This window comes from Streptomyces sp. NBC_00005, from assembly GCF_045160215.1.
In the GTDB taxonomy this organism is placed as follows: Bacteria; Actinomycetota; Actinomycetes; order Streptomycetales; family Streptomycetaceae; genus Streptomyces.
Map to the genome: position 1 here is coordinate 9,595,151 of NZ_CP108316.1, position 55,932 is coordinate 9,651,082.

A 55,932-nucleotide genomic window follows, 5' to 3' on the forward strand; every position below is an offset into this window, starting at 1 on the left:
ACGGGGACTTGGGCCGCCAGCAGGGTGCCGGTGCGCAAGGTGGGGCAGGCGAAGTTGCTGTCGCCGATGACCGCTCCGAACACGGGTCCGCCGTCGGATCCGGTGACCGGGTAGGCGCGGACGATCGCCGCCGCCTGCGCCGGGTCGGGGAAGAAGGCGGCCACGGTGTCGGGCCAGGTCTTCGGGGTGACGGGATTGCCGGCCTGGATGATTCCGGCGGCCCAGCCGTTGCCCTCGTCGTGGTTGTTGCCGATCAGCACCGGTACGCGGTGGAAGCGTCCCTGCGCGAGGGCCGTGCCGGGGTCCCGCGGCAGGAGCGGTGTTCCGTACGCGGGCTGTTGGTCGGTGTCCTGGGCGGCGAGCAGCCGGGAGACGCTCACGTGCCGCAAGCAGGCCAGTACGTCGCGGGCGGTCTTGCAGCCCACCTTGGCCGCGAACCGCGCACCCGCCGCCCGTACCGTCGGCAGGGAGGCCGCGGAGGGGGCGAAGGGACGCCCGGGCCGGCCGGTGCACGGCCCGCTCTGGATGATCGCGCGGTCGAACAGGCCCGCGGCCGAGGGCGAGGCGAGCTGGGCACAGACGCTGAAGCCGCCGGCCGACTCACCGGCCAGCGTGACGTTGCGGGCGTCACCGCCGAAGGCGCCGATGTTCGCCCGGACCCAGCGCAACGCCGCCTGCTGGTCGGCGAGTCCGAAGGTGCCGGAGCCGGGCAGTCCGCCGTGTCCGAGGAAACCCAGGGCGCCCAGGCGGTAGTTGACGGTGACCACCACGACGTCACCGCGCACCGCCATCCGGTGGGCGTCGTAGGAACTGCCCGCGCCGGTGGTGAACCCTCCGCCGTGCAGCCAGACGATCACGGGCTTCGGCTGTCGGGGCCGGGCGTCGGCGGGCGCGGTCACGTTCAGGTGGAGGCAGTCCTCGTCCGTGCTGCCCCCGGGCACCTCGCCGGGCTGCTGCGGGCACGCGCTGCCGGGCCGGGTCGCGTCCCGCACGCCCGTCCACGGGGACGCGGGCCGGGGCAGGGCCCAGCGCAGGGCGCCGACCGGGGCAGCCGCGTAGCGGATGCCCTCGAAGGTGCGGTAACCGTCCTCGGCGCTGCCGCGAAGGGCGCCGTCGTGAGTCCGTACGGCAGTGGCGGGTCGCGGCGCCGCCTCCGTGGCCCGAGCCGGGACGGCGGCGAAGGCGGTGGTACAGGCGGCGGCCAGGCACGCCAGGGCTGCGGTCAGTCGTCGTACCGTCATGGTTTCCCCCATTGCGATGCGGTGCGGTCCTGCTCCGGTGATGGTTCAGCTGCCGCCCATGCCTCCCTGCGCGGCGACCATGGTCAGACGAAGTCCGCGTACGGCCTTCTCCAGACGGGGCGCGAGCTCGCCGAGCCGGCCGGTGAGGGCGTCGATGCGGGCCCGGTGGACACGGCTGTCCCGGCGCGGGACGACCGACGGGACCCCGCCCGCCGCGGCCAGCGCCACCAGGGCGGCATCGGCGGCGTCGACCTCGGCGACCGGGCCGCTGCTGTGCAGGACGGCGGACACATGGTCGGTGAGCGCCTTGACGGCCGTCGGGTCCGTCACCGCGAGGCGCCGCCCGGAGAACCGCCCCCCGCGCTCGTCGGCCGTGAGGAGCCCGCGCGCCGTGAGCCGGTCCTCCACGGCCTCCAGCGTCCCCGAGCGGTGCCGCCGGACCAGAGTCTTCCAACCGTGCGAGGAGCCGGCGGCCTCCCGCACGGCCTCGTCCAGTACCGGGTCCCCGGTCGGCGGCCCTGACGCGGTCACCCGGACGACGCCGTCGTCGGTTTCCACCAGGCTTCCGCGCAGCACGAGCTCGACGAGCACGGCGGTCCGCACCAGGAACCCTGTCCTGCGGCGGTTGAAGGGGCCTCGGACTGAGTCGTCGTAGGCGAGGAGATACATGCGGTAGGGAAGTGTGTCGGTCACACCATTGACGCTAGGCCCGCCGCGGCCGTCGCTGATCGGCCCCGAGAACGGACTCGCGATAGGCGTCAAGGAGGAGCGCCCGGCCGGCTCCTCCTCACGGATGAGCCCACAAGAGTGGGGAGCCTGCCGGGCTCAGGGACGGCGCGGCTGGACGAGTCCGCAGTCGTAGGCCGCGACCACGGCCTGGACCCGGTCCCGCAACCCCAGCTTGCGCAGGACCGCGGAGACATGGTTCTTGACGGTGGCCTCCGACAGGGCAAGCTCCCGGGCGATCTCGGCGTTGGACAAGGCCTCCCCGACCAGCGTGAGCACTTCGGTCTCCCGCTGCGACAGACTCTCCAGACCGTCCGGAGGGCGTACGCGGGGCGCGGCGCGCAGCAGCTTGTCGAGCATGCGGCGGGTGACGCTGGGTGCCAGCGGCAGGTCGCCGCGCGCCGTGCCCCGGATGGCATCGACCAGCTCGGTGGGCCGGATGTCCTTGAGCAGGAATCCGCAGGCTCCTGCCCGCAGCGCCGCCAGGACGTGTTCGTCGAGATCCCACGTGGTCAGCACCAGTACGCGGGCCGCACCGCCGGCGGCCACGATCTGCCGGGTCGCCTCGATGCCGTCCAGGACCGGCATCCGTACGTCCATCAGCACCACGTCGGGTCGCGTCTCCCGCACCAGCCGTACCGCTTGGCCTCCGTCGGACGCCTCGCCGACGACTTCGAGGTCGTCCCGGGCGTCGATGATCATGCGGAATCCTGTACGGACCAGGGCCTGGTCGTCGGCCACCACGACACGGATCGTCACGACGAGCCCTCCATCGGCAGGCTCTCGCCCTCCATGGGGAGCCTCTCGCCCTCCATGGGGAGTCTGGCGCGCACGCCCCATCCGCCGCTGTCGAGCGGACCGGCCCGAAGGCTGCCGCCGAGCAGCGCCGCGCGTTCCCGCATGCCGGTGAGACCGCGCCCCGAACCCGCCACCGCGGCCGCCCGCGGCCGGCCGTTGTCGACCACCTCGATGTCCAGAGCCGCTTCACCGAGGTGTACCGACACCCGCACCTCGTCGGCATCGGCAGCGTGGCGCAGGATGTTGGTGAGCGCCTCCTGGATGATCCGGTAGGCCGTGAGATCCACAGCCGTCGGCGGTAGACAACCGGCGGGAACATCCTCGGTGCCTTCCTGCCGTACGACGACCGACAACCCGGCCGCGCGCGCCACATCCACCATCTCGTCCAATCTGGCCAGCCCCACCTGCCCCTGCTCGGACCCGTCCTCCTGTCCGTCGTCCCGGAACGCCCGCAGAAGCCACCGCAGTTCGGTCAGGGCCGAGCGTCCTACGGTCTCGATGTCCCGCAGTGCCTGCCGGGCCTGTTCGGGACGAGCCGTGAAGCCGTCCTCGGCGGCGCTCGCCTGGATCACCATCACGGACACGGTGTGCGCGACCACATCGTGCACTTCGCGTGCGATGCGGGCACGTTCCTCCGCCACCGCCCGCCGCGTCTCGGCCGCCGCCCTGGCCCGCCGCGTCTGGTACAACTCCCCGGTGGTCCAGGCCAGAGCGACGGCCAGCAGATAGAGCGGCAGACCGAGTCGACCGCCGGCCAGGAGCGCGAGCGGCGCCGGTGCGCACATCACCGCCACGCCCCACAGGGAGATCCGCCTGGGCCGCGTGGCCGCCAGCACGCACAGCGCGATCTGCGCGGCGAGCAACGCGCCCGTCAGGCTCACCGCGGGAAACAACGCCCACACCGCGAGGCCCGTCGCCATCGTCAGGCCGAGCACGGCAGCCGGGCTGCGCACGACCCGCCACAACGCACAGACCTGGACCACGACCAGGCCCGACGCCACCCCCAGACGCCAGCCCGAACCGGCCCCCACCACGGCCACCGACGAGCCGAGCACACCTATCACCAGCCCACCCGACCCCCACCGCAGCAGACGCCGTCCCGGATCCTGACTCACATACCAACCGTAGCGATCGGGGCGGTAAGGCGTTCGCACCTGCTTCACGGTGGCCGTCGTTCACACGACATCTGCGCCACGCCTCGACGTGCACCGCAAGCGGTCGCAGATCGTGGCGGCCCGGAACGTGCAGGTAGTGCTGTGCGTGTGAGCCGCATACTCCTCGGACCCCGCCCGGTTTACCGCTGTTGCCCCGGCGGGCCCAAACTGGAGGACATGTGCCGCGCCGAAGCCGGGGAAACCGATCGGCCAGGCCCGACAGAGAGGTAGCAAGCTCGACATGCCCACACGGAAGCCACCGTCCAACGAGCCGGCCGTCGACTCGGCGGACGCCCTTCGCGTCATCCGGACAGCCACGCTCGAACCGCAGCCTTGGGCCAACGGACGAGGCCGCACCCGGGAGATCCACTGTGAGCCGGCGACGGGCACCCCGGAGACGATCACGTGGCGGCTGAGCCTCGCGGACATCGAAGAACCCGGCCCCTTCTCGCAGTTTCCGGGCATGGAGCGCCATCTGCTGTCCGCCGCCCCCGTGCCCCTGCAACTGTCCGTCGACGGGGTGGTCCACGACCTGCGCCATACCCAGTCCGTCTCGTTCTCCGGGGACTCCGACGTGGTCACGACGGCTGTCGACGGCAGGGCGCAGGCACTCAATCTCATGGTGCGCAGCGGAATCCGCGGCAGCTTCGAACTCCTGCGGGGTGACATGCAGTTGCCGGTCTCGGCCGAGTGCACCACCGCTCTGGTGGTCATCGACGGCATCGTTTCGCTCGGCGGCCGACAACTGATGCGTTTCGATGCCGTCCTTCCCGGCGCGGGCGAGACGCGGCTCGGTCTGCAGAGCGCGACTGTCGTCCGTGTGCGCGTCGAGACACCGGTCCCGGATGCGTAGAGGCTTTCGCCGAGCCCTCTTCGACGACTTCATGCAAGGGTCGTGGTGCCGTGGGCGTCACGCCACTGCCGTACAGGCGGTGGACATCAACCGGTGGTCAAGGCCGCACGATCCCCCCGTGGAACTCATCCGACCACCGCGGCCCGCACACACAGCACATCCGGCAGATGCGAGGCCAACTGCCGCCAGCTGTCGCCGTCGTCGGCCGAGGCGTACACCTCGCCGTTGCGGTTGCCGAAGTACACGCCCGCCGGGTCGGCGGCGTCGGTGCACATCGCGTCGCGCAGCACCGTGCCGTAGTGGTCGTCCGTCGGCAGGCCCGCGGACAGGGGCTCCCAGCTCTTGCCCGCGTCGGCCGTGCGGAAGACCCGGCATCGGTGGTCGGCGGGCACCCGGTCCGCGTCCGCGTTGATCGGGAACACGTATGCCGTGTCGCCCCGGGTGGGGTGGGCGGCCGCGGCGAAGCCGAAGGTGGACGGCAGACCTTCGCCGATGTCGGTCCAGTGGGCGCCCGCGTCGTCGCTGCGGTACACACCCCAGTGGTTCTGCAGATAGAGCCGGTCCGGGGTCGCCGCATCCTGGGCGATCTTGTGGACGCACTGCCCGAACTCCGGGTTCGCGTCCGGCAGGAACACCGCGGAGACACCGGAGTTGGAGGGGGACCAACTCGCGCCGCCGTCCTCGGTCCTGAACACTCCGGCCGTCGAGACCGCGACCGTCACGGCCTGCGGGTCGCGCTTGTCGGTGATCACGGTGTGCAGGCCCTCACCGCCGCCGCCCGGCACCCACTTGTCGCGCGTGGGGTGCTCCCACAGAGGGCGGACCAGCTCGAAGGTCTCGCCGCGGTCCTCCGAGCGGTACAGCGCGGCCGGTTCCGTGCCCGCGTACACCACGTCCTGCTCCGCGGCCGCCGGGTGCAGTTGCCACACGCGCTCCAGTGAAGCCCCTGTGTCCTTGGGGAACTTGACGGCCGGTCGGGACGGTTCCGTCCAGGTGCGGCCCAGGTCGTCGGAGTGGAACACGGACGGGCCCCAGTGCGCGCTGTCGCCACCGGCCAGCAGGCGCGGACGGTCGCCGCGGGTGTCGACGGCGACCGAGTACACCGCCTGCGCGTTGAAGTAAGGGGTCTCGTCGAATTCCCATGAGCCACCGCGCCGTCGCCCGATGAACAGGCCCTTGCGCGTGCCCACGGTGAGCAGTACCTCGGTCATGCCGATCTCCTCCGCTGTGTCTTTGACGTCTTTGTCCCAGACACCCGCCAGTCTGCACCCCGCCACTGACAGTCACCCCTGGAGTCGCAGTCGCCGCAGGTCAGGGCGGTGGGTGCGACGTGACGCGGCGATAACCGGCCGGTTTGCGAAGACACCTGCGGGAGCGCGGGGTCTCGTGCGACCGTCGAGTCGGGGGAGTCGACCTGAGCATCCTGCGGCCTCCGCCCGTATGGGAGGGAGGTCGGGGGTGATCGTGCGCTCGTGAGGAGGATGCCTTCGATGGCGTTCCGTGGTCCGAAGGTGTGGCTGTGGCGCTGGCGGCGCAACCCGCTCAGGCGTCGCGCCGACGCGGTGGAGGCGTGGGTCGTGCTCGGCGCCTGGCTGGTGACCGTCCTGGCCGGAGTGCTCGCCGGTCTGACCGCCACCAGGTCCGTCGAGGACGGGCTGGCCCGCGAGCGCGTCGAGTGGCGGCAGGTCGCGGCACGGCTGACGGAGAAGGCACCCGGAAAGGCCGCCGCCCACTCCACGTCGAGCGGCGAACAGGTGTGGGGGAACGTGCGCTGGACCGCGCCCGACGGCACCTCGCACACGGGTCAGGTCCGGGTCAGCCCCGGCAGCGCCTCCGGCACGACGGTCGCGATCTGGACGGACCCGCAGGGTCACCTGGTGACCAGGCCCGCCACCGCCGCCCAGGCCCAACTGCGTTCCTCACTGATCGGCATCCTGGTGGGCGTGAGCGCCGCGGCGGTGCCCTTCGTCGGCGGCCGGGTCCTGTGCGGCCGTCTGGAACGCCGCCGCATGTCCCAGTGGGACACGGACTGGGCCCGCTTCGGCCCGCTGTGGGGACGCAAGACGAGCTGACGCCGGAGCCCGGCGGCGGCCTGCCGCGGCCGAGTGTTTCCCCGTATTGCCACGCCTTCGAGGGCTACGGCGTCCCCCTGACGATGCATCGCGACACCGCGTCGCGGTGCGGGCTCAGGGACCCTGTGCCATGGTTTTGGTTGGCGCCTTGAACCGACGCATTCGGGCTTTGGCTCAAGGCGCAAGAGGTAGCGGTTACTCCAGTTGATGCTGGGCCCCTGGACGCCTCGCGTCGGACAACTACCCTCGCGAACACAACCATTTCTGGCGGAAGGCGGTGCCTTATGGCGGAGCACACGTCCAGAAGGAGACTGGTCGGCGAACTGTCGGCAGAATTCCTGGGCACCATGATCCTGATCCTCTTCGGTTGCGGAGTGGTCGCCCAAGTGGTGGCCGCCGGTCTCGGAGACCACGACAGCATCGCCTGGGCCTGGGGCTTCGGCGTCATGCTCGGCGTGTACGTGGCCGCCCGCATCAGCGGTGCCCATCTCAACCCCGCGGTGACCGTGGCCCTGGCGTGCTTCGCGGGCTTCTCCTGGAAGAAGGTCCTGCCGTATGCGCTGGCGCAGACAGCGGGCGCCTTCGTCGCCGCGCTGCTGGTGCGCTGGAACTACACCGAGGTCCTCGCCAAGGTCGACCCCGGCCACACCATCAAGACCCAGGGTGTCTTCTCGACCCTCCCTGGCAACGGCAGCCTGCCGGTGAGCGAACTGGGCGCCCTGCGCGACCAGATCATCGGCACCGCCATCCTGGTCCTGGTCATCTTCGCCATCACCGACCTGCTCAGCACCCCGCCCGGCGCCAACATGGCCCCGCTCATCATCGGCCTCCTGGTCGTGGCGATCGGCATGGCCTGGGGCGCCGACGCCGGCTACGCCATCAACCCGGCACGTGACCTCGGGCCGCGGCTGGCCAGCTACATCACCGGGTACGGGACGGCCTGGCGGGACCAGTACGGCAACCTCTACTTCTGGGTGCCGATCGTCGGGCCCCTGATCGGCGGCGTGGTCGGTGCCGCCCTCTACCGCTTCTTCATCTCGCGGTATCTGCCCATCACCCCGGACGAACTGGAGCCGGGTCGCGTCCCGGAACCCGACGCGACCAAGTAGTCCTGACACGAGTGGAGGGGCCGCGGACCGAGCGTCCGCGGCCCCTCCACACAGCTTCCTAGCGGGCCGCGGTCAGGGGCCCGTGGCGCCGCTTGCGGCGGTGCAGGGCGAACGCGGTGCCGGTCGCGCCGGCGGTGAGCAGACCGGCGGCGACGGCGATCGGCAGAGCCGGGGAGGCCGAGCCGGTGTCGGCCAGGTTCTGCGCCTTGAGGTCCTGGACGTAGGGCGGGTACGCGGCGTGGGTGGAGGCGGCCGACGCCGACGTCCCGGTGTAGTGCGGGATCCCCTTCACGGACTTGATCGAACCGTCCGAGTTCAGCAGCACCTGCTTGTCGTTGGGGTGCCGGAAGTCGAACAAGCCGCTCAGGTTGCCCGCCCGTGTGTCGAACGAGGCGTCACCGACGCGGCCGGTGCTCCAGTTGTCCTCGATGAACCGGGTGATCGACGCCTGCTCGGTCGCGGTGTGGTCGATCTTGTTGACCTTGCTGTAGGGCGAGATCACCAGCAGCGGCTGCCGGGTACCCGGCCCGCAGCGGTCCGCGTAGCCGCCCTTGGCGGCCGGGCCGGACTGGCAGGCGGGGCTGTCCGTGGCCTTGCCGTTGGAGCCGACGGTGGAGTCCTTGGAGCCGTTGAGCACCTTGGCGGTGACGTGGTCGTACCAGCCGTCGGAGTCGTCGTAGGCGACCACGACCGCGGTGGACTTCCACTGCGGGGACTGCTGCAGCTCGTTGATCTCATTGACCAGGAAGTGCTGCTCGTCGGTCGGGTCCGAGTAACCCGCGTGTCCGTCCTGGTACTCGGCGGCCTTCAGGAAGCTGACCGAGGGGAGGTTGCCGGCCTGGACGGCGGCGTCGAAGTCGGTCAGGTCGTAGTTGTGGTTGGCGCGTCCGTTGTGGCCGATCTCGGCGACGTTCTTCGGCGCGAGGTGGTGCGGGTTGGACGTCGACTTGTAGTACTCGAAGGGCGAGTGGTGCGGGCTGTAGTCGACCGCCGCCGCGCCGCCGACGTTGGTGTGCGTGGTGTCGCACTTCGCGTAGTCGCTCTGCTTGCCGTCCCACGCCGTGCTGGGCCGGAAGCCGCCCTGGAACCAACCCCAGCTCACGCCCTTGGCGTTGAGCAGGTCACCGATGTTCTTGCCCTTCAGCGCCGCGAGCGCGTTGGTCGCGGTGTGGTCCTTGTCCGAGCAGTCGTCGAAGGCGGGGTCGGGGTCGTTGATGACCGTTCCCACACCCTTGGCGTCGGGGGAGACGACGGCGTACGAGTCCGGCGTCGTCGTCTGCTTCGGGTTCTCCGTGCCGGAGGCGGGGTCGACGGAGATGACGCCATGGGTCTGACCGGAGACCAGTTCCAGCGCGCCGGGCGTGGAGGGGCCGAAGGCCGAGCCGAAGGAGTGGTCGTTCAGCGCGTACTGCTGGGCGTAGTTCCACAGGCCGGTGACGGTGTTGCCGTCGTAGTAGTCCATCACCAGGCCGGGCTCACCGAACAGCCCGCCGCTGCACTTGCTGACCTCGGTGTTCTCGACGTACTTGTCGGCCTTGCCGCCGTTGGCCGCGTACTGCTCGGGACCGTAGGAATGGTTCTGGTCGCAGGTCATGGCCTGCGAACTGGCCAGCCGCTTGGGCGTGTACAGGTTCGGGTTCTGCTTCAGCAGCCCGGCGTTGAGCAGGTTGTCGGCCTTCGGGGTGTGCGCCGCGGCCTTGAACTTCGTGCCGTCGGTGTTGGCGGCCTTCGGATACGTGGCGAAGTAGTGGTCGAACGAGACGTTCTCGTCGTAGATCACCACTACGTGCTTGATCGGCGTCGCGGTGTTCGTGCCCGAGTGGCCGTGACCGCCGTGCGCGGAGGACGCAGAGGCGGGGACGGCCCCGCCCGCGCTCGCCAGGGCGGCCGCACCGAGCAGGGCGCCCAAACGGCTCAACCGGCGCCGCGCCGTTGAGTTTCTTCCTGTGCCGATCATGCTGTCTCGCCTTCCGGGAGCACTGCTCTCCACTGTCACCGCGTTCGTGGCCATGACATCTACGGCTGCATCCTGGGCAATGGTGGCGGCGCTGCAGGGGAGCGGCAATGACGCCGCAGCGAATCTTCGGTCAGGAAATCCTCATGGTCTCTTGGCGTGCTCTTGACCGGTTACGACAGGCGCAATCAGGCCAGCAGGGTGCGCCCCAGCCAGTCGGAGCCGTCCCGCACGCCGGGCAGGGCGAAGAAGTAGCCGCCGCCGAACGGCGAGATGTAGTCGACCAGCGGCTCCCCGGCGAGCCGCTTCTGCACGGCCTCGAACTGGCGGGCCAGGTCCTGCTGGTAGCTGCAGAACAGCAGGCCCATGTCGAGGTTGCCGTTGCTGTCCGTGCCGCGGTCGTAGTTGTAGCCGCGGCGCAGGATGCGCTGGTCTTCGCTGGCGGTGGTGCGCGGGTTGGCCAGCCGGATGTGGCTGTCCAGGGGGATCACGTCGCCCTGGGGGTCCTGCGGGTAGTTCGGGGTGTCCTTCTCGTGGCGTCCGTCCAGGGGTGCGCCGGTGTCCCGCGCGCGGCCGAACATCCGCTCCTGCTCGGTGATCGAGACCCGGTCCCAGAACTCCACCAGCATGCGGATCAGCCGTACGACCTGATAGCTGCCGCCGGTCGCCCAGTCCGGCTCGCCCGCGCCGCTGTCCACCCACACCAGGCGGTCCATCGCGCGGGCGTCGCGCACGTCGGGGTTGGCGATGCCGTCCTTGAAACCCATGTGGTTGCGGGGTGTGCCCGAGGGGCGGGGCGGGCTGATGAAGCCGTCCATGCGCCAGCGCACCTGCATGCCACCGCGGGTGTGCCGGGTGACATCGCGCAGGGCGTGCAGCACCGTGTCCGCGTCGGCGGCGCAGAACTGCACGCTCAGATCGCCGTGGCACCAGGCGGCGTCGAGGTCGTCGTCGGGGAACGTCGGCATGGCGGTGAGCCGGTGGGGCCGGCGGGAAGTCAGGCCGTAACGGTCGTCGAAGAGGGAGACGCCGGCACCGACGGTGACGGTCAGGGTGTCCGCGGGGAGGTCCGGGCCGAGGGTGCCGGAGTCGGCGGGCGGGGCGGTGATGCCCAGCTCGTCCGGGCTGCCACCGGCGGTGAGGAAACGGGCCCGGTCGGTCAGCGTGCGCAACAGGTCGGCCAGTTCGCGGCGGTTCTCGGCGGTGGTGTCGAAGGACACGAACGCCGTGGCGCGCTGCGCCGGGGTCAGGATGCCGGCCTGGTGCGTGCCGTGGAAGGCCACGCTCGTACTCTCGCCGGACTGTGCGGCGGCAGAGGCGGCCCCGTGGTCGGCGGCCACGAGCCCGGTCCCGGCCACGGCGGCCGCGCCGGCCAGGAAGCCCCGGCGTCCGACGTTGTTCACCGGCTTCACGCGGTCCTCCGTACGTCCGTGAGAGCGGCCACGTCGGAGAGCCGCTCGACCAGCTCGCCCAGGTCCGCGTCGACCTTCTCCCGCTGAGTGCGGGTCAGCCGGGCCAGTGGTGTCCAGTGCCCGTCGTGGTTCTGGCCGTCGAGCGTGCGCCGGGCACGCGCCATCGAGGAGTCGATGCCGGACAGGCCGGTGTCGCGGGTCTTCAGCAGCGGTCGCAGAAACCCGAGAAGCACGCGGGTGCCGTCGAGGTTGGCGCGGGCCGTGGCCAGGTTGGTGCCGCTTCCGTAGTCGGTACGACCGGTCAGCTCGAACTGCACGGTGTTCTCCAGGATTTCGTGCGCGCGCAGACCGACGTCGGCCGGATCCATCCGCTGGGCGGGCCAGCTGTCGCGCAAGCTGTGCACGGCCTTGGCGAGCCGGTCGGCCGGCCCGCGCAGGCCGCTCACCGACTCGCCGTGCCACAGTCCGTACTCGACCCGGTGGAACCCGGTGAAGTCCGCGTCGTGCACCCCGCCGGACAGTCCCGCCGTGGTGCCGTTGATCTCCCCGTCGGCGTCGCCGAAGGTGCCGTAGGCGGCGCCCATCCGCTCGTACACCAGGTGCGCGGTGAGCCAGTCCGTGCGCGCGGCCGCGAGATCCCCGCTGTCGATTGCGTCGCGCAGCACGTCGGTCTTCTGCGTCAGCTCGACCGTGCGGGCCTGGATCCACTTCTGGTAGGCGAGCGTCGGCGGGATGAGGTCCTGCTGGGTCAACGGCACGGCGGCCGGACCGCTGTGCACCTTCCCGCCGGTGATGCGCACGGTGGGACCGGTGACGGCGTCGGCGTCGTCGGGCAGGCACTTGAAGGCATACGTGCCGTTGCCGAGGGTCACCCGGATCGGGCGTACGGTGCCCGGCGCGAGACCGTCGACCTCGCCGTAGACCGCGCCCGTCCTGGCGTCGGTCAGGTAGACCTCAGCCGCTGTGCTGGAGTTGTTGCGCAGATCGAAGACCTGGCGGCCGGGTTCGGGGTGGGTCCAGCCGCGGCCGCAGCCCGCGGAGGCGACCTCGACGGTGGTGTGCCGCAGACCGTCGGCCGCCCTCGCCTGATCACGCCCTCCGCCGGAACCACCGGCCGCCAGCGCCCCGGCCACCACCGCTGCCGTGGCCACCAGGGCACCGCCTGCGAGCAGCGCGGTGCGCCGCCGTGCCGGACGGGGCGGGGGAGCTGTGGGACCGGTTGCGGCTTCGGAGCCGACCGCGGTTTCGGGCATGCCGGGCCTCCTGGGAGTCGTACGAACGAGGCGGCGTCGAATGATCCTAAGCAGGCCGCAGGACCGCGACCAGCCTTCCTGACCTGCTCCTGACCAGAGGACAAGCCAGAATTCGCCCGTGGTTCACCTGCCGGCCCGGCGGGGACCCGGTGTCTCACGTGCGGTAATTCCGTGCGAGCTTCCCGCAACGGTGGCTACCGTGCTGCCCATGGACGTGACGTTCACCAAGATGCCAGGGCGCCGGTATCGGATGACCGTCGTCCGCGACCGCGGGCCGGAACTGGCACCGCGGCAGGGGCCGGGCTACGACGACTGGCTGCCCCATGACGCGGTGCACTTCCTGGTCGAGGCCGAGGCGGGGCTGTCCGGTGGGGTCTTCGGCCGGATCGCGGCCGGCCGGAGCAACATCTTCTCGGCGGCCGATCCCGCGGTCAGGAAGCGTCAGGCACGACGGGAGGCGAAACGGCCGCCGAGCAAGGCCGAGCACGCCGACATGGCTCGCTCCGAGACGCTGGCCTCCGCGTGCGATCCGTTGTGGCGGTTGCGGGCGGGGCTGCGCCCGGACCTTCCCGACTGGTTCTCCTCGATGGACCCGGACATCGGCGAACCACAACTCATTGACCGCATCCTGACCCGCCTGAACGAATTCGCCACACACTGGCACGCACTTCCGGCGGGCGGGAGCATCACTTTGCAGTGGCCGGAGAGCGGGCGGAGGACCCGCCACTGACAGCGGACGCGCCACTCACAGGGGACCGCAAGAACATTCGGGGGCGGGCAAAAACGCTCATCAAGGCGGGACTCGACCCGCTCGACGTGCTGCGGCGCGTGGCGGGTGCGGCCCGGGTGATGCCGCCGGTCGCCGCGCCCCACCGCGTGCTGTTGCGCCGCCCCGTGCCGCCGCCCGCCGGATGCGGACCGCTCAACTCCCGCCCGGCAGTGCCCGGTTGAGGATCGCGTCCAGATCGGCCGCGTCGGGCAGTGTGCCGAAGGCGTGACCCCAGTCGCCGCCCAGCCGGGTCGCGCAGAAGGCGTCGGCGACGGCAGGTGGGGCGTGCCGGACCAGGAGGGAGGCCTGGAGGGTCAGGGCCATCTGCTCCACCAGTCGGCGGGCACCGGACTCGGACCCGGTGGCCAACAGGCCCTCGAGCCGGGCCACCGCGGCGTCCAGCCGTGCGTCCGCCCCCTGCGCCAGGGCGAGTTCGTCGAAGAGCGCCTGCGCGGTCCCGGGCTCGCGCTTCAACGCCCGCAGTACATCAAGGGCGTTGACGTTCCCGGAGCCCTCCCAGATCGACAGCAGCGGAGCCTCGCGGTAGTGGCGCGGCATGCCCGACTCCTCCACGTAGCCGTTGCCGCCGAGGCACTCCAGGGCCTCCGCTGTAAAGGCCGGGCCCCGCTTGGTCACCCAGTACTTGCCGACGGCGGTCGCGATCCGCCGGAACGCCGCCTCACCCGTGTCCCCGCGCACCGCCCGGTCCGCGGCGCCCGCCAGCCGCAGGGTGAGCGTCGTGGCGGCCTCCGACTCCAGCGCGAGGTCCGCCAGGACGTTGCGCATCAGCGGCTGGTCGACCAACAGCGCCCCGAACGCGCTGCGGTGGCGCACATGGTGTCCCGCCTCGACGAGCGTCTTGCGCATCAGCGTGGCCGACATCATCACGCAGTCGAGCCGGGTGCAGTTGACCATCTCGATGATCGTCTTGACGCCCCGCCCCTCGGGCCCGACCAGCCAGGCCACGGTCCCGTCGAACTCCGGCTCGGAGGACGCGTTGGACCGGTTGCCCAGCTTGTCCTTGAGCCTCTGGATGCGGAAGGTGTTGCGGCTTCCGTCGGGCAGGATCCGCGGCACCAGGAAGCACGACAACCCCTCCGGGGCCTGCGCCAGCACCAGGAACACATCGCACATCGGCGCCGACGTGAACCACTTGTGCCCGCGCAGTTCGTACACGCCGGGCTCGGCGGTCGGCCACGCCGTGGTGCTGTTCGTACGGACGTCGGAGCCGCCCTGCTTCTCGGTCATCCCCATCCCGGCGAGCAGGCCGCGCTTCTCCGTCGGCACCTTGAGGCCGGGCTCGTACTCGCGGCTGGTCAGCAGAGGCTCGTAGATCTTCGCGAGATCGGGCTGGGCCCGCAGGGCGGGTACGGCCGCGTACGTCATCGACGTGGGACAGCCGTGCCCGGCGTCGGTGTGTCCCCAGGCCAACCCGCCCGCGGTACGGGCGACATGGGCCCCGGGCCGGTCCTCCGCCCACGGCGTGGCGGCCATTCCCTCGGCGACCGCGGTCCGCAACAGGTGGTGCCAGCTCGGGTGGAAGTCGACCTCGTCGACGCGGTTGCCGTACCGGTCGTGCGTGCGCAGTACCGGCTCGTTGACATTGGCCTGCTCGGCCCACTCCTGGGCCTCGGCACTGCCGGCCAGCAGTCCCAGCCGCCGGACGTCCTCCTCGGCCCATCCGGCACCCTCGCGGCGCAGCCCTTCCAGCAGGGCTTTGTCGTCGGAGGCGTCGTACGGCGTCAGAGCCGGCGGCTGGTTGGTGACGTCGTGCGTGGCGTACTGCGGCCGGGACTGCGAGGGCGCGGGTGTCGAGGTCATGCAGCCATGTTGCGCCTTTTCTGCGGTCGTAGCAATGATGCAACAAGAAGGCGCGCGTAAAGCTCCACAAGGAGCGCACGCAAAGAGCGCAGGTGACGAGCGCACGTAAAGTACGTGCCCATGCGGATGAACGTGTCAGTGCAGCCCGGCGAGGTCGACCTGCCGCCGCTGTCCGCGCGGTCGGTCGTGCTGAGCCTGCTGCTGGGCACGCACCCGCCGGAGCTGCCGGTGAAGGAGCTCGTCCGCGCGGTGGAGCCCTTCGGCGTCGGCGGCTCCACGCTGCGTGCCGCTCTCAGCCGGATGGTGGCCGCCGGCGACCTGCGGCGCACCGACGCCGTCTACGGGCTCAGCGACCGTCTGCTGGCCCGGCAGCGCCGCCAGGACGACGCGGTGGACGCCCGCACGCGCGCGTGGGACGGCGACTGGGAGATGGTGGTGATCATGGCGACGGGCCGCGGCCCCGCCGAACGCGCCGACCTGCGTACCCGGTTGACCGCCCTACGCCTGGCCGAACTCCGCGAGGGCGTATGGCTGCGCCCCGCCAACCTGACCCGCACCCTGCCGGACGCACTGGCGCAGGTGGCCCAGTCCTACACTGCCCGTCCCGACCGGCCCGCGCGTGAACTGGCCGCGCAGCTCTGGCCGTTGGACGCCTGGGCCGCCACGGCCCGTGCCCTGCTCGCCCATGTCGCCGAGGCGCACCGTCCGGCCGACCGCTTCACCGCCTTCGCGGCGACCGTGCGCCACCTGCTCGCCGACCCCGTACTGCCCCCCGAACTCCTGCCCGCCGACTGGCCGGGCGCGGCCCTGCGCGCCGAGTACGCGGAGTACCAGCGGGAGATCACCGGCACGATCCGGCACTGACTCGCACTGACCGGCATTGAGCTGCCCACCAGCACGACACTGACTCACACTGAGCCGCACCGACCGGCACCGACACGACGGCGGCCGTACGAAGCGCCGTGCGGGTGCGCTTCGTACGGCCTGATTCACCGTGGGGGGCTGCTCGGGGCCTACTTGTAGGTGATGTCCGAGCTTGCGTACTTGCAGTAAGTACCGTCAGGGCCCGAGCCGTTGGTGGGCGGCTCCGCACCGGTGTTGTTCCCGATGTACTTCTGGCACGGCACGATCTTCTTGCTGCTGTCCCCGACGATGGTGATCTTCTTCAGGGTCGCACTGTCGCCGTAGTTGGTGTTGATGCCGACGAGCGCGCTGCCCTTGTAGGTCGCCTCGATGGTGTTGAGGTTGATGGTCCTCTTGTACTGCGTGCTGCAGTTGCCGCACGAGCGGACCAGCTTGCCGAAGTTCTGCACGGCGAAGTTCGAGATGTTCAGCGTCCCGGCGCCGTTGAACTGGAACACCTTGTCGCTGGCTTCCTTCGCGCCACCGCCGGAGACGGTGTAGACGTTGGACGACGAGGAGCCCCGGAACGTCGCCGCGTCCTCGCCGACGTCCTCCCACCACACGTTCTGCAGTGTGCAGGCGCCCTGGCAGTGGATGCCGTCGGCGGCGGGGGAGCCGATGATGACGTTCTTCACGACCGCGCCGGGGGCCAGTTCGAGGATCGGGTCCTGGTCCTCGTTCTGGCCGCCGGTGCCGAGGTCGCCGCTGCCGTACAGGCGCTTCATCCCGTAGTCCTTGGTGCCGGAGACCGAGATGGTGGCGGTGACTGCCTGGCTGCCGTTGGCCGTGGGCCAGGTCGCGGCACTCGCCGGAGTCGCTCCGTCAGTCATGATCATGACAGCAGACAGTCCGAGTGCGGCCAGCGCGGCGCTCAGGGCGCGCCGGCGGGCACGTGCAGGTGCTGGTGAAGCCATGTCCCAATGCCCTCTTCCGGTTGGGGGGTGGTCAGTTGGGGGGTGGTCGGATTGGGGTGGGTGGTCAGATCCGTCCGGCGCCCGCGCCGGACGTCACCGAGGCGACGACGGACGAGGCCGGCTCGGCGGTGTAGCTGTAGGGCGGGCTGGTGAAGGTGCCGACCTGCGAGATCTCGGTCGCGGCCCCGCCGAGATCGTTGCCGCGCAGGTTGGCGTACCCGTCCTCGTCGCTGTCGCGGTTCGTGGTGACGGCGACCTTCGTCGAGCGGAAGACGTTGTTCTCGACGAGCATCTGGGCGCCCATGCGCGAGTGGCAGGCGGTCTCGGCGCCGACGACGTAGTTGTCGTAGAAGTGCCCGGTGCCGAAGCGCAGGCTGGGGATGCGCGAGTAGACGTTGCTGAAGAAGTTGTGGTGGTACGTCACCCGCAGATGCCCGGTGTCCTCGCCGGCGTTGTTGTCGCTGTGGCCGACGAGCGAACCCTTGTAGTGGTCCTTGAAGGTGTTCCAGGAGACCGTGACGTAGTCGGACCCGTGGTTGATGTCCAGCAGGCCGTCGTAGTAGTCCTTGTCGTGGTCGCGGTCGGCCGAGAAGGCGTTGTGGTCGATCCACACCTTGGTCGACGCCTGGACGGTGATGCCGTCGGCGGGCGCGACCGGCTTGCTGATGTTCAGGTTGCGGACGACGACGTTCGTCACCTTTTTCAGCCTGAGCCCGCCACCGGTGAACCCGGACGACGAACCGACCCCCAGGACCGTGGTGTTGGACCCGATGTCGACCTGACCGCTCAGCGGGATCAGGCCGTTCACCTTCACGACCTTGGCCGTGCTGCCGGTCACGGCCGACTTGAAGGCAGCCAGCGTGGAGACGGTGACCGCCGTGGCGCTGCCGCCGCCGGTCGTCCCGGCGCCGAACCCGACCGGTGAGGACTCGGCCGCCCCGGCGGACTGGGGGAGGACGAGGACGGACACCGTGACGAGGGTGGCCGCTGCAGCCGCGACCAGGGTCGTTCTTTGCGCGTGTGTACGTGGGGGGTGAGTACGCATGCGGGTGCGTCCCTTCATGAGGACTGGGCCGATCCTGTATGTGAATGACGTTCGTTGTGCTGAACGCCGCGCGGGAGCAATGTGGCGGTTCGGGACCATCTGGGCTCTTGTCGGTCACACTGTTGAACGGAACGTAGGGGGCAAGCGCTTTCTAGTCAACGCTTTGCGCAAAAGACATCCGGTCAGGCCTGGTGGGCGGTAAGGGCTGTCTCAAACCGTGCGAGGAAGTGGCGTGGGAGCGCTTCCATGAGGGTCGTGTCCATGCCACGATGCGGGGCGGACGCCTCCCTTTTCCGAGAGATTCCCGAGAGATTCCGAAAGGTTTCCGAAAGGGGCGAGTCGATGACGACTCCGCGCACGCGCACGTTCGCCAGTGGACTGGTGCTGCTTTTGCTGGCCGTCGGCACGCTGGTTCTGTCACCGGGCTCGGCGGCCGCCGGCGGCACGGGAGCCGGCCGGGAGGACCCGCTTCCCGGGGTGTTCACCTGGTCCTCGACCGGCCCGCTGATCAGCCCGAAACCGGACGCGGCCCATCCGATCGTCTCGGTCAAGGACCCGACGGTCTTCCGTTACAAGAACCGCTGGCACGTCTACATGACCACCGCCGACACCTCCGGGCGGTGGAGCCTGGCCCACACCAGCTTCGCCGACTTCTCCCAGGCGGCGGCCGCCCCGCAGACCTTCCTCGACACCAATCCGAACATCGGCAACCGGTACGCCGCCGCTCCGCAGGTGTTCTACTTCGCGCCGCAGAAGACCTGGTACATGGTCTACCAGACCGGTCCTCCTTCCTATTCGACCTCCAAAGACCCTGCGGATCCCGGCAGTTGGAGCGCGCCGCGCACCTTCCTCGACAGCGAGCCGCCGGTCGTCACCGAGAACAAGGGCAGCGGCGGCTGGCTCGACTTCTGGACCATCTGCGACAAGACCGACTGCTACCTGTTCTTCTCCGACGACAACGGCCACCAGTACCGCGCCCGCACCACGGTCGCCGAGTTCCCGGGCGGCTTCCGCGACACCACCGTCGTTCTCTCCGAGCCGAACCGCTTCGACCTCTTCGAGGCGAGCAATGTCTATCGCCTCGGCGACAGCGGCACGTACCTGATGCTCGTGGAGGCCCTCGCCACCGGCTCGGACTGGCGGCGCTACTTCCGGGCCTGGACGGCCGACAGCCTCGGCGGTACCTGGACTCCGCTCGCCGACACCGAGGCGGGCGCCTTCATCCGCTCGAGCAACGTGACCTTCGCCGACGGACAGACCGCCTGGACGACGGACTTCAGTCACGGCGAGATGATCCGCGACGGCGTCGACCAGACCCTCACCATCAACCCCTGTCGACTGCGCTACCTCTATCAGGGGATGGACCCGAGTGCGGGCGGCGACTACTCCCAACTCCCTTGGAGTCTGGGCCTGTTGACCCAGACGAACTCCTCCTGCTGAGAAAGGGGCAAGGACGTGTCCACCCCCACCCGCACCCTCAAGCGGAGACCGTTGCGCACGGTTCTCCTGGCACTGGTCACCGCACTGGTGCCGTTACTCGCCGCGGTGACCTTCACCGCACCCCCGGCCGCCGCCGCGCGCGCCGCCGTCCCCACCGCGACCCTCACCGAGGTCACCGGCTTCGGCACCAACCCCAGCAACCTGCAGATGTACCTGTACGTCCCCGACAGCGTCACGGCGCACCCCGCCGTCGTCGTGGCCGTGCACTACTGCACCGGCTCCGGGCCGGCCATGTACAGCGGCACCGAATGGGCCCAACTGGCCGACACCTACGGCTTCGTCGTGATCTACCCCTCGGTCACCCGTGCCAGCAAGTGCTTCGACGTCTCCTCGCCCCAGGCACTCAAGCGAAACGGCGGCAGCGACCCCGTCGGCATCAAGTCGATGATCGACTGGGTCACCGACACCTACTCCGCGGACACGAGCAAGATCTACGCCACCGGCATCTCGTCCGGCGCCATGATGACGAACGTCCTGCTGGGCGACTACCCCGACGTGTTCGCGGCCGGCGCCGCCTTCTCCGGCGTACCGTTCGGCTGCTTCGCCACCACCGACGGATCCGAGTGGAACAGCGCGTGCGCCAACGGCACCATCACGCACACCCCGCAGGAGTGGGGCGACCTGGTGCGCGCCGCCTATCCCGGCTACACCGGCACCCGCCCCCGTATGCAGGTGTGGCACGGCACCGAGGACGCGACGCTGCGCTACCCCAACTTCGGCGAGGAGATCAAGGAGTGGACCAACGTCCTCGGTGTCAGCCAGACCCCGGCCGCCACCGACTCACCCGTCTCCGGCTGGACCCGCACCCGCTACGGCTCCACCGGTGACCAGGCGCCCGTCGAGGCCATCAGCCTCCAGGGCGTCGGCCACAACCTGTACGCGTACGGCATGGCATCCCGCGCGCTCACCTTCTTCGGCCTGGACGGCTCGGGTCCCGCGCCCCAACCCCAGCCGGGCGCCTGCAAGGTGACGGCCACCACCAGCGCCTGGAACACGGGTCTGACCGCCTCCGTGACGATCACCAACACGGGCACGACGACGGTCAACGGCTGGCAGCTGGCCTTCACGCTGCACGCCGGGCAGGCCGTCACCAACGGCTGGGGCGCCACATACGCACCGACGACCGGCGCGGTGACGGCCACGAACGTCTCGTACGACGGCACGCTCGCCCCGAGCGCGAGCGTCACCATCGGTTACCAGGCGAGCCACACGGGCAACAGCGCGGCCCCGCCCGCCTTCACGCTCAACGGGACGGCGTGCACAGCGAGTTGACGACGGTGAGTCCCCTCCGGCCATCGCCCGGAGGGGACTTGTGGTCAGACCGACCGGTGATACTGCTCCGGCACGTGCACGCCCCCGCCGAGCTCACGCACCGCACGCCGCGCCCGCGCCGGGTCCCGCAGCAGCTCGCGGCCCGACAACACCGCGTCCGCCGCACCGTTGGCCAGGATCTTCTCGGCCTGTTCGGCGTCGGTGATCAGGCCCACGGCAGCGGCCGGCGGGTCGTCTCGGACTTGACGCGGGCCGCGAACCGATGCATGACCTTCGCGGCCCGCAGGAAGGGATCCAACGGCCCGCGCCGGGAGGACCTAGACGACCTCTTCCTGGGGCTTCTCGACACCGCGCTCGCCGCCGCCGCTCGGCAGGCCGTCCGTCTCGGCGGCTGAACTCGCCTTCGAGGGAAGGTGGTTGAAGAGCAGGTTCAGCACGATCGCGGTCAGGCAGCCCGCGCTGATGCCGCTGTTCATCACCGTCTGGAACCAGTCCGGGAACTTCTCGTAGACCGTCGGTACCCCGACCGGCAGCATGCCCACGGCCACCGACACGGCGACGACCGTGAGGTTGTGGTTGTCCTTGAAGTCCACCTGCGCCAGGGTCCGCAGACCGCTCGCGGCCACCGTCCCGAACATCACCAGGCCCGCACCGCCCAGCACCGGCGCCGGTATTGCGGCGACCACCGCGCCCAGCTTGGGCAGCAGGCCGAGCAGGACGAGGATGCCGCCCGCGGTGGCGACGACCCAGCGGCTGCGCACCCGGGTCATCCCGACGAGGCCGACGTTCTGCGCGAACGCCGTGTACGGGAAGGTGTTGAACACGCCGCCGAGGACGGTGGACAGGCCGTCGGCACGCAGGCCGTCCGCGAGCGACCGCGGCTCGACCTCGCGCCCCGTCATCTCGCCGACCGCGATGAGGTCACCGGTGGTCTCGGTCATCGTCACGAGCGCCACAACCAGCATCGAGATGATCGCGGACGCCTCGAAGGTGGGGGCGCCGAAGTGGAAGGGCGTGCTGATTCCGACCCAGTCGGCGTCGCCCACCCCGCTGAAGTCCGTGAACCCGAAGGGCACCGCCACCGCCAGACCCACGGCGATGCCGATGAGCACGGCGATCCGGCTGAGGAACGCGGGCGCGAACCGCTGCACGCCCAGCACCACCGCCAGCACGAAGCCGGCCAGCGCGAGGTTCTTCGGCTCCCCGAAGTCCTTCGAACCAACACCGCCCGCGGCCCAGTTGCCCGCGACCGGCAGCAGTGAGACACCGATGATCAGGATGACCGTGCCGGTGACCAGCGGCGGGAAGAAGCGCAGCAGCCTCCCGAAGACCGGCGCGAGCAGCACGATCGCGAGCCCCGCCACGATCACCGAGCCGTAGATCGCGGGCAGTCCGCCGCCTGTCGTACCGATGAGCACCATCGGTGACACGGCCGCGAACGTACAGCCCTGCATGATCGGCAGCCGCACCCCGAACCGCCAGAAGCCCACGCACTGGATAAGCGTCGCGATGCCGCACACCAGTAGATCGGCGGTGATCAGATACGCCAGGTCCGCGGGCGACAGCTTCATCGCACCGCCCACGATCAGCGGCACCGCCACCGCGCCCGCGTACATCGCGAGCACGTGCTGCAGCCCGAAGGCGGCCAACTGCCGTACGGGTGGGACCTCGTCGACCGGATGGACGGGGGCGGTCGTAGCCATGGGTGCTCCAGAGCGGCGGGGGGAGGGGGGAGACAGCCGAACAGTACGAGACCGTAGGGGGCTTGAACAGTTTGTTGATTTCCGGGTTGTTGCCGATGTGTGTACTGCCCAATCGACGGCGTCCGACTCCGCTACGAGACCTGCTGCGACCCCGCGGCCCGCGCTGCCGCCAGCAGCGACTCCCAGTCCGCCAGCTTGACGACACTGCGGCCCAGTGAGGCCCCGAGGGCCGCCTCGGCCCGCTCGATCGCCTGCCATCCCGCCCACTGAACCGGCTCGATCCCCTCCGCACGCAGCATCTCGACCGGATCCTCCGGAAGGTCCCTGCGTACGAGCACGTCGGCGTCCTCGAGCAGCGACATCACCGTCTCCTTCGCGCACGGACGGTTGGTGCCGATCACGCCCGTCGGGCCGCGTTTGATCCAGCCGGCCACGTACTCGCCCGGCGCGACGACGCCCGCGCGCAGGACGCGTCCGGCAAGATGCGGCACGGTGCCGCTCGCCGCGTCGAACGGCAGCCCCTCCAGCGGCACTCCGCGATAGCCCACCGAACGCAGCACCAACTGCGCCTCGATGTCCTCGTACCGTCCCGTGCCCCGGACGCCGCCCTGCCTGTCCGGCTCCGTCCGTTCGAAGCGCACCGCGCCCACGCGCCCCGCGTCGGCGAGCAGTTCGACGGGGCGCAGGAAGAAGCGCAGCCGGATGCGGCGCGGGGCGTCCTGGGGAGGCGTCTGAGCCCAACCGCGCAGCACCTCCACGTTGCGGCGCTGGGCCGCAGGCAGGGCGGCGGAGGGATCCACGTATGCCGGATCCAGTGCCAACTCCGCCGGATCCACCGTGACTTGGGTGCTCGGCAGGCCGCCCAGCTCGCGCAGCTCCTTGGTCGTGAAGCGGGCCTGGGACGGGCCGCGCCGGCCCACCATGTGGACGTCCCTCACCCGGCTCGCGGTCAGCGCGCTGAGCGCCGCCTGCGGCATGTCCGTCGGGCTCAGCTCCGCCGGGCCCCGGGCCAGGATCCGCGTGACGTCCACCGCGACGTTCCCCACGCCGATGACCACGGCCGACCGGGCCTCGCTCACGAACCCGTCGTCGGCGGCGTCCGGATGGGCGCTGTACCAGGACACGAACTGCGTCGCCGACCAGCTGCCCGGCAGGTCCTCCCCGGGGATCCCGAGGTGACGGTCGGTGGCGGCGCCCACGCAGTACACGACCGCGTGGTACAGCTCGCGCAGCCTGGCGCCCGGCAGCCCGCCGGGGCCGACCTGGATGCCGCCGAGGAAGCGCACCCGCTCGTGCTCCAGGACCGTACGCAGGTTGTTCTGCAGTGACTTGATCTTCTCGTGGTCCGGTGCGACGCCGTAGCGCACCAGGCCGTACGGACACGGCAGCCGGTCCAGGACGTCGACGAGCACCCCGGAGTCCATCTGGACAAGGCTCTGGGCGGTGTAGACCCCGCTCGGTCCGGAGCCGACGACGGCGACACGCATCACGGCGGAACTCCTTACGAGAGGAGATCGCTTACGGCTCCAGGATCGCACCGCCGGTGCTCCGCTGACAGGGTGCAGGCGCGGTGCGGACGTGCGTGTCCGTTCTCGCTGAATGTGATCAAGTGGTTACGTTCCGCGTGTGCTAGAAGCATCCTTTCTTAATCTTTCTGATCGTTGTCCGACGGATGGCACGGTGTCCGTATGGCCCGCGTGGGAAGTGCGGGAGGACGAGCGCACCACGTCGTGGTTCACCGTCCGGCTGGCGTTCAGTGACGGCGCCCGGGTCGACGCGCTCGCCGTGGTCTGCGACGGGTGCGCCTCGTTGGAGGAGGTCAGGGCCCAGCCGGCCCTGTCTCTCGACGACCTCGCGGAACTCGCCGACTGGATCGAGGAACCGCTCTTCGAGGCGTGCGGCCCGAGACGGGATCCGGCTTCGGGACGCGGCGGATCCGCAGGCTCCCGGCGGGCCCGAGCCACCTGGCCCCGCGGCATCGAGGGGCGCCGGCTCGTCGCCCAGGAGTACCGCGCGGCACAGCAGGGGGGCGCCGACCCGGTCCTCGCGGTGATGTGCGCGACCGGCCACAGCCGCCGCAGGTCGCTCAGGCTGATCTCGCAGGCGCGAGACTCGGGGTTCCTGGCACCACGTCACGCACGGCGCTGACGGGCACCTGGATCTGGAGAAGGGGATCCGGCGAAGAGGGTCCGGCGAACGGAATCCGGCGAAAGGATCCGTCCGGGCGAGCTCGACGTCCGGCCGTATAGCGGCCGGACTACTTCGACCGACCGGACTCTTGCGACTGACCGGACGGCTCCGACCGACCGGATGGCTCTGACTGACCGGACGGATCCGACTGGCCGGGCCGGTCGCCGGGCTCCTCGCCGGTCGCGAAGTACCGTGACAGATCCGCCTCGTGCGTCCCTCCGGTCGCCGCGTCCGTTTCCGGTGGGACGCCCATCTCCCAGTCGAGCCGGTAGCGCGTGAACAGCTCGGCCCGCAGGGTCGTGATCGGCATCGGCACGTTCGGCAACACCATCGCGTAGACGGCGCCCATCAGCAGCGAGCGCAGCATCGGATATTCCGCGTCGACGTCCTGCGACCCGCGCCGGGCGACACTGTCCCTGAGCAGTTCCGCGAGGCGCTGCTGTTCCGGGCACTGCACGAAGCCCTCCGCCTGCAGCAGCCCGGCCATGTGCTGGCGCATCAGCACAGGCCGGTCCCGCCCCAGACCCAGAATCGCGTCGATGGCCCGCGCCATCCGCTCCCGGCCGTCCTCGGTGCGCGGCTCCCGCTCCACCGCCTCCTCGAGCGTGCGGTGCATCAGCCGGTGCACCGCGGACTGCACGAGCTGGCGCTTTCCGGGGAAGTAGTACGACACCAGACCGCGCGCCGAGCCGGCTCTGTCCGTGATGTCGCCGAGCGTCGTCGCCTCGTATCCGTACTCGCCGACCAGCTCGACGGCCGCCTGCAGGAGCCGCTCCCGGGAACGTCTCCGCAACTCTTCATTGACCGAGGCGCTGCGCGGGGACATGCTGTAACTCCTGCGTTGACTGGCTGCCAGCCAACTATACTCGGCACGTCCCGATCGGTGTTCCGTAGCGGCTGGTCAGGGCTGCCGTCCGTCTGGGGCGACGCGGGGGATCGTCTCAGGCGGGCGGTCTGGTCGCCCAGAAGGTGTGCTGAGGCTACTTCCCGGACCTTCGGTACTCCCCTCGTGATCCTGTCGCGCTCCCGTCGCACAGCGGCCCCGGCGTCCCTAAAGTGGGCACGAGTGCCGAGCCGAGGAGGCCTGCGGACATGGAACAGGACCAGCGGATCCTGGCCAGAATCACGGACATGGTTGAGGACGAGCGCAAGCTCCGGGAGTCCCTCGCGTCCGGCGAGATCGACAGCGCGACGGAACGGCGGCAGCTGGGCAGGCTGGAGCAGGAGCTCGACCAGTGCTGGGACCTGCTGCGGCAGCGGCGCGCGAAGTCCGAGTTCGGCGAGAACCCGGATGACGCGCAGGCGCGGCCGTCGTCGCAGGTGGAGGGCTATCAGGGGTGACCGGCAGGGCTTGAGGCCAGTCGGGCCGGACGGGCTTGAGGTCGGTCTGGACCGACCGGGGCCGAGGTCAGTCCACCAGGTCCAGTACGGCGCGCAGCCCGTCCGGCCGCTCGGTCGTCGGAAGGTGGTCCACCAGGTGCACCCGGCACCCCAGGGCCGCCGCGCCGCCGTCCGCCGGCCGGTCGTCGCCGACCATCAGGGTCTCCTGCGGATCGGCCTCGAGCGCCTCGCAGGCCGCCGCGAACAGCCGTGGATCGGGCTTCTGGATGCCGTGTTCGTACGACAGGACGTACGCGTCCACGTACCGGTCGAGGCCGTGCTCGCGGAAGACCGGGCGCAGGTCCCAGCCGATGTTGCTGACCACGCCGATGCCGATGCCGCGCTCGCACAGTGCGTGCAGCACCTCGGCGGCGTCGGGGTACGGGGCCCACGCGGCCGGAGTCTTGTGCCGGTCGTACAGCGCTTCGTGCAATCCCGCATCGGGGAGCGGCACTTGACGGGAGAGACCGGTGTAGGCGGCCCGGTGCAGCTCGGCGCTCTCGTCCCGGATCTTCCACACCTCCGCGAGGTCCTCGGGCAGTTGGGCCGGATTCGCCCCGCCCGGCTGTGCCCCCGCCACCTGCAGCGCCTTCGCGGCCTGCGTCAACTCCGGTTCCGGGAGCGCGATCCCGGCCTCGTCCAGCACCGCGCGCAGCCAGGACTCGGTGGACTCGATACGGAAGAGGGTGCCGGAGAAGTCGAACAGAACAGCCGTCATGCGTGGATCTTATGTGCGAAATTCTTGAGGACGGGAAGAGCCGCAGCTCAGCGGCTCCGCGTGGGGGTGCTCACGGCCGCCACCGCTCGTGGACCAGCACGGCCAGCGCCACGAGCATCGCGCCCAGGAGCCAGCCGCCCAGCACGTCGGACGGCCAGTGAACGCCCAGCCACACGCGCGTGAGACCCACCCCGACCACGGAGACCGCCGCCACGGCCAGCGCCGTACGCCATACGGCGCGGCCGGGGCCGTAGCGGTGCAGGAGCCACAGCAGGAGGCCGCAGACGACCGTGGCGGTCATCGCGTGGCCCGAGGGGAAGGCGGCGTAGTGGGCCGAGTCGACCGGGTCGGTCCAGACGGGGCGCGGGCGGTCGACCGCGGCTTTGAGGGACTGCTGCAGCAGGGTCCCCAGTGCGCAGGTGGCCGCCAGCCACAGTGCCGTCCACCAAGCCGAGTGCCGCCACACCAGCCACACCACGACGACCGCGCACACCAGGCGCATCGTCCAGGGGTCCCAGACCCAGTCCGTCAGGATGCGGAACGCATGGGTGAGGCCGGGTTCGTCGACGGCCCAGCGGTGGGTGGTGCGGGCGACGTCGCCGTCGATGCTGATCAGCGGGTGCCACTCGGCCGCGACCAGGATGAGCAGCAGCACGGAGCACAGGGCGAGGGCGGCCGCGGCGCGGACGGTGGTGCGGTGGTCGGGCGGGCGGGGCGGGGAGTCGACGGGCGGGTTGTGCATGGAGTGATCCTCGCCGAACAGCGGGGTGCGAGGCCAATGGCCTGTCGATCCGTCTAGCGCAGAGCCCGCAGCCCCGGCACGAACGCCACCAGCACCGGCACCACGGGCACCAGCGTGGCGGTCGCCGTCAGGCCCAGCCGCCGGACGGCCGTGAGCCGGTCGGGCGCGCTGAGCAGCCGGTGCACCCGCTGCGGTACGTGTCCCTGCGCGGTGGGAGAGGGGCCGAACACGCCCCGGTCCTCGTTGAGTTCGACGAGCGCGAGCGCGGTCGTCAGACGTCCGTGGCGACGGGAGGCCATGTCGTCGGCGGAGAGTTCGACCAGGCGGTGCATCTCGTCGCGGAACGCGGCGAACACCGGCACCTGCGGGAAGCCGCCCGCCAGCGCGCCCGAGCAGTGCAGCAGCCAGTCGTGCCGGGCCTGGGCGTGTCCCTGCTCGTGGGCGAGGACGGCGTCCAGCTGCCGGCCCTTGAGGCGGCGCAGCGCGGCGGTGGTGACCACGAGGCGGGGCGCCGCACCGGACAGCCACCAGGCGTCGGCCCGCTCACCCTCCAGCACGACGAGCCGGCCGTTCGCGGGTTCCTCGCCGGGCAACAGCGGGGCCTGGACGAGGAGTTCGGCCCGGTGCCGCCGACGATTGGCACGCGCCCGCACGACCTCCCGCACCAGCATGGCCCCGCTCCACACCCCGGCGCACGCGAGCGTCACCGCGGTCGCCGCCGCCCAGGGGCCGGTCGCGCGGAGCGCGTAGGCGTCCACGACCGCGTGCGGCGCCGCGGCGAACACATGGCCGCGCACCGCCTGCCAGGCGGCCGCCGCGCTGAGCGTCATCGACAGCGCACAGCACAGGAGTACGGCCGCCACCACGCACTGCCACGCCCACAGCGCGACCACCGGTTCACGGTCCGCCCAGTCGGCCCGGGCGAGCAGCCGAGGGGCGACGACGGCGGCCAGCGCGCCGAGCAGCAACAATGCCGCGGGGACCATCATGACGATCACCCTATGAGCCAACGCACACCCGGGATACGGTCTGCGACGGCAAAGTGACGCAGGCAACGGCTTCGTACGAGAAGAAGACTCCCAGCAGCAGAGCAGCAGAGCGTCAGAGCGTGATCAGCATGGCCACCATGGCGATCCCCATCGACAGCCGGCACGCCCGCGCCAGCTCCGGGCGGTCGCTCCAGCCCGGTGTCCCGCCGGCCGTGGCCACGACGGGCATCAGCCGGACGCCGGACAACAGCACGTACCCCATGAAGTAGAGCAGCAACACCCCTGTCACCAGGGGGACTCCGGACGAAGCCCCGTGCCCGGCATGGTGACCCGGGGAGGCGGCCATCGCGAGCGCCATGTAGACCATGGCCGCGGCGCCCACCAGGTGGTGCAGATGGTGCGCGCTCGTCCGCGCCGCCCACAGGGCGCGCAGCGCTGCGGCGCCGAAGACGGCCGTGTAGACGGGCCAGGTCCATGACGGCGGGCTGAACACCGCCGCCGGCACGGCCATGGCGGCCATGCCGAAGCCCATCAGCGCCTCGCCGCCCGCGGCCCGGCGCTGCTCCTCGACCGTGCTGCGCATCCGCAGCAGACAGTAGGCCCCGGTCGCCGCGCACAGCGCGACCAGCAGCCAGCCCGGCGAAGCCGTTCCGTGCACGCGCGCCTCCCCGCTCGACGGTGTCGACAGTCGGTGATTGCCCGCACGACGCGGCGCGCACGCGAGCGCAAGGGTGTACACGGGGAGCATTCGAGGGAGCACGGCAGGTGAGTGCCGGGGGCAGAGGAATCCTTTACGAGTAAAACACCTGGTAATGTTATGTCGCATGACACCAGAAACCCGGCCCCCGACCCTCACCGCCCCGCGCGCCCCCCGCCTCCCCCTGACCGGCGTCCTGCGCCTCGGTCGGCCCGCGGACATCTGGTTCAAGCCCGCCCTGAGCGTCGTCGCCTCGGTCGCCCCGCCCAATCTGACGCTGCTGGCCCTCGGCCGGCTCGACCTGGCGATGTACACGATGGCCGGGTCGCTGTGTGCGCTGTATGCCCACAACCGTCCCTACGCCGCCCGGGCCCGCGCCCTGGTCTGGGTGGTCCTCGGCATGGTCGGCGGCCTCGCCGTCTCCCTGGTCACCGCCTCGCTCACCGGCAGCGCCGTCGTGCTCGTCACCGTCGGCGCCCTGCTGGCCGCGCTGCAGAAGACGCTGTGCGACGCGACCCGCGTCGGCCCGCCCGCCAATGTGGTCCTGACCTTCATCACCTCCGCCTCGCTCTTCGCCCCGCAGACCCTCGGCCAGGTCCCCGGCCACCTCGCGCTGGCCCTCGCGGCGGGCGGCTGGGCCTGGCTCGTCGGCATGGCCCCCTGGCTGCTGCGCCCGCACGGCCCGGAGCGGCGGGCCACCGCAGGCGCGCTGAACGCCGCCGCCGCGTACGCCGGCACCCGTGGCACCGCGGACGGCCACGCCCGGGCCCGTGCCGCGGCTTTCGCTGCCGTCCAGGCTGCCTGGCAGTCGCTGCTGGCCATCGGCGACACCCGTACCCGGCGCGGCCTCGAACGTCTTGTCATCCGCGCCGAAGTCGCCCTCGCCGCACCCGCCGACACCGACCCGGAGCAGCTGCGCACCTGGGCGGGCGAGCTGACCGGCGCCGGGCCCGTTCCGGAGGTCCACGACCCGGCCGCCGCCGACGAACTCCTCGGTGTGGACGCCGAACTCGCCGTCCCGTCCCGCCCGTTGTGGGAGCGACTCGGCCCGCTCACCCCGATCGCCGTACGCACCGCCCTGGGCTGCGCCCTCGCCGGCTACGCCTCCCTCGCCCTCGGTATCGGTCGCCCCTACTGGGCCCTGGTCACCGCGGCCTCCCTCTACCAGGCCAACCTCGCCCTCACCTGGAGCCGCGGCGTCCAGCGCGTCGTCGGCAACCTCGTCGGCGTCCTCCTGTTCGCCGCCGTCGTTCCGCTCGCCCACCTCGGCCCGGCCGCCCTCGTGCTGTGCTGCCTCGCCTTCAACTTCGGTGCCGAGGCGCTGATGGGCCGCAACTACTGGCTCGGCAGCGTCTGCGTGACCCCGATGGCGCTGCTCATCACCGAGTTCACCGGACTGCAGGAACCCGGGCGGCTGATCACCGAGCGCGTCGTGGACACCGTCGTCGGCGCCCTGATCGGCTTCCTCGCCGCGGTCGCTGTCACCAACCGGCGCTCCGGCGACCGCGTCGAGCTCGCGCTGACCGCCGTCGAGCGCTCCCGCGAGCACGCCGCCCGCCTCCTGGCGGAGTCCGCCCCTGCGCCCGGCGCCGTGCAGGCGGCCCGCCGTTCCCTCGCCGCCGCCCTGGCCGACCTGCGCGCCACCGTCGACGCGGCGTCCGGCGAATGGTGGCAGCGCGCCCTGCCCCAGGAGCGGGTCGTGCGCGCCGAGCAGGCCGGACACCGTACGCTCGCGGCGACGGTAACGACCTGGGAAGCAACGGCGCCCGGGACAAGGAGCGGCGTCCGGTGCGCTCGGTCGCAAGGCGCCGGAAGGCCCTCGTGACGGAGCTACTAGGGTGTTTCGGCAACGCGGCGAGCGGCTGTGCCGGGCGTCGCGACGCCGGGTGCCATTGCTCCCCAGGGCCGCAAGGCACCAGAGGCCGCACCGGAGCGTGAGAACGGAGGGCGTACGGCCATGACGGCAGCGAACGGACGGCAGGCGGGCGCGGCCAGGGGTGACGACACCGTCTCCGCGGTCGTCCGGCAGTGGCAGGCCGTCCACCCCGACCTCGACACCGGCCCCATGGAGATCATCGGCCGCATCAACCGCTGCGCCGCCCTCCTCCAGCAGGCCGAGGACGCCCCGCTGCGCCGGGCGGGCCTCAGCCGCCCCGAGTTCGACCTGCTCGGCGCGCTGCGCCGCACCGGCCACGAACTGACCCCGAGCGAGCTGGCCCGCGAGACCTTCTCCTCCGGCGCCGCCGTCACCAAACGCCTCAAGCAGCTCACCGAGCGCGGCCTGGTCGAGCGCCGGGGCGACACCCGCGACCGTCGCGTCGCCCATGTCCGCCTGACCGACGCCGGCCGCGATCTCGTCGACGGGATCCTCCCCGAGCAGCTGGCCTACGAGACCGCCGTACTGGCCGTCCTGGATCCGCAGGGACAGGGCGAACTGGCCGGGCTGCTGGGCGAGTTGCTGGGGCGGCTCGAGGGCCGCCTCGGCGCCCTCCGTGTGTGAGAGACCCTGTCCGAGCGGCTGCCCTCGGAAAAATCGAGGGCCGGACGTCCGTTGACGTGATCCGCGACCACTCCTTACGTTCGACCAGGCCGGTTCGGATAACCGACTGGTGTACGAAATGCCGAACGAAAGAGGGCTGCCGTGACAGCCGAGACGCTCACTGTCGACCTGGGCACCGAGACAGGCCCGTTCCACGGCGGTGCGAGCGGCACGCTCTACGGCCTGTACGGCGACGGCGTGCCCAGCCGCGCCGTCGTCGAGGGCATGTACGTCCGCACGGTCACCACCAAGGCCCAGGACGGCATCCAGCATCCCGGCGCCGACGCCCTGGATGTCCTGCCGTCGTTCGTCGCGGCGGGCGGCCAGGACGTCTACGTCTATCTGACCGACATCCACCGCGGCTTCCCCTACGAGTGGCCGGGCGCCACCGGAGAGGAACGCCTCGCGACCTATCTGCGCAGCGTCCGCCACCAGGTCGAGCAGATCCTCACCCTGGGCGCGCTCAGGTCCCATGTCGTCTACGTGCCGTTCAACGAGCCCGAGGGCAACATGTTCGGCACGGGGGAGTGGGGCTACGACCAGGTCTCCTGGCGCACCGAACCGGGCCCCTACTTCGCGGCCTGGCAGGAGACGTACCACCTCATCAAGGGCCTGGACCCCGAAGCGCGCATAGCGGGCCCCAACACCTGCGTCCTGTACCCCGAGGTGCGCGGATTCCTGGAGTTCGCGCGCGAGCACGGCGTCCTCCCCGACGCGATCACCTGGCACGAGCTGTCCTCGCCGGACGAGGTCCGCACGAACGTCGTCAAGTACCGGGAACTGGAGCGGGAGTTGGGCATCGGCCCGCTGCCGGTCAACCTCAACGAGTACGCGCACAACTACCACTTGTCCGTGCCCGGGCAGATGATCCAGTGGATCGCCGCGATCGAGGAGTCCAAGGTCGACGCCGACATGGCGTACTGGAACATCGCCGGCAACCTCAACGACTCGGCGGTCGAGGCCAACAAGGGCAACGGCCAGTGGTGGCTGTTCAACGCCTACGGGCAGCTGTCCGGGAACACCGTCCGCGTCACCGCACCCCACCCCAACGTGCAGTACACGCTGCAGGGCGTCGCCACGCTCGACCGGCTCAAGCGGCAGGCCCGCGTGCTGTTCGGCGGCGCGAGCGGCGCCGCGGACCTGGTCTTCGAGGGCGTCGACGCGGACGTGTTCGGTGCGACCGTCCACGTACGGCTGCAGGAGATCTCCTGGACCGGCCAAGTCGGCGCGTCCGCCCAGCCGTTGCGCCTCCTCGACGCCGAACTGCCTGTCATGGACGGCCTGGTGGCAGTGCCCCTGACCGACCTCGACGAGATGTCCGCCTACCAGCTGATCCTGGCCCCTGGCGGCAACGGCGCCACGCTGCTGCCGCCCCCGGCCGACCGGCGGCGGACGTACGAGGCCGAGGACGCCACGTACACGGGCGGCGGCTACGTGAAGAACGGCCCCGAGGGATCCCCCTCCGACGTCGACAAGTTCGCGACCTCCGGCGGCTACCACATCGGCGGCCTGCGCACCGGCTCCGACGGCATGCTCGCCTTCGACGTCGAGGCCCCGCAGGACGGGACGTACGACATCAGGGTTTTCGCCAACTCCCACAACCTGGCCGACCTGGTGCGCGAGAACGGCCCCACCAACGTCTTCCTGCGCGTCGACGGCCAGGACGCGCGGGAACTGCGGCTGCCGCTCGGCTACAAGTGGGCCGTGTGGGGCCACACCGACATCGAGGCCCAACTGACCGCAGGGCCACACCGGATCACCCTCGCCGCACAGGACCCCGACCTCGGCGCGACCAAGGGCGAGGCGGTCGTCGACAAGCTGGACCTCGTCCTGCGCGACGACCAGGAGGCCCTGTACGAGGCCGAGTACGCGGCGCTCGGCGCGGGCTCCCGGGTCAGCTACGCCCACCTCGGCGCCTCCGGCCCCGGCGTCGCCGTCGCCCCCCGCGGCGGCACCGTCACCTTCTGGGTGCACGCCGCCGACGACGGCGAGGCGACGGTCACCGTCGACCTGCTCGGCCCCGGCGAGGGCCTGCTCGCGGTCAACGGCGAGGAACTCGGACGCGTTCAGCGAGGCGCCGTCCCCCTCTTCCTGGCCGGCGGCATCAACAAGGTGACGGTCACCGGGACTTCGGAATGCCTGGTCGTGGACCGGCTGCGCGTCGCCCCGTCCCGCGGACTGCTGCCCACGCGCGTGACCGGCGCCGAGGAAGGCATCCTGACCGGCGGCGCAAGGGTGACGGGACACTCGTACGCCACCGGCGGAAAGGCGGTGGACGGCATCGGAGCGGGCCCCGGCAACGCGCTCACCCTGACGGTGACGGCCGAGCGCGCCGGACGCCACGCGCTCACCATCCGCTATTCCAACGGCGAGCAGGCGCCCGCCACCCACTACAACCCCGACCCGGTCTGCCGCCGCGCGGACATCTCCGTCAACGGAGCCACCCCGCACCGCGTCCTGTTCCCCACGACCTTCCACTTCAACAACTTCTGGAACCTGTCCGTCCCCGTCACCCTGAACCAGGGCGCCAACACGGTCGCCTTCACCGCCGACGAACTCCCCGACTTCGACGGCCACACCCGCAACGCCTTCGGCCAGCGGTCGGCGTATGCCCCGGTCGTGGACCGGGTGACGGTGACACCGCTTGCCTGAAGGGACCTATGGTGACGGTCATGGCGGACGACTTCCGAGACCTCGCCGACGGCGAGTTCGAGCGAGCGAACATGTCGCGGACACGCTTCAGCGGCGTGAGCCTCAACGGTGCGACGATCCTGCACTCCGCGCTCCACCGGGTGGTGATGCGTGGCGTCGAGATCGTCGACACCACCATCGACGGCGAGATCCACCACCTCGTCATCAACGGTGTGGACGTCGCGCCGCTGGTGGAGGCCGAGCTCGACCGGCGTCACCCGGACCGGCCGAGGTTCAGGCCCACCACCGCCGACGGGTTCCGCGAGGCGTGGGACCTCGACGAGCACCTGTGGGCGGCCACCGTCGAGCGCGCCCGCAAGCTCGAACCGGAGCTCCTGCACGCGTCGGTGGACGGCGAGTGGTCGTTCATCCAGACACTGCGGCACCTGGCGTTCGCCGCCGAGTCCTGGGTGGGCCGAGGCGTGCTCGGCGACCCCGCGCCCTGGCACCCGCTGTCGCTGCCCTGGGACCAGATGGACCCGCGCGAGGGCGTGCCGTGGGACCGCGATGCCCGGCCCTCGCTGGAGGAGGCACTCGCCCTGCGCCATGAGGCGATGGCTCTCGTCCGTCGTGTGATCGATACCCTCACGGACGAGCGGCTCGACGAGCGGACCGCACCGCTCGTCGGCCCCGGCTGGCCCGACGAGGGCGAGACGTTCCCGGTCCGGGAGTGCCTGCTGATCGTGCTCAACGAGGAGTGGCACCACCGGCTGTACGCCGAGCGCGACCTGACCGTTCTCGAAGAAGGGGCCTGATTGTGGAGTTCACGTTCGCCGCGCGGGTGATCGAGTGGCGCGGCCCGGCGCCCTACTACTACCTGCCCGTGCCCGACGAGGAGTCCGCGGACATCCGTGAGGTCGCGGCGATGGCCAGCTATGGCTGGGGCGTCATCCCCGTGGCCGCGCGGATCGGCGAGGTCGACTTCGAGACCTCGCTGTTCCCCAAGGACGGCGGCTATCTGCTGCCGTTGAAGGTCGCCGTGCGCAAGCCGCAGAACATCACGGCCGGCGACGAGATCACCGTCGCGATGACCGTCCGGCTCGCGCGCTGATCAGTGTTCGTCGCCCGCCCGGTACACGCCGAACACCGCCCCCTGCGGATCCCGTAGCACCGCGATCCGCGGCCCGGCGGGCACGGAGGTGGGTTCCATGAGGACAGTGCCGCCGGCCTCCGTCGCCTCGGCCGCGGTGGCGTCCACGTCCGCCACCGCGAAGTGCGGCAGCCAGTGCGGCGGTACCTCGGGCGGGAACTTGTCGTCCATCCGCACCATCCCGCCGAAGTCCGCGCCGTCGATGCCCCACTGCGTGTAGTGCTCCGAGGCGTTGACGCTCCAGCCGAACACCGCCGTGTAGAAGCTCGTCGCCCGCTCGGGCGCGCGGGTCAGCAGCTCCACCCAGCCCAGGGACCCGGGCGCGTTGAACAGTCCGGCGCCCGGGAACGCCCGCGCCTGCCACATCTGGAAGGCGGCACCGGCCGGATCGAGCGCCACGATGAAGCGACCCACGTCGAGCACGTCCATCGGGCCGACCAGGACCGTCCCGCCGGCCGCCGTCACCTGCTGGGCGGCAGCGTCGGCGTCCGCCACCGCGAACGACACGTTCCATGCGACGGGTTGAGACTCCTGGTAGAGCGGGGTCAGCGCGGCGACCGCCGCGTCCCCGAGGTGCGCGACCGTGTAGCCGCCCGCCTCCTGACGCGGGTCAGTCTCGTTGCGCCAGCCGAACAACTCCGCGTAGAACTCCTTGGCCGCCGCCATGTCCCTGGTCCCCAGCTCGGTCCAGCAGGGCCCGCCGGCCACCGGCTTGTCGAGCTTCATGGTTCCTCCCGATGCCTGCTGAATTCCCTGAGCCCCTCTGAATCCATCCCCTCTGAATCCATCCGATCCGAATCCTTCCGATCTGGATCCTTCCGATCTGGATCCCTCACGAAGGGAGAACCCCTCCCAGCACGCTATGCCCCGGCCCGGGCCCCGGCCATCCGGCGAAACCCCCTCGCATCCGGCGCCGCCGCCGACGTACGCTCGGCTGCGTACCGCATCGCATGGCGGCCTCCAGCCCACCACTCCCGCCCGGAGGTCCCGCATGCCCGCGCTCGAGGTGCGCACCTTCCACCGTGACGACCGCGACCAGCTCACGGATCTGATCAACCGGCACGTCGCCGCCGTCGTCCCCGGCGTCTCCGTGTCCGTGAACACCGTGCTCAGCGATCTGCAACGCCAGCCCGAGGAGTCCATCACCGACCCGTGGGTGCGGGAACGGGTCACGCTCGTGGCCGAGCAGCGCGACACCGTCGTGGCCGCGGCCCATCTGCTGCGCTACAGCGCCGACGCGGAGGTCGGTGAGAGCTACCGGGACATCGGCGAGATCCACTGGTTCGTCTGCCGGCCGCCGGCATCCTTCTGGCCCGACTCCGACCGGGCCGCCGACCTGCTGATGAACGCCTGCCTCGCCCAGCTGGCGCGCTGGAACGTGCGCGCCCGCTACGCGAGCGGCGACGTGCCCGCCCCGGTCGTCTACGGCCTGCCCCGGAACTGGCCGCACATCCGCGCGGCCTTCGAGCGCGCCGGCTACCGGCACGTCGGGGACACGGAGGTGATCCTCGTCGCGCGGGTCGCCGACCTGCCGGCGCCCACACCCCGTCGGAGTGTCACGGTCGAGCGCACGCTGGGGGAGTGCGGCACCCGTTTCACGGCGTACGCCGACTCACGCGCCCTCGGCTTCATCGAGGTCGACACGGCCCTGGCCCGCCCCGAGCGCCACACCCGGGCCGCGGGCCTCGCCGACATCGGCAACCTGTACATCGACCCGGCCTCGTACGGCGAAGGCCTGGAGCACTGGCTCCTGGGCCGGGCCGCCGACTGGCTGCGCCTGTCCGGCGTCGACCGCCTGCTCGCCTACGAACCGGCCGACGACACGGCGGCCCTCGACCGGCTGACCTCGGCGGGCTTCCGCGAACTGACCCGCACGGACCGCCGCTGGGAACACCGCCCCCGCTGACCTCAGATGCCGGGCCGGTACCGGATCGGATGGTCCGCCGGCACCTCCACCAGCACGATCCGTGTCCCGTCCGGGTCCGCGATCCACATCTCGATCAGGCCCCACGGTTCCTTCACCGGCGCCCGCACGATCTCGACCCCCTTGGCCCGCAGCTCCTCGTGCGCCGCGGCCGCGTCCTCGACCTGCAACCAGAGCTGCACGGCCGGGGACGGCGCCGTCGCGGACCGGCCCGAGACCTCGAGGAAGCCACCGCCGAGGAAGTAGACGGTGCCGCGCTCCGGCCCCGTGCCGAACTCGCGGTAGACGGCGAGGCCCAACTGCCCGCCGTAGAACGCCCGGGACCGCTCGGGATCGGTGGGATGGAGAAGGGTTCGACTGCTGAGAACGTGCACCATGCATCCGGAGCCTAGTGGCAGCGCTACCCTCGTCCGTGCCCGAGTCGCGCCCAGAAATCGGAGTAACGCCCATGGAGACCGCAGCCACCGGACTGACCTACCGCGACGCCACCGACGCCGACGTCGACGCCCTGGTCCGGCTGATCGAGTCGGCCTACCGCGGGGACTCCAGCCGGGCCGGGTGGACCACCGAGGCGGACATCCTCCAGGGGCAGCGCACCGACCCGGAGGGCGTGCTCGAGGTCATCAAGTCGCCCGACAGCCGACTGCTGACGGTCGAGCGGGAGGGCGAGGTCGTCGCCTGCTGCCAGCTCGAACACCGGGGCGTCCACGCCTACTTCGGGATGTTCGCGGTCAGCCCCGCGCTGCAGGGCTCGGGCCTCGGCAAGGTGATCATCGCCGAGGCGGAGCGCGCGGCGCGCGAGACGTGGGGCGTCGACGAGATGCACATGACCGTGATCTCCGTACGCGACGACCTCATCGCCTGGTACGAGCGCCGCGGCTACCGCCGTACGGGCCGGATGACCCCGTTCCCGTACGGCGACGAGCGCTTCGGCATTCCGCAGCGCGACGACCTGCAGTTCGAGCTCCTGGTCAAGGAACTCGCCTGACGTTCACGCCGTGAAGCGGCCGGTGCGCTTGATCTCCGGGTAGTCGGTGGTCGCGCCGTCCAGCTGCAGGGCCCGTACGAGCCGCAGGTGGTCCTGCGTGTTCACCACCCAGCCGATGATCTTCAGATCCGCCTTGCGGGCCTGCTCCACGACCTCCAGCGTGAGGCGGCGGATGTTGAGGCAGACGGTCGAGGCACCGGTCTCCACGGCGCGGTCCACGATGTCGGTGCCGTAGCGGCTACCGATCAACGCGGTCCGTACGCCCGGAACGAGCCGGGTGATCTCGGCGATCGCCTCGTCGTGGAACGAGGACACCTCCACCCGGGAGATCAGGTCCCGCTTCAGCATGACCTGGGCCAGCGCCCGCGCCGCCGCCAGGTCCTTGATCTCGGCCTGCAGCGGTGCCCGCACGGCGTCGAGGACCTCCTCGAAAACCGGGACGTGCTCCCCGCGGCCGGCGTCCAGTGCGCGCAGTTCGGAGAGGGTCTTCTCGGCGATCGGGCCGGTGCCGTCGGTCGTGCGGTCCACGTCGGTGTCGTGCATGACGACGAGGGCGCCGTCCTTGCTCAGGTGCAGATCGAGTTCGATCACGTCGAGGCCCGCCTGCTGGGCCGCGACGAAGGAGCGGAGGGTGTTCTCAGGTTCGGTACCCATGACTCCGCGATGACCGATGGTAAGGAAGTTCAAGGTTCAACTCGCTTCCGTCGACGGCGGCTCGGCTCCGCGCGTGACCGGAGCGGACGGTCACGCGGGCAGAGCCGCAGCCTAACGGCCCCGCCCTGCGATGTACCCGCGCGTACACGGGGGATTGGGGTGTCGCGCAGGGCGGACCTGGCCCGTACCCGCGAGGGCGCTCACCCGGGCGTGGGCGAGTCCTCCCGGCATTGACCGGCGGCCGGTTTCAGCGGTCCGGTCCCCGGGTAGCCGCGCGACAACCATATGTCTGCCGGACCGGTATCCGGCAGGAAAAAGTTCGGTGACCATGAGGGTGGGCAGGATAATCTCCCGAGGCTCCTCTTGCTGGGAGGAAGCTCGTACGTATACGGTCTCCATACGCGAGGTTCTCCCGTGGAGGATGGGACATGACGGAAATTCTTGTGCAGGCTGCTTCGGGGGACCACGTTCCTCCCGTGACCAGGGTGGTGGAGCACCCGGCCTGGGCCGTGCTCAAGGATGCCGTGGAACGGATCCGGCCATGGCAGTCCAAGGACGGGTCGATCGACCTGGACGCCGAGGCCGCACCTGAGCGCTCGGACGCCGAGGCGGCCGTACAGCGTGTCGTGGAGGCGGTCGAGGAGCTCTCCCCGCTGCTCCCGCACGACCGCGCCTACCACGAGGCCCTGACCAAGGATCTGCGCCGCTGGGCGGAGGGCGGCTTCGAGGTGCCCGACTTCCTCGACTCGCTGCTGGCCTTCCAGCCCGCCGCGAACCGCGCGGACGACCTCCAGCACCTGGTCGTCTTCCCGATGTACACGCAGAACGGCAACCCCGACCGCAACCTCGAGGCGGTCGTGTTGCGCATGGTCTGGCCGGACTGGCTGGCCGAGCTGGAGCGCACCCGCTACGACAACCCGCTGTTCTGTGGCATCACGTTCGAGGACTTCACGGCCGGCTACGACACCAACTCCGCCGTCCTGTTCCCGGAGACCATCGCCGTGCGCCAGGCGCCGGAACGGTTCTCCTGGGGCGGCATCTTCTGCGACCGCGAGGCGGCCCGCTTCCGCCGGGTCACCGAGGCCGCCGTCGACATCCTGGGCCTCGAGCTGCCCGGGGATGTCGCCGCCATGGTCCACGACCAGAAGCGCTGCGAGGAGGCCTTCGTCCTGTGGGACATGGTCCACGACCGCACCCACAGCCGCGGCGACCTGCCCTTCGACCCGTTCATGATCAAGCAGCGCCAGCCGTTCTGGATGTACGGCCTGGAAGAGCTGCGCTGCGACCTCACCGCCTTCAAGGAGGCCGTGAAGCTGGAGACGGACGGCGTCCCGCAGGCCCGTGACGTGCAGTACGCGGTGCTCTTCGACCGCATGTTCCGCTTCCCGGTCACCGGCGAGCGCGTGCGCAACTACGACGGCCTCGGCGGCCAGCTCCTCTTCGCCTACCTGCACAAACACGACGTGGTGCGCTGGACCGACAACAAGCTGTTCATCGACTGGCAGCGCGCCCCGCAGGTCACCAACCAGCTGTGCGCCGAGATCGAGGACCTCTACCGGGCGGGCATCGACCGTCCGAAGCTCGTCCACTGGTTCGCCGCGTACGACCTGGTGTCGCAGTACCTCGCCCCGCACCCCGGATCCCGCTGGGCCAAGGGCCCCGACGCCCTCGACCTGAGCCAACCGCCGCGAAAGCTCGTCGATGACGTGCTTCCGGACGAGTTTCCGCTGAGCATGTTCTATGAGGCCCTCTCCAAGAAGTTGAAGGACGTGATCGCCTCCACGAAGGGCATCACGGCGGAGAGTGCCGAGCGAGTCGCCGCGTGAGCGACGGCATCGAGAACACTGCTCAGGAGGCGAAGACCATGGCGGGGAACGGAGCTCTCAGCGGTGCGGTGATCGCGGTCGCCGGCGCAGGCGGACCCGCCGGGCGGGCTGCACTGGTCCGGCTGGCCGAGGCAGGGGCGACCGTAGTCGCCGCGGACAACGATCCCGAGCGGCTCGCGGAGGCGGTGGACGCGGCCCGTTACGCGTCGGGCGGTGCCACCGTCACCGGCGAGCCCGTCGACCTGCTGGACCTGGAGTCCACCCGGGAGTGGGCCATGCACATCGAGAAGGAGTTCGGCCGCGTCGACGGCCTGGTCCACCTCGTCGGCGGCTGGCGCGGCGGCGAGGCCTTCGTCAAGACGAGCATCGACGACTGGGACTTCCTCGAACTGCTGCTCATCCGCACCGTGCAGCACACGTCCCTCGCCTTCTCGGAGGCGCTGCAGCACAGCGAGCGCGGCCGGTATGTCCTGATCAGCGCCGCGGGCGCGAGCATGCCCACCGCGGGCAACGCCGCGTACGCCGCCGCCAAGGCCGCCGCCGAGGCGTGGACGCTGGCCATGGCCGACTTCTTCCGCAAGGCGGGAGGCGCCGACGGGCCGACCTCGGCGGCTGCGATCCTGGTGGTGAAGGCGTTGGTGCACGACGCGATGCGCGCCGAGCGACCCAACGCGAAGTTCGCGGGCTTCACGGACGTCAAGGACCTGGCCGAGGCCATCACCGACATCTGGAACAAGTCCGCCGCCGAAGTGAACGGAAAGCGTCTGTGGCTGACCGAGAAGCCGTGAACCCTCCCAGGACCGACGCACGTCGCCATCACGATCCGGAGATCCGCGGCTTCGCCAGCGACAACTACGCCGGGGCCCACCCGGAGGTGCTCGCCGCCCTGGCCCTGGCCAACGGCGGGCACCAGGTCGCGTACGGCGAGGACGACTACACCGAGAACCTCCAGAGCATCGTCCGCAGCCACTTCGGCCCCACGGCGGAGGCCTTCCCGGTCTTCAACGGCACCGGCGCCAACGTCGTCGCGCTCCAGGCGGTCACCGACCGCTGGGGCGCGGTGATCTGCGCCGAGAGCGCGCACATCAACGTCGACGAGGGCGGCGCCCCCGAGCGCATGGGCGGCCTGAAGCTGCTCACCGTGCCCACGCCCGACGGCAAGCTCACCCCCGAGCTGATCGACAGGCAGGCGTACGGCTGGGACGACGAGCACCGCGCGATGCCGCAGGTCGTCTCGATCACCCAGAGCACGGAGCTCGGCACGCTCTACACGCCGGACGAGATCCGCGCGATCTGCGACCACGCCCATGCGCACGGCATGAAGGTGCACCTCGACGGCTCCCGCATAGCCAACGCGGCAGCCTCCCTCGACGTCCCCATGCGGACGTTCACCAACGCGGTCGGCGTCGACATCCTCTCCCTGGGCGGGACGAAGAACGGTGCGCTGTTCGGCGAGGCGGTCGTCGTCATCAACTCGGACGCCGTCAGCCACATGAAGCACCTGCGCAAGCTGTCGATGCAGCTCGCCTCCAAGATGCGTTTCGTGTCGGTGCAGTTGGAGGCACTGCTCGCCAAGGACCTCTGGCTGCGCAACGCCCGCCACTCCAACGAGATGGCCCAGCGCCTGGCCGAGGGCGTGCGCGCCGTGCACGGGGTGGAGATCCTCTACCCCGTGCAGGCCAACGGGGTGTTCGCCAAACTCCCGCACGACGTGAGCGAGCGTCTGCAGAAGCGGTTCCGGTTCTACTTCTGGGACGAGGCCGAGGGCGTCGTGCGCTGGATGTGCGCCTTCGACACGACCGCGGAGGACGTGGACGCGTTCGTGGCGGCGGTCAAGGAGGAGATGGCGCGCCAGTAGACCGGACCGCCGGACGCGGTGCATAGATATGCGGTCGCCTGAAAAGTCATTGACTCTCGGGTGATCGCATTCCTATGCTCTGCAGGCATGGAGCTGATCCAGAACACCCCTGACCTGTCCGCCTACTTGGCTGCCGACGAGGTCATCGACCATGACCACCCCCTCGTCCGGGCGGCGTCCTCGCGGCTCGTGAAACAGGCAGAGGACTCGTATGCCTATGCGCGGCTGGCGTTCGAGTTCGTGCGCGACACCATCCCGCACTCGCAGGACTCGGGCGACATGCGCGTCACCTGGCGCGCCTCCGACGTCCTGGAGCGGGGCACAGGAATCTGCTACGCCAAAGCGCATGCTCTCGCCGCCCTGCTCAGGGCCGAGGACATCCCCACGGCCCTCTGTTACCAGCGGCTGGCGCACGACGACGGCGACGGTCATGCCGTGCACGGCCTCGTTGCCGTCCGGTTCAACGGCGCCTGGCACCGGCAGGATCCGCGCGGCAACAAGCCGGGCGTGGACGCCCAGTTCTCCCTCGACGGCGAACAGTTGGCCTGGATCGCCGATCCGGAGTCCAGTGAGGTGGACTATCCGGTCCTGTACGCTGAACCACACCCGGCGGTGCTCGGCGCCCTCAAGGCCGCCCCCGACCGGCCGTATCTCTGGAAGACGCTCCCCACCGCACTCTGAGGCAAGGCGACCATGACCTTCACGCTGACCGTGTCCGACGAGGTGCGCTCCCTGGCGCCCGGCTTCACCCACGTCGCGATCGAGGCGCACGGCCTGGTCAACGGGCCCAGCACGCAGGAGAGTTCGGCGCTGCTGGACGACGCGGCCGGCCGTCTCGCCGTACGCCTGGACGGGCGTGCTCCGCACGAGGACCCGCACATGGCCGCGTGGCGCGAGATGTACACGGCGTTCGGCTCGAAGCCGTCCCGCACCCGCAACTCGGCCGAGGCGCTGGCGAAGAGAGCCCTGTCGCCCTCCGGGCTGCCCCGCATCAACCTGCTCGTCGACCTCTACAACGCCATCAGCGTCGCCCACCTGATCCCCGTCGGGGGCGAGGACGTCGACCACATCCAGGGCGGCATGCGGCTCGTACGGGCCACCGGAGACGAGGAATTCTTGACCGTGGCCGGCGGCGAGGAGGTCGTCGAACACCCCGACGCGGGCGAGGTGGTGTGGCGCGACGAGACGGGCGTGACCTGCCGCCGCTGGAACTGGCGCCAGGGCCCGCGCACCCGCCTCACCGAGGAGACGAGCTCGGGCATCTTCCTGCTGGAGAGCCTGGCACCGATGCCTGTCGCCGAGGTCGAGCAGGCGGGGGCCGAACTCGCCGACCTGCTGGAGAAGTTCAGCCCCGGGGCACGGATCACCGTCCACGCCCCGGAGTGACGATTCAGCGGGCCTCGGACGCCTTCACTTCTTCGGGGGTCGGCGCCGTGCCGCCGAGGTGGGCGGGCATCCACCAGGTGTCGTCCGGACCCTTGGGCCGTACGGGATAGGCGCGCTGTGCGGCCTCCAGAAGCTCCTGGACGCGCTCGCGCAGACGCCGGGTGATGGCGCCCGCGTACTGGTCCTGGGGGGCCTCGACCGGCTCGCCGACCCGGATGGTGATCGGGGTGTGGCTGCGCTTGAAGTTCTTCGGGTGGCCCTTGGTCCACAGTCGCTGAGTGCCCCACAGAGCCATCGGGATGAGCGGGACGCCGGCCTCCTGGGCCATGCGCGCGGCACCCGACTTGAAGCTCTTCAGGGTGAAGGACTGCGAGATGGTCGCCTCGGGGAAGACGCCGACGATCTCGCCGGAGCGCAGCGAGTCCAGCGCGTGCTGGTACGCCGTCTCACCCTGCTTGCGGTCCACCGGGATGTGCTTCATGCCGCGCATCAGGGGGCCGGAGATCTTGTGCCGGAACACGGACTCCTTCGCCATGAAGCGCACCAGACGCTTCTGCGGCAGGGCGGCCAGACCGTCGAAGATGAAGTCCAGATAGCTGATGTGATTGCTCACCAGCACGGCGCCGCCCGAGCGCGGAATGTTCTCCGATCCCTTGCAGTCGATCTTGAGGTCCCAGGCCTTGAACAACGTTTGGGCGAGACCGACGACGGGACGGTAGACAAGCTCAGCCATGGACGGGGTGGACCCTTCTCTCTGCCGAGGAAGGGTTCTCCCGGCGGGAAGTTACGCAGCCGTAGGTTTACGGCATTGCGCAGATCGTGCCCGAAGAACGAACGAGTGGCCAGTCCTGGTGCCGCAGAACGGCGAGATTCTCGTCACGTCCGTAACTAGTTCCACCTCGGACTTTTAGCCTGCCTTTACTCCGTACGGACCGTCACCCGGCGCACGACCAGGTACATCTCGCACCCGAGGCAGTACCCGAAAGCGGCATTGAGAAACGCGGCGGCGAGCGCGGCCCCGGTCGCCGTGAGCCCCAGCCATGTCGGACCCAGCGCGAAACCGACCAACCCCACACCGGCGAAGAGCAGTCCCACCGCCTGGGCGAACCGCGGCGGCTCCGGCGACTCGAACGCGGTCGGCGGTCCGAGCCGGGGACGCACGGCCTTGCGGAACAGCCAGCCGTACGGTGAACGGCCCACCCCGCCTGCCGCGCCCAGCGCGAACGCCAGCGTCTGCCAGGCCAGCAGCCAGGCGTTCCCGGTGATCAGCACGACCGCCAGAACGACGGTCGTTACGGCAGCCCCGAAGCGGGGCCCCCTCACATCGATGTCCATGAACCAAGCATTCCGCACGGAAATGATCTGGGGAGCCGGGAATCTTTGCAGTCTCGTGAATGCTTGTGCAGGTGATGACCGGACTTGTGGTGTGCGCGGTGGTGCTCGCGGTGGCGAGCGCCTACGGAGTGCTTCATCGGCAGCGAAGCGGGAGGGTACGCGTGCGCGGGCGCGACGGCGGAAAGCGGCTCGGGGCGGCCGAGTTGGGCGAGGAACTCGGCGAGCGCGCCACGCTCCTGCAGTTCTCCAGCGCCTTCTGCGCGCCCTGCCGGGCCACCCGGCGTGTCCTCGGCGAAGTGGCCGACATGGTCCCTGGCGTGACCCATGTCGAGATCGACGCGGAGGATCACCTGGACCTCGTACGCGAACTCGACATCCTCAAGACCCCGACCGTGCTGGTCCTCGACGCCGACGGCCGGGTCGTACGACGCGCCACCGGGCAGCCGCGCAAGGCCGACGTCATCGCGGCGCTGGGGGAGGCGGTTTGACGGCTGTGCCGCGAACGGTGAGGCATCTCCCATATGCCGGAACGTACTTGACTGCGCGTACCACCTATCGTCAGCCTGACCGTATGCCTACGGAACTCCTTCTCTTCGGACGGGTCCACGTCGACCTCGCCCGCACCGCGAGCGCGCGCTGTCCGAGCTGTTGAGCAGCTACGGATCCCGCTCGTCCCCACCCCAGAAGGACAACTCCATGACGGCCACGCCCGACCTCGGCACCCGTACCCCTCAGCTCGCCTCTCCCGATCTCCTGCGCTCCGTCTTCCGGCGGCATGCGGCAGGAGTCGCCGTGATCACCGCGCGCGGCGACGCCGGCCCGGTCGGCTTCACCGCGACTTCGCTCACCTCGGTCTCCGCCGAACCCCCGCTGCTCTCCTTCGGCATAGGCACCGGCGCCTCCAGCTGGCCGGCGATATCGGCGAGCGAGCACATCGGCGTCCACATACTCGGGGACCATCAGCAGGAGTTGGCGGCCACCTTCGCCAAGAGCGGCGCCGACCGCTTCGGCGCGCCCACCGCCTGGCGCGAGGGGCCCGAAGGTGTCCCCGTCCTCGACGACGTCCTCGCCTGGCTGGTGTGCCGGGTCGTCGCCCGCGTTCCCGCCGGAGACCACCGCATCGTGCTGGCCGAGGTCGTCCTCGGCGACCCCGCGGGTCCCGGGCGCCCGCTCCTCTACCACCAGGGGCGGTTCAGCGGCCTGCGTGACTGATCGTCGGTGGTCTGCCTCTGCGAAGCGGTCGAGTTCCGATTACGCTGCGTTGCAAAGGTCACAGTTCAAAGCGCTTGCTTAGCGGGAACGAACTGGGTGTACTGACGAGTAATATTTCGCTCGGAGCGCGGGTCGCCCCGATCGGGATCGGCCGCTTGAGGCGCCTATGCTGCTTGAAAGTAGGCAGCACCGAAAAGACGATTGCAGTAGGAGAGCCGGCGTGAGCTTGAGGATCGTTGTCACTGTGAAGTACGTGCCCGACGCCACTGGCGATCGGCACTTCGCCGATGACCTGACCGTCGACCGGGACGACGTGGACGGTCTGCTCTCCGAGCTGGACGAGTACGCGGTCGAGCAGGCGCTGCAGATCTCCGAGAACTCCGACGACGACGTGGAGATCACCGTTTTGACGGTGGGTCCGGAGGATGCCAAGGACGCGCTGCGCAAGGCGCTGTCGATGGGCGCGGACAAGGCCATCCACGTGGAGGACGACGACCTGCACGGCACCGATGCGATCGGTACCTCGCTGGTGTTGGCGAAGGCGATCGAGAAGGCCGGCTTCGACCTGGTGGTCTCCGGGATGGCGTCCACCGACGGCACCGCGGGCATCGTGCCCGCGCTGCTCGCCGAGCGGCTGGGCGTGGCGCAGGTGACCCAGCTGTCCGAGGTGACGGTCGCGGACGGGGTCGTGAAGGGCCGCCGGGACGGGGACGCCGCGTCCGAGCGGCTGGAGGCTTCGCTGCCGGCGGTGGTGTCGGTGACCGACCAGTCGGGTGAGGCCCGCTACCCGTCGTTCAAGGGCATCATGGCGGCGAAGAAGAAGCCGGTTCAGGCCTGGGACCTGTCGGATCTGGAGATCGACGCCGACGAGGTCGGCCTGGCGGGTGCCTGGAGCAAGGTCGATTCCGCCACCGAGCGTCCGGCCCGTACCGCGGGCACGATCGTCAAGGACGAGGGCGAGGGCGGCAAGCAGCTCGCCGAGTTCCTCGCGAGCCAGAAGTTCATCTAAGGGTCTCTGGCCCGCTTGCGGCTCACCTCCCTCACTTCCCCTCAGACTTCGCACATCCGCAAGGAGTTTCGTTCCCATGGCTGAAGTTCTCGTCTACGTCGATCACGTGGACGGTGCCGTCCGCAAGCCCACCCTGGAGCTGCTGACCCTGGCCCGCCGCATCGGCGAGCCGGTCGCCGTCGCGCTCGGCGCGGGTGCCGCCGACACCGCCGCCGCGCTCGCCGAGCACGGCGCCGTCAAGGTCCTCACCCACGAGGCCGCCGAGTACGCCGACTACCTGGTCGTGCCGAAGGTCGACGCGCTGCAGGCCGCGGTCGCCGCCGTCTCCCCGGCCGCCGTGCTGGTGCCCTCCTCCGCCGAGGGCAAGGAGATCGCCGCCCGCCTCGCGCTGCGCATCGGTGCGGGCATCATCACCGACGCCACCGACCTCGAGGCGTCCGAGGAGGGCCCGGTGGCCACCCAGTCGGTGTTCGCCGCCTCCTTCACCACCAAGACCCGTGTCATCAAGGGCACCCCGGTCATCACCGTCAAGCCCAACTCCGCCGCCGTCGAGCCCGCCCCGGCCGCCGGCACCGTCGAGACCCTGACCGTCGCCTTCACCGGGCAGGCCACCGGCACCAAGGTCACCGCACGCACCCCGCGCGAGTCGACCGGACGGCCGGAGCTGACCGAGGCCGCGATCGTGGTCTCCGGCGGCCGCGGCGTCAACGGCGCCGAGAACTTCCCCCTCATCGAGGCCCTCGCCGACTCCCTGGGTGCCGCCGTCGGCGCCTCGCGGGCGGCGGTGGACGCGGGCTGGTACCCGCACACCAACCAGGTCGGCCAGACCGGCAAGAGTGTCTCGCCGCAGCTGTACATCGCCAACGGCATCTCCGGCGCCATCCAGCACCGGGCCGGCATGCAGACCTCCAAGACCATCGTCGCCGTCAACAAGGACGCCGAAGCCCCCATCTTCGACCTCGTCGACTACGGCGTCGTCGGCGACCTCTTCGACGTCGTCCCCCAGCTCACCGAGGAGATCAACACCCGCAAGGGCTGATCACCCGCAGGCCGGCCGAGGCCCCCGCGACTGCACGAACAGTCGTGGGGGCCTCGGCTCATGCCAGGCCCAGCGAGACCCGCACCGGCAGGTGGTCGCTCGGGAACTGCCCGTTCACGGAGAAGGTGTCGATCGTGGCCCGATGCACCGTGACACCGGGCGTGACCAGGATCCAGTCGATGCGGTCGCCGTTCGGAGTCAGTGGCTGGTAGCCGTGGAACGTCCCGTACAGCGTGCTGCGTTCGGCGGCCGCGTCCCAGGCGTCGACCAGGCCGCCGCCGAGCATCGAGTAGTAGACCGGGTTCTCGTGGGCCGCGACATTGAAGTCTCCGGTCACCACCAGCGGCAGGGAGCGGTCGAGACCGGCGATCCGCTCGGCGATGAGCGAGGCGCTGCGGGCGCGGGCGTACTGGCTCGCGTGGTCGAGGTGGGTGTTGAGGACGTAGAGCTCCCGTCCGTCGTTGTGGAGGTCACGGAAGCGGATCCAGGTGACCATCCGGCTGAATCTTCCGCCCCAGGTGTTCGACCCGATCAACTCGGGGGTGTCGGAGAGCCAGAAGTGCTCGTACTCGGCCGGGGCTACGCGGCGGGTGTCGTAGAAGATGGCCATCGACTCGTCGTGGCTGCCGCGCTTGCGGCCGGTGCCGATCCACTCGTAGTGCGGTGCGAGGTCGGACTGGATGTCGAGCAACTGCTGGTAGACGCCCTCCTGGGTGCCGATGACGGTGGGCGCCGCCCGGCGTAACAGCGCGCGCATCACGGGGCGGCGGTCGGCCCAGCTGTTGGGTTCGGCGGTGCTCGCGAAACGCAGGTTGAAGGTCATCACCTCCAGATGGCCCTGGGGTTCGGCCGTGGAGACGGATGCCATGCTCGACAGGGGCACGGTCAGTGCGGCGGCCGCCACGGTCCTGAGTCCCATGCGACGCGTCAGGCTCTTGGAGTTCGACATGTGTTCCCCCTCCCCTCACGAGTCAGGATGAAGGGGGTGTTGACCAGTGGGAAGACCGCAGATAACTTCATTCTACGGATTATTGATTCCGCAGAGCGGAAAACAGGAGGGTGTGGGATGGGTCAGGGCAAGCAGGAGAAGGTGGCGACGAGCCTCGCGGGTGCGATCAGCGAGGAGATCAGCGCTTCCCTCGCCCCGGTCGACGCCGAACTGGAGCGCCGCTACCCCGGGGACCCCGGCACCCGCCAGCCCGTCCACACGGTCTACGTCCCCGGTGACGTCTTCGCGGCCGACACCGTCCGCTCCTGGGGCGACAGGGCCCTCGCGGCCCTCGACGAACACGCCCCGGACGCCGCCTCCTTCGCCGCCGTCCTCGGCCTGTCCGACGAGCTCGCCGAGCCCGTCTACGCGCGCGTGCGCGCCAAGTTGGAGAGCGAGCCCATCGAGGACCTGCGCGTCGACTTCGAGGACGGCTACGGCCCCCGCCCGGACGCCGAGGAGGACGAGGCGGCGGCCCGCGCGGCCCGGCTGATCGCCGAGGCCTACGAGAAGGGGACGGCGGCCCCGTACATGGGCATCCGTATGAAGTGCATGGAGGCACCGGTACGCGACCGGGGCATCCGCACCCTCGACATCTTCCTCAGCGGCCTGATGGAGGCCGGCGGCCTGCCCGACGGGCTGGTTCTGACGCTGCCCAAGGTGACGTACGCCGAACAGGTCACCGCCATGGTGCGGCTGCTGGAGGAGTTCGAGAAGGCGCGCGGCCTCGAGCCCGGCCGGATCGGCTTCGAGATCCAGATCGAGACCAGCCAGTCCATCCTCGCCACCGACGGCACCGCTACCGTCGCCCGCATGATCCAGGCCGCCGAGGGCCGCGCCACCGGACTGCACTACGGCACCTTCGACTACAGCGCCTGCCTCGGCGTCTCGGCCGCCTACCAGGCCAGCGACCACCCGGCCGCCGACCACGCCAAGGCGATCATGCAGGTCGCGGCGGCGGGGACGGGGGTGCGGGTGTCGGACGGGTCGACCAATGTCCTGCCGGTGGGGCCGACGGAGAAGGTCCACGACGCGTGGCGCCTGCACTACGGCCTCACCCGCCGGGCGCTCTCCCGCGCCTACTACCAGGGCTGGGACATGCACCCCGGCCACATCCCCACCCGGTACGCGGCCGTCTTCGCCTTCTACCGCGAGGGCTTCGAGCAGGCCGCCGCCCGTCTCGCCCGGTACGCCAACCGGGCCGGCGGCGACGTCATGGACGAGCCCGCCACCGCCAAGGCCCTCAGCGGCTACCTGCTGCGCGGCCTGGACTGCGGTGCCCTGGACATCGCCGAGGTCGCCCGGGTGACCGGTCTGACCCGGGCCGACCTGGAGGGCTTCGCGGCACCGCGACGCGGCGACCTCACCGTCTCCGTCAAGTAGCGGGCCTGTCACAGCCGTCACCGACGGCTGGCGTTGTCACCACCGCCCCGTAGTCTGTACGGCACGCATTGACGTGTCACAGGAACGGGGCAGGCAGTGTCTTCGGGGGAGACTTCGGCAGGAAAGGGCCAGGGCGACGAGACCGGTCGGCTGCTGGCCGGCCGCTATCGCGTCGTGGCCCAGCTCGGGCGCGGCGGCATGGGCGTCGTCTGGAGAGCCCTGGACGAGGTCCTCGGCCGCGAGGTCGCCGTCAAGGAACTGCGCACCTACACCGACGCCGACGGGCCCGAACTCGCCGACCTGCGGCTGCGGATGCAGCGCGAGGCGCGCGCCGCGGCCCGGGTGCGCCATCCCGGAGTCGTGGCGGTGCACGACGTGACCGAGGTCGACGGCCGCCCCCTGATCGTCATGGAGCTGGTCGACGGGCCGTCCCTGGACGACGTGCTGCGTGAGCGCGGCACCCTCGACGCGCGCGAGGCGGCCGAGATCGGTGCCAAGGTCATGGACGCGCTGGCCGCCGCCCACCGGGCCGGCGTCCTGCACCGCGACGTGAAGCCCGGCAACATCCTGCTCGACCGTTCGGGCCGCGTCGTCCTCACCGACTTCGGCATCGCCACCATGGAGGACCCGGGCGACGGCTCGGCCACCCACCTCACGCGCAGTGGCGAACTCGTCGGCTCCCTCGACTACTTGGCCCCCGAGCGAGCGCAGGGCTCCGACCCCGGCCCGGCCTCGGACGTCTGGGCCCTGGGCGCCACCTTGTACGCGGCGGTGGAGGGCTCCTCGCCCTTCCGTCGTACGTCGACGTACTCCACCCTCACCGCGATCGTCGCCGAACCCCTCCCGGAACCGCGCCACGCCGGGTCGCTCGCCCCTGTCCTGCGCCGGCTGATGGACAAGCGGCCCGAGTCCCGTCCCGAGGCCGAGCAGGCGCGCGAGCTGCTCCAGGCGGTGGTGAACGGCGGCGGCACGGACACACCGACGACGACCCTGCGTGGCGCACCCGCACCTGCCCCGGTGCGGGAGGAGACGGAGCGCAGCGTTCCGCCGCTGCCGCCGGGCTTCGGGCCTGCGGAGCCGATGGGGTCTGTGGGGCAGGGCTTCGGACCGCCGGAGAGTGTGGCGCCGGGCGCGCAGGAGGCTGGGGCGCCGGGGCCGGCTGGAGCAGGGAATCAGGGGTTCGGTTCCAAGGATCAGACCGGGCAGGCGGGGCAAGGTTCCGGTTTCGGGGACCGAGCTGGGCCGGGGGACCAGGGGTTCGGTCCTGCGGGTCCGGCGGCCGGCTCAGGGGCGCGCGGCTTCGGTTCCCCGGAGCAGGCGGGGCAAGGTTCCGGTTCAACGGATCAAGTGGGCCACGGGACACCGGGATTCAGTTCCTCGGAGCAGGTCGCTCACGGGGCGGAGGGCTTCGGTCCCGGGAGTGGGGCCGCCGGAGCGGCGGGGCACGGCGTGTGCTCCTCGGAGCACCCCGCGACAGCGGCGCCGGGCTTCGGGCCGCCTCCCTCGGTCGGACCCGGCCGTGACTCGGCCGCCACAGGGTTCATCGCCGCACCGGCTTCTCCCCGCCGCAAGGGACGTGTCCTTCTCGCCGCCATGGCCGTCACCGCCGTTCTCGCGGCGGCCGGCGGCACCGTCGCCCTGATGAACAACGCGGGGGACACGGAAGCGAACGCGCACCCCTCCTCGTCACGTACGGACGCCCAGGCCTCCGCCTCCGCGTCCGGCCGCACCGACGCCGACCGCTCCAGCAACCCCAAACCCGCGGACGAGAGAACCAAGAAGACCCCGACCGCGACGGGGACGACCGACGAGAAGGGCGGGACCACGCCCACGGGCCGAGCCTCCTCGTCCTCCCCGGCGCACTCCTCGGGCGGCGGGACCACGGGCGGTGGGACCTCGGGCGACACGTCCGGAGGCGGCACCACCGGCGGTGGATCCGGCGACGGCGGTACGACCGGCGGCGGCAGCACCACCCCGGCCCCGGCCTGCACCGCCACAGGCGGCGGCAAGTACAACTGCACGGTCTGGCGCACCGCCAAGTCCTACACCGCCTCCGGCACCGAGGTCGGCGTCCTCAACGCGGGCACCAACTACTTCTTCTGCCAGCAGAACCTGGGCCGCCGCGAGACATACGGCCAGTGGACCAACGTCTGGTGGGCGAAGACGGACGACGACAGCGGCAACACGAACGTCTACGTCAGCGACGTCTACATCAAGGGCGGCGACAACGACGAGCCGATCCCCGGACTGCCGGTCTGCTGACGCTCATCCAGCGGTCACGCCCAACCGGCGATCACGGTCGTACGGCGATCACGGTCGTACGCGGGTCACGGTCGTACGCGGGTCACGGTCGTACGGCGGGTCACGCTCACGCGTCCGCCACGTACCGTTCCAGCCCCGACACCGTCACCCGTTTCTCCTCGGCGAACACCCGAGTGCCCCGCTCGCACAGCCCCGCGTCGGCACGCGCCCGCGCGCAGAACTCCTCGGGTGTGGCCCCGAACAGCTCCCTCAACCGGGCCGATCCGACGAGGAGTTCGGTGAGCAGCGCCCGCTGACCGACAGGCTTGCGCAGTGACCCCGTGCCGTTGCGCAGGATCCCGCGTCGGTTGACGTAGATGTACGCCCCGGGCAGCCGCGTACCGTCCTCCAGCTCTACGGTGACCTCCGGCGCCGGCAGCCAGGCGCGCCGGAAGTTGCCGTACGGCAGCGGCACGCCCTCGCTCGCGTCGATCACCGCGAGCTGCTCGGCGTCGAGCCAGGTGACGAACAACTCCCGTACGGTGCCGGGCGCTTCGACCGGTGACGCGGAGACGTATCCCAGGCGGCTGACGTGCGCGGAGACGCCCACGTCGATTCCGGTGACCCGGGTGCGCACCATCGGGATGGGCGAGGTGATCCCGGACTCGGCCATTTTGTCGTGCAGTTGGCCCGGGCAGGCGTTGGAGCCGACCGCCAGGACGGGGACACGGTCCTCGTGCACCAGGCGGTCCAGGGGCAACAACCGGTCGCCGTCGAGGAGTCCGGATGCCGAGGGCCAGGCTCCCGGGTAGAGCAGCGGGTGGTTGCGCGGAGCCTCGGCCAGGCCCAGTGACTCGAGGGTGCGGTCCGCGTTGCTCTCCACGGGCGGCTCAGTCCGCCGGCGGCAGCTCACCCGAGCCGCGGGTGATCAACCGGGTCGGCAGCTCGATGCGTTCTGGGGTGAGCAGGGTGCCGTCCAGCTGGCGGAAGAGGCGGTCGGCGGCGGTGCGGCCGAGTGCCGCCGAGTCCTGGGCGACGACGGTGACGCCCGGCTTCAGCAGGTCGGCGAGCTCGATGTCGTCGAAGCCGACCAGGGCGACCGGGCGTGCCTGCTCGGCGAGGACGCGGACCACGGTGACCGTCACCCGGTTGTTGCCCGTGAAGATCGCGGTGACGGGATCGGGGCCGGAGAGCATCTCCTCGGCAGCCCGGCGCACCCGCTGCGGGTCCGTGACGCCGAGGGACATCCAGGCGGCCTCGACCGGTATGCCCGCGTCTTCCATGGCCGACCGGTAGCCGCGCAGCCGCTCGGCGGCCGTGTGGATGCGCGGCATGTCGCCGACGAAGCCGATCCGGCGGTGGCCGTGGGCGATGAGGTGGGCGACGCCGTCGCGGGCGCCGCCGTAGTTGTCGGACAGGACGACATCGGCGTCGATCTTCCCGGCGGGCCGGTCGACGAACACCGTGGCGACGCCCGCTCGGAGCTCGGGCTCCAGATAGCGGTGGTCGTCACCGGCCGGGATGATCACCAGGCCGTCCACCCGCCGAGCGCACAGGGCCAGCGCCAACTCCTGCTCGCGGTCGGGGTCCTCCGCGCTGGAGCCGTTGATCAGCAGGGCGCCGTGTGCGCGGGCCACCTCCTCGACCGCGCGGCTGAGGGGGCCGTAGAACGGGTCGGCGAGGTCCTCCAGGACCAGGCCGATGCTGGCGGTACGGCCCTTGCGCAGGACCCGCGCGCTGTCGTTGCGGCGGAAGCCGAGCGCGTCGATCGCCTCCTGGACGCGGCGCTCCGTCTCCGGCGTGACGCCGGGCTCGCCGTTGACCACGCGGGAGACGGTCTTCAGGCCGACTCCGGCGCGCGCCGCGACGTCCTTCATGGTCGGACGGTTGCCATAACGCGTTCCGGAGAGGGGGTCTGTTCGGCGAGCGGTCTCGGGCACGATGCGCTGTCCTGTCCTGTCTCGTCCACGGGGATGCGTCGACCATGAGTTTGTATGAGGATGTGGCGTCGAGCATAGAGCCTGGACAACGTTGTCATATGCACGAGAGACTGTCCACCGCAATCTCCGGCCTCCGCCCCCACCGCGAGACCGGCTCACTCTTCTCCATGGTTGAAGGGGGAACTTCCCCTGGTCGACCGGAGATCCGACGGTTGACGGGGAGATCCGACACTGATGCACACCGACCTCGTGGGCGCGCTCGACATCGGCGGCACCAAGATCGCCGGGGCGCTGGTGGACGGCCACGGCCAGATCCTGGTGCGCGCTCAGCGCGCGACGCCCGCGCAGCAGGACGGCGAGACGGTGATGGGCGCCGTCGAGGAGGTCCTCGGCGAGCTCACCGCCTCGCCCCTCTGGGGACGCGCCACCGCCCTCGGTATCGGCAGCGCCGGCCCGGTGGACGCCTCCGCGGGCACGGTGAGCCCGGTCAACGTGCCGGGCTGGCGCGACTACCCGCTGGTGCGGCGGGTCCAGGACGCGGCCGGAGGCCTGCCCGTCGAGCTGATCGGCGACGGAGTGGCGATCACGGCGGCCGAGCACTGGCAGGGCGCAGC

54 protein-coding genes and 1 pseudogene (2 of these 55 only partly in view) are annotated in these 55,932 nt (G+C 70.7%); 28 read left to right on the forward strand and 27 right to left on the reverse strand.

Annotated features, from left to right (window positions below; translation table 11 throughout):
* The 4 genes from OG303_RS43775 to OG303_RS43790 form a co-directional block, all read right to left on the reverse strand.
* Positions 1-1,241, reverse strand: partial view of a carboxylesterase/lipase family protein gene (locus OG303_RS43775; RefSeq protein WP_405875483.1) — the 5' portion only. The gene continues 337 nt to the left of window position 1, outside the view; the window shows 1,241 of its 1,578 coding nt (coding positions 1-1,241); the start codon lies at positions 1,239-1,241; its stop codon lies beyond the left edge, outside the window.
* Positions 1,242-1,286: 45 nt separating this feature from the next.
* A complete protein-coding gene (locus tag OG303_RS43780; protein WP_405875484.1) occupies positions 1,287-1,934 on the reverse strand; it encodes a GPP34 family phosphoprotein in 648 nt (215 codons plus the stop codon).
* 132 nt (positions 1,935-2,066) lie between these two features.
* Complete coding sequence (locus OG303_RS43785) at positions 2,067-2,726, reverse strand: response regulator (protein WP_405875485.1); 660 nt, start codon at positions 2,724-2,726, stop codon at positions 2,067-2,069.
* Positions 2,723-3,880 carry a sensor histidine kinase gene (locus OG303_RS43790; RefSeq protein WP_405875486.1) on the reverse strand — a complete coding sequence of 386 codons (1,158 nt, stop codon included), beginning with the start codon at positions 3,878-3,880 and terminating at the stop codon, positions 2,723-2,725. Before OG303_RS43790 ends, OG303_RS43785 begins: the two co-directional genes overlap by 4 nt.
* A 280-nt stretch (positions 3,881-4,160) precedes the next feature.
* Between OG303_RS43790 and OG303_RS43795 the strand changes: the two genes are divergently transcribed.
* Positions 4,161-4,772 carry a HutD family protein gene (locus OG303_RS43795; RefSeq protein WP_405875487.1) on the forward strand — a complete coding sequence of 204 codons (612 nt, stop codon included), beginning with the start codon at positions 4,161-4,163 and terminating at the stop codon, positions 4,770-4,772.
* 125 nt (positions 4,773-4,897) lie between these two features.
* Here the strand turns inward: OG303_RS43795 and OG303_RS43800 are convergent, their stop codons facing one another.
* On the reverse strand, positions 4,898-6,049 hold the full coding sequence (locus tag OG303_RS43800; protein WP_405875488.1) for a WD40/YVTN/BNR-like repeat-containing protein: 1,152 nt from the start codon (positions 6,047-6,049) through the stop codon (positions 4,898-4,900).
* Positions 6,050-6,262: 213 nt separating this feature from the next.
* On the opposite strand from OG303_RS43800, the gene OG303_RS43805 reads away from it, so the two are divergent.
* Together OG303_RS43805 and OG303_RS43810 are read left to right on the forward strand one after the other, a co-directional pair.
* Positions 6,263-6,844, forward strand: a complete 582-nt coding sequence (locus OG303_RS43805; RefSeq protein WP_405875489.1) for a hypothetical protein — start codon at positions 6,263-6,265, stop codon at positions 6,842-6,844.
* A 284-nt stretch (positions 6,845-7,128) separates the two neighbouring features.
* Positions 7,129-7,953: an MIP/aquaporin family protein gene (locus OG303_RS43810; RefSeq protein WP_405875490.1), complete on the forward strand. Its 825-nt coding sequence runs from the start codon at positions 7,129-7,131 to the stop codon at positions 7,951-7,953.
* A gap of 58 nt (positions 7,954-8,011) precedes the next feature.
* Here the strand turns inward: OG303_RS43810 and OG303_RS43815 are convergent, their stop codons facing one another.
* The 3 genes from OG303_RS43815 to OG303_RS43825 all read right to left on the reverse strand — a co-directional run bounded on the left by OG303_RS43815 (position 8,012) and on the right by OG303_RS43825 (position 12,572).
* Positions 8,012-9,910: a phospholipase C gene (locus tag OG303_RS43815; RefSeq protein ID WP_405875491.1), complete on the reverse strand. Its 1,899-nt coding sequence runs from the start codon at positions 9,908-9,910 to the stop codon at positions 8,012-8,014.
* A 185-nt stretch (positions 9,911-10,095) separates the two neighbouring features.
* Positions 10,096-11,319, reverse strand: a complete 1,224-nt coding sequence (efeB, locus tag OG303_RS43820) for an iron uptake transporter deferrochelatase/peroxidase subunit (RefSeq protein WP_405875492.1) — start codon at positions 11,317-11,319, stop codon at positions 10,096-10,098.
* The gene (locus OG303_RS43825) at positions 11,316-12,572 is read right to left on the reverse strand and encodes an EfeM/EfeO family lipoprotein (RefSeq protein ID WP_405875493.1); all 1,257 of its coding nucleotides are present in this window, start codon (positions 12,570-12,572) and stop codon (positions 11,316-11,318) included. The genes efeB and OG303_RS43825 overlap by 4 nt, the downstream gene beginning before the upstream one ends.
* Before the next feature lie 208 nt (positions 12,573-12,780).
* On the opposite strand from OG303_RS43825, the gene OG303_RS43830 reads away from it, so the two are divergent.
* A complete protein-coding gene (locus tag OG303_RS43830) occupies positions 12,781-13,302 on the forward strand; it encodes a hypothetical protein (RefSeq protein WP_405875494.1) in 522 nt (173 codons plus the stop codon).
* 192 nt (positions 13,303-13,494) lie between these two features.
* On the opposite strand, the gene OG303_RS43835 is transcribed toward OG303_RS43830, so the two are convergent.
* Positions 13,495-15,162: a DNA alkylation response protein gene (locus OG303_RS43835; protein WP_405875496.1), complete on the reverse strand. Its 1,668-nt coding sequence runs from the start codon at positions 15,160-15,162 to the stop codon at positions 13,495-13,497.
* A 120-nt stretch (positions 15,163-15,282) separates the two neighbouring features.
* On the opposite strand from OG303_RS43835, the gene OG303_RS43840 reads away from it, so the two are divergent.
* Positions 15,283-16,026 carry a PaaX family transcriptional regulator C-terminal domain-containing protein gene (locus OG303_RS43840; protein ID WP_405875498.1) on the forward strand — a complete coding sequence of 248 codons (744 nt, stop codon included), beginning with the start codon at positions 15,283-15,285 and terminating at the stop codon, positions 16,024-16,026.
* Between the two features lie 149 nt (positions 16,027-16,175).
* On the opposite strand, the gene OG303_RS43845 is transcribed toward OG303_RS43840, so the two are convergent.
* Positions 16,176-16,979 (reverse strand): pectate lyase, encoded by an 804-nt coding sequence (locus OG303_RS43845; protein WP_405875500.1) that lies wholly within the window; start codon positions 16,977-16,979, stop codon positions 16,176-16,178.
* A gap of 64 nt (positions 16,980-17,043) precedes the next feature.
* Positions 17,044-18,024 (reverse strand): polysaccharide lyase family 1 protein, encoded by a 981-nt coding sequence (locus tag OG303_RS43850; RefSeq protein ID WP_405875502.1) that lies wholly within the window; start codon positions 18,022-18,024, stop codon positions 17,044-17,046.
* Between the two features lie 342 nt (positions 18,025-18,366).
* Here OG303_RS43850 and OG303_RS43855 point away from each other — a divergent pair, with 342 nt between their 5' ends.
* Together OG303_RS43855 and OG303_RS43860 are read left to right on the forward strand one after the other, a co-directional pair.
* Positions 18,367-19,464 (forward strand): non-reducing end alpha-L-arabinofuranosidase family hydrolase, encoded by a 1,098-nt coding sequence (locus OG303_RS43855; protein WP_405875504.1) that lies wholly within the window; start codon positions 18,367-18,369, stop codon positions 19,462-19,464.
* A 15-nt stretch (positions 19,465-19,479) separates the two neighbouring features.
* Positions 19,480-20,796, forward strand: coding sequence for a PHB depolymerase family esterase (locus tag OG303_RS43860; RefSeq protein ID WP_405875505.1), 1,317 nt, complete (start codon positions 19,480-19,482; stop codon positions 20,794-20,796).
* A 44-nt stretch (positions 20,797-20,840) separates the two neighbouring features.
* On the opposite strand, the pseudogene OG303_RS43865 reads toward OG303_RS43860, so the two are convergent.
* The 3 genes and pseudogenes from OG303_RS43865 to OG303_RS43875 form a co-directional block, all read right to left on the reverse strand.
* Positions 20,841-21,055 (reverse strand): annotated as a pseudogene (locus OG303_RS43865) (tRNA-dihydrouridine synthase); the annotation flags it as partial.
* Between the two features lie 58 nt (positions 21,056-21,113).
* The gene (locus OG303_RS43870) at positions 21,114-22,499 is read right to left on the reverse strand and encodes a nucleobase:cation symporter-2 family protein (protein WP_405875507.1); all 1,386 of its coding nucleotides are present in this window, start codon (positions 22,497-22,499) and stop codon (positions 21,114-21,116) included.
* Positions 22,500-22,630: 131 nt separating this feature from the next.
* Positions 22,631-23,989, reverse strand: coding sequence for an FAD-dependent oxidoreductase (locus OG303_RS43875; RefSeq protein ID WP_405875509.1), 1,359 nt, complete (start codon positions 23,987-23,989; stop codon positions 22,631-22,633).
* Between the two features lie 190 nt (positions 23,990-24,179).
* Between OG303_RS43875 and OG303_RS43880 the strand changes: the two genes are divergently transcribed.
* Positions 24,180-24,647 (forward strand): DUF6214 family protein, encoded by a 468-nt coding sequence (locus OG303_RS43880; protein WP_405875510.1) that lies wholly within the window; start codon positions 24,180-24,182, stop codon positions 24,645-24,647.
* A gap of 109 nt (positions 24,648-24,756) precedes the next feature.
* Here OG303_RS43880 and OG303_RS43885 read toward each other — a convergent pair whose 3' ends face one another.
* The gene (locus OG303_RS43885) at positions 24,757-25,515 is read right to left on the reverse strand and encodes a TetR/AcrR family transcriptional regulator (protein WP_405875512.1); all 759 of its coding nucleotides are present in this window, start codon (positions 25,513-25,515) and stop codon (positions 24,757-24,759) included.
* 266 nt (positions 25,516-25,781) lie between these two features.
* Between OG303_RS43885 and OG303_RS43890 the strand changes: the two genes are divergently transcribed.
* A complete protein-coding gene (locus OG303_RS43890; protein ID WP_405875513.1) occupies positions 25,782-26,030 on the forward strand; it encodes a DUF2630 family protein in 249 nt (82 codons plus the stop codon).
* A gap of 67 nt (positions 26,031-26,097) precedes the next feature.
* Here OG303_RS43890 and OG303_RS43895 read toward each other — a convergent pair whose 3' ends face one another.
* The 4 genes from OG303_RS43895 to OG303_RS43910 form a co-directional block, all read right to left on the reverse strand.
* A complete protein-coding gene (locus OG303_RS43895; RefSeq protein WP_405875515.1) occupies positions 26,098-26,787 on the reverse strand; it encodes an HAD family hydrolase in 690 nt (229 codons plus the stop codon).
* Between the two features lie 70 nt (positions 26,788-26,857).
* Positions 26,858-27,529 (reverse strand): phosphatase PAP2 family protein, encoded by a 672-nt coding sequence (locus OG303_RS43900; protein WP_405875516.1) that lies wholly within the window; start codon positions 27,527-27,529, stop codon positions 26,858-26,860.
* A 53-nt stretch (positions 27,530-27,582) separates the two neighbouring features.
* Entirely contained in the window at positions 27,583-28,518 is a 936-nt protein-coding gene (locus OG303_RS43905; protein WP_405875518.1) for a M56 family metallopeptidase, read from the reverse strand.
* Between the two features lie 112 nt (positions 28,519-28,630).
* Positions 28,631-29,176: a DUF5134 domain-containing protein gene (locus OG303_RS43910; RefSeq protein WP_405875519.1), complete on the reverse strand. Its 546-nt coding sequence runs from the start codon at positions 29,174-29,176 to the stop codon at positions 28,631-28,633.
* 166 nt (positions 29,177-29,342) lie between these two features.
* On the opposite strand from OG303_RS43910, the gene OG303_RS43915 reads away from it, so the two are divergent.
* The 5 genes from OG303_RS43915 (at position 29,343) to OG303_RS43935 (ending at position 35,496) form a co-directional block, all read left to right on the forward strand.
* Positions 29,343-31,040, forward strand: coding sequence for an FUSC family protein (locus OG303_RS43915; RefSeq protein ID WP_405875521.1), 1,698 nt, complete (start codon positions 29,343-29,345; stop codon positions 31,038-31,040).
* Between the two features lie 132 nt (positions 31,041-31,172).
* On the forward strand, positions 31,173-31,715 hold the full coding sequence (locus OG303_RS43920) for a MarR family winged helix-turn-helix transcriptional regulator (RefSeq protein WP_405875523.1): 543 nt from the start codon (positions 31,173-31,175) through the stop codon (positions 31,713-31,715).
* 141 nt (positions 31,716-31,856) lie between these two features.
* The gene (locus OG303_RS43925; protein WP_405875524.1) at positions 31,857-34,406 is read left to right on the forward strand and encodes a cellulosome protein; all 2,550 of its coding nucleotides are present in this window, start codon (positions 31,857-31,859) and stop codon (positions 34,404-34,406) included.
* 20 nt (positions 34,407-34,426) lie between these two features.
* Positions 34,427-35,200, forward strand: a complete 774-nt coding sequence (locus OG303_RS43930) for a DinB family protein (protein WP_405875526.1) — start codon at positions 34,427-34,429, stop codon at positions 35,198-35,200.
* Positions 35,201-35,202: 2 nt separating this feature from the next.
* Positions 35,203-35,496, forward strand: a complete 294-nt coding sequence (locus tag OG303_RS43935; protein WP_405875528.1) for a DUF1905 domain-containing protein — start codon at positions 35,203-35,205, stop codon at positions 35,494-35,496.
* Here OG303_RS43935 and OG303_RS43940 read toward each other — a convergent pair whose 3' ends face one another.
* Positions 35,497-36,261 carry a VOC family protein gene (locus OG303_RS43940; protein WP_405875529.1) on the reverse strand — a complete coding sequence of 255 codons (765 nt, stop codon included), beginning with the start codon at positions 36,259-36,261 and terminating at the stop codon, positions 35,497-35,499. It abuts the gene before it with no gap.
* 265 nt (positions 36,262-36,526) lie between these two features.
* Between OG303_RS43940 and OG303_RS43945 the strand changes: the two genes are divergently transcribed.
* The gene (locus OG303_RS43945; RefSeq protein WP_405875530.1) at positions 36,527-37,441 is read left to right on the forward strand and encodes an N-acetyltransferase; all 915 of its coding nucleotides are present in this window, start codon (positions 36,527-36,529) and stop codon (positions 37,439-37,441) included.
* Between the two features lie 2 nt (positions 37,442-37,443).
* On the opposite strand, the gene OG303_RS43950 is transcribed toward OG303_RS43945, so the two are convergent.
* Entirely contained in the window at positions 37,444-37,836 is a 393-nt protein-coding gene (locus OG303_RS43950) for a VOC family protein (RefSeq protein ID WP_405875531.1), read from the reverse strand.
* 71 nt (positions 37,837-37,907) lie between these two features.
* Between OG303_RS43950 and OG303_RS43955 the strand changes: the two genes are divergently transcribed.
* The gene (locus OG303_RS43955) at positions 37,908-38,447 is read left to right on the forward strand and encodes a GNAT family N-acetyltransferase (RefSeq protein WP_405875532.1); all 540 of its coding nucleotides are present in this window, start codon (positions 37,908-37,910) and stop codon (positions 38,445-38,447) included.
* A 3-nt stretch (positions 38,448-38,450) separates the two neighbouring features.
* On the opposite strand, the gene OG303_RS43960 is transcribed toward OG303_RS43955, so the two are convergent.
* Positions 38,451-39,134: a glycerophosphodiester phosphodiesterase gene (locus OG303_RS43960; protein WP_405875534.1), complete on the reverse strand. Its 684-nt coding sequence runs from the start codon at positions 39,132-39,134 to the stop codon at positions 38,451-38,453.
* 395 nt (positions 39,135-39,529) lie between these two features.
* On the opposite strand from OG303_RS43960, the gene OG303_RS43965 reads away from it, so the two are divergent.
* From OG303_RS43965 to OG303_RS43985, 5 genes are all read left to right on the forward strand, one after another.
* On the forward strand, positions 39,530-40,927 hold the full coding sequence (locus tag OG303_RS43965) for a DUF6421 family protein (RefSeq protein ID WP_405875535.1): 1,398 nt from the start codon (positions 39,530-39,532) through the stop codon (positions 40,925-40,927).
* Between the two features lie 38 nt (positions 40,928-40,965).
* Positions 40,966-41,715: an SDR family NAD(P)-dependent oxidoreductase gene (locus OG303_RS43970; RefSeq protein ID WP_405877770.1), complete on the forward strand. Its 750-nt coding sequence runs from the start codon at positions 40,966-40,968 to the stop codon at positions 41,713-41,715.
* Entirely contained in the window at positions 41,712-42,785 is a 1,074-nt protein-coding gene (locus tag OG303_RS43975) for a threonine aldolase family protein (RefSeq protein ID WP_405875536.1), read from the forward strand. The genes OG303_RS43970 and OG303_RS43975 overlap by 4 nt, the downstream gene beginning before the upstream one ends.
* An 87-nt stretch (positions 42,786-42,872) precedes the next feature.
* Entirely contained in the window at positions 42,873-43,466 is a 594-nt protein-coding gene (locus OG303_RS43980; RefSeq protein WP_405875537.1) for a transglutaminase domain-containing protein, read from the forward strand.
* 12 nt (positions 43,467-43,478) lie between these two features.
* A complete protein-coding gene (locus OG303_RS43985) occupies positions 43,479-44,171 on the forward strand; it encodes a B3/4 domain-containing protein (protein ID WP_405875538.1) in 693 nt (230 codons plus the stop codon).
* A gap of 4 nt (positions 44,172-44,175) precedes the next feature.
* Here the strand turns inward: OG303_RS43985 and OG303_RS43990 are convergent, their stop codons facing one another.
* Positions 44,176-44,904: a lysophospholipid acyltransferase family protein gene (locus tag OG303_RS43990; RefSeq protein WP_405875540.1), complete on the reverse strand. Its 729-nt coding sequence runs from the start codon at positions 44,902-44,904 to the stop codon at positions 44,176-44,178.
* A 185-nt stretch (positions 44,905-45,089) separates the two neighbouring features.
* The gene (locus OG303_RS43995) at positions 45,090-45,506 is read right to left on the reverse strand and encodes a DUF4395 domain-containing protein (protein ID WP_405875541.1); all 417 of its coding nucleotides are present in this window, start codon (positions 45,504-45,506) and stop codon (positions 45,090-45,092) included.
* A 74-nt stretch (positions 45,507-45,580) separates the two neighbouring features.
* Here OG303_RS43995 and OG303_RS44000 point away from each other — a divergent pair, with 74 nt between their 5' ends.
* The 4 genes from OG303_RS44000 to OG303_RS44015 all read left to right on the forward strand — a co-directional run bounded on the left by OG303_RS44000 (position 45,581) and on the right by OG303_RS44015 (position 48,766).
* A complete protein-coding gene (locus OG303_RS44000; RefSeq protein WP_405877772.1) occupies positions 45,581-45,994 on the forward strand; it encodes a TlpA family protein disulfide reductase in 414 nt (137 codons plus the stop codon).
* A 208-nt stretch (positions 45,995-46,202) separates the two neighbouring features.
* Positions 46,203-46,718 carry a flavin reductase family protein gene (locus OG303_RS44005; RefSeq protein WP_405875542.1) on the forward strand — a complete coding sequence of 172 codons (516 nt, stop codon included), beginning with the start codon at positions 46,203-46,205 and terminating at the stop codon, positions 46,716-46,718.
* A gap of 220 nt (positions 46,719-46,938) precedes the next feature.
* Positions 46,939-47,727: an electron transfer flavoprotein subunit beta/FixA family protein gene (locus OG303_RS44010; protein ID WP_405875544.1), complete on the forward strand. Its 789-nt coding sequence runs from the start codon at positions 46,939-46,941 to the stop codon at positions 47,725-47,727.
* A gap of 76 nt (positions 47,728-47,803) precedes the next feature.
* Positions 47,804-48,766, forward strand: coding sequence for an electron transfer flavoprotein subunit alpha/FixB family protein (locus tag OG303_RS44015; RefSeq protein WP_405875546.1), 963 nt, complete (start codon positions 47,804-47,806; stop codon positions 48,764-48,766).
* Positions 48,767-48,824: 58 nt separating this feature from the next.
* Here OG303_RS44015 and OG303_RS44020 read toward each other — a convergent pair whose 3' ends face one another.
* Entirely contained in the window at positions 48,825-49,715 is an 891-nt protein-coding gene (locus tag OG303_RS44020; RefSeq protein ID WP_405875547.1) for an endonuclease/exonuclease/phosphatase family protein, read from the reverse strand.
* Between the two features lie 117 nt (positions 49,716-49,832).
* Here OG303_RS44020 and OG303_RS44025 point away from each other — a divergent pair, with 117 nt between their 5' ends.
* Both OG303_RS44025 and OG303_RS44030 read left to right on the forward strand, forming a co-directional pair.
* Positions 49,833-51,137 carry a DUF6986 family protein gene (locus OG303_RS44025; RefSeq protein WP_405875548.1) on the forward strand — a complete coding sequence of 435 codons (1,305 nt, stop codon included), beginning with the start codon at positions 49,833-49,835 and terminating at the stop codon, positions 51,135-51,137.
* Positions 51,138-51,233: 96 nt separating this feature from the next.
* The gene (locus tag OG303_RS44030; protein ID WP_405875550.1) at positions 51,234-53,399 is read left to right on the forward strand and encodes a serine/threonine-protein kinase; all 2,166 of its coding nucleotides are present in this window, start codon (positions 51,234-51,236) and stop codon (positions 53,397-53,399) included.
* 106 nt (positions 53,400-53,505) lie between these two features.
* On the opposite strand, the gene OG303_RS44035 is transcribed toward OG303_RS44030, so the two are convergent.
* Both OG303_RS44035 and OG303_RS44040 read right to left on the reverse strand, forming a co-directional pair.
* Positions 53,506-54,261, reverse strand: coding sequence for a hypothetical protein (locus OG303_RS44035; protein WP_405875551.1), 756 nt, complete (start codon positions 54,259-54,261; stop codon positions 53,506-53,508).
* Between the two features lie 7 nt (positions 54,262-54,268).
* Positions 54,269-55,318 carry a LacI family DNA-binding transcriptional regulator gene (locus OG303_RS44040; protein ID WP_405875552.1) on the reverse strand — a complete coding sequence of 350 codons (1,050 nt, stop codon included), beginning with the start codon at positions 55,316-55,318 and terminating at the stop codon, positions 54,269-54,271.
* Between the two features lie 234 nt (positions 55,319-55,552).
* Between OG303_RS44040 and OG303_RS44045 the strand changes: the two genes are divergently transcribed.
* A protein-coding gene (locus OG303_RS44045; RefSeq protein WP_405875554.1) for an ROK family protein crosses the window boundary here: on the forward strand, positions 55,553-55,932 show its 5' end (the start). The gene runs 568 nt beyond the window's last position; only the first 380 of its 948 coding nucleotides appear in the window; it begins with the start codon at positions 55,553-55,555; its stop codon lies off the right edge, out of view.

Bases quoted from the DNA above. Each gene is read 5' to 3' on its own strand.
- OG303_RS43855 (WP_405875504.1), top strand. From the start codon at position 18,367: ATGACGACTCCGCGCACGCGCACGTTCGCCAGTGGACTGGTGCTGCTT.
- OG303_RS43940 (WP_405875529.1), bottom strand. From the start codon at position 36,261: ATGAAGCTCGACAAGCCGGTGGCCGGCGGGCCCTGCTGGACCGAGCTG.
- OG303_RS43830 (WP_405875494.1), top strand. From the start codon at position 12,781: ATGGACGTGACGTTCACCAAGATGCCAGGGCGCCGGTATCGGATGACC.
- OG303_RS43980 (WP_405875537.1), top strand. From the start codon at position 42,873: ATGGAGCTGATCCAGAACACCCCTGACCTGTCCGCCTACTTGGCTGCC.
- OG303_RS43835 (WP_405875496.1), bottom strand. From the start codon at position 15,162: ATGACCTCGACACCCGCGCCCTCGCAGTCCCGGCCGCAGTACGCCACG.
- OG303_RS43965 (WP_405875535.1), top strand. From the start codon at position 39,530: ATGACGGAAATTCTTGTGCAGGCTGCTTCGGGGGACCACGTTCCTCCC.
- OG303_RS43945 (WP_405875530.1), top strand. From the start codon at position 36,527: ATGCCCGCGCTCGAGGTGCGCACCTTCCACCGTGACGACCGCGACCAG.
- OG303_RS44025 (WP_405875548.1), top strand. From the start codon at position 49,833: ATGGGTCAGGGCAAGCAGGAGAAGGTGGCGACGAGCCTCGCGGGTGCG.
- OG303_RS43955 (WP_405875532.1), top strand. From the start codon at position 37,908: ATGGAGACCGCAGCCACCGGACTGACCTACCGCGACGCCACCGACGCC.
- OG303_RS43810 (WP_405875490.1), top strand. From the start codon at position 7,129: ATGGCGGAGCACACGTCCAGAAGGAGACTGGTCGGCGAACTGTCGGCA.
- OG303_RS43840 (WP_405875498.1), top strand. From the start codon at position 15,283: ATGCGGATGAACGTGTCAGTGCAGCCCGGCGAGGTCGACCTGCCGCCG.
- OG303_RS43850 (WP_405875502.1), bottom strand. From the start codon at position 18,024: ATGCGTACTCACCCCCCACGTACACACGCGCAAAGAACGACCCTGGTC.
- OG303_RS44020 (WP_405875547.1), bottom strand. From the start codon at position 49,715: ATGTCGAACTCCAAGAGCCTGACGCGTCGCATGGGACTCAGGACCGTG.
- OG303_RS43920 (WP_405875523.1), top strand. From the start codon at position 31,173: ATGACGGCAGCGAACGGACGGCAGGCGGGCGCGGCCAGGGGTGACGAC.
- OG303_RS44000 (WP_405877772.1), top strand. From the start codon at position 45,581: ATGACCGGACTTGTGGTGTGCGCGGTGGTGCTCGCGGTGGCGAGCGCC.
- OG303_RS43895 (WP_405875515.1), bottom strand. From the start codon at position 26,787: ATGACGGCTGTTCTGTTCGACTTCTCCGGCACCCTCTTCCGTATCGAG.
- OG303_RS43995 (WP_405875541.1), bottom strand. From the start codon at position 45,506: ATGGACATCGATGTGAGGGGGCCCCGCTTCGGGGCTGCCGTAACGACC.
- OG303_RS44005 (WP_405875542.1), top strand. From the start codon at position 46,203: ATGACGGCCACGCCCGACCTCGGCACCCGTACCCCTCAGCTCGCCTCT.
- OG303_RS43905 (WP_405875518.1), bottom strand. From the start codon at position 28,518: ATGATGGTCCCCGCGGCATTGTTGCTGCTCGGCGCGCTGGCCGCCGTC.
- OG303_RS43795 (WP_405875487.1), top strand. From the start codon at position 4,161: ATGCCCACACGGAAGCCACCGTCCAACGAGCCGGCCGTCGACTCGGCG.
- OG303_RS43930 (WP_405875526.1), top strand. From the start codon at position 34,427: ATGGCGGACGACTTCCGAGACCTCGCCGACGGCGAGTTCGAGCGAGCG.
- OG303_RS43970 (WP_405877770.1), top strand. From the start codon at position 40,966: ATGGCGGGGAACGGAGCTCTCAGCGGTGCGGTGATCGCGGTCGCCGGC.
- OG303_RS43890 (WP_405875513.1), top strand. From the start codon at position 25,782: ATGGAACAGGACCAGCGGATCCTGGCCAGAATCACGGACATGGTTGAG.
- OG303_RS43985 (WP_405875538.1), top strand. From the start codon at position 43,479: ATGACCTTCACGCTGACCGTGTCCGACGAGGTGCGCTCCCTGGCGCCC.
- OG303_RS43825 (WP_405875493.1), bottom strand. From the start codon at position 12,572: ATGCCCGAAACCGCGGTCGGCTCCGAAGCCGCAACCGGTCCCACAGCT.
- OG303_RS43900 (WP_405875516.1), bottom strand. From the start codon at position 27,529: ATGCACAACCCGCCCGTCGACTCCCCGCCCCGCCCGCCCGACCACCGC.
- OG303_RS43915 (WP_405875521.1), top strand. From the start codon at position 29,343: ATGACACCAGAAACCCGGCCCCCGACCCTCACCGCCCCGCGCGCCCCC.
- OG303_RS43950 (WP_405875531.1), bottom strand. From the start codon at position 37,836: ATGGTGCACGTTCTCAGCAGTCGAACCCTTCTCCATCCCACCGATCCC.
- OG303_RS43845 (WP_405875500.1), bottom strand. From the start codon at position 16,979: ATGGCTTCACCAGCACCTGCACGTGCCCGCCGGCGCGCCCTGAGCGCC.
- OG303_RS44015 (WP_405875546.1), top strand. From the start codon at position 47,804: ATGGCTGAAGTTCTCGTCTACGTCGATCACGTGGACGGTGCCGTCCGC.
- OG303_RS43885 (WP_405875512.1), bottom strand. From the start codon at position 25,515: ATGTCCCCGCGCAGCGCCTCGGTCAATGAAGAGTTGCGGAGACGTTCC.
- OG303_RS43870 (WP_405875507.1), bottom strand. From the start codon at position 22,499: ATGGCTACGACCGCCCCCGTCCATCCGGTCGACGAGGTCCCACCCGTA.
- OG303_RS43815 (WP_405875491.1), bottom strand. From the start codon at position 9,910: ATGATCGGCACAGGAAGAAACTCAACGGCGCGGCGCCGGTTGAGCCGT.
- OG303_RS43990 (WP_405875540.1), bottom strand. From the start codon at position 44,904: ATGGCTGAGCTTGTCTACCGTCCCGTCGTCGGTCTCGCCCAAACGTTG.
- OG303_RS43805 (WP_405875489.1), top strand. From the start codon at position 6,263: ATGGCGTTCCGTGGTCCGAAGGTGTGGCTGTGGCGCTGGCGGCGCAAC.